This window comes from Actinosynnema sp. NPDC050436, assembly GCF_040655415.1.
Classification (GTDB): Bacteria; Actinomycetota; Actinomycetes; order Mycobacteriales; family Pseudonocardiaceae; genus Actinosynnema.
The window spans coordinates 806,382-862,275 of the sequence record NZ_JBFAJV010000001.1; the positions used below are offsets into that span (position 1 = coordinate 806,382).

At 74.8% G+C, this 55,894-nt stretch carries 54 protein-coding genes (2 of these 54 only partly in view); 31 read left to right on the top strand and 23 right to left on the bottom strand.

Going from position 1 to position 55,894, the window contains the following annotated elements; all coding sequences use genetic code 11:
- Positions 1-776 carry the 5' portion of a metallopeptidase gene (locus AB0I60_RS03395; protein ID WP_360725582.1) on the bottom strand. The gene continues 70 nt to the left of window position 1, outside the view, so only the first 776 of its 846 coding nucleotides appear in the window; its start codon is at positions 774-776; the stop codon falls past the left edge of the window.
- Positions 777-938: 162 nt separating this feature from the next.
- Between AB0I60_RS03395 and AB0I60_RS03400 the strand changes: the two genes are divergently transcribed.
- Positions 939-1,436, top strand: coding sequence for a DUF1269 domain-containing protein (locus tag AB0I60_RS03400; RefSeq protein ID WP_360725583.1), 498 nt, complete (start codon positions 939-941; stop codon positions 1,434-1,436).
- Positions 1,437-1,601: 165 nt separating this feature from the next.
- On the opposite strand, the gene AB0I60_RS03405 is transcribed toward AB0I60_RS03400, so the two are convergent.
- Both AB0I60_RS03405 and AB0I60_RS03410 read right to left on the bottom strand, forming a co-directional pair.
- The gene (locus AB0I60_RS03405; RefSeq protein WP_360725584.1) at positions 1,602-2,678 is read right to left on the bottom strand and encodes a P1 family peptidase; all 1,077 of its coding nucleotides are present in this window, start codon (positions 2,676-2,678) and stop codon (positions 1,602-1,604) included.
- Positions 2,679-3,284, bottom strand: a complete 606-nt coding sequence (locus tag AB0I60_RS03410; RefSeq protein ID WP_360725585.1) for a TetR family transcriptional regulator C-terminal domain-containing protein — start codon at positions 3,282-3,284, stop codon at positions 2,679-2,681. It lies immediately after the preceding gene.
- A gap of 138 nt (positions 3,285-3,422) precedes the next feature.
- On the opposite strand from AB0I60_RS03410, the gene AB0I60_RS03415 reads away from it, so the two are divergent.
- Both AB0I60_RS03415 and AB0I60_RS03420 read left to right on the top strand, forming a co-directional pair.
- Positions 3,423-4,838: an APC family permease gene (locus AB0I60_RS03415; RefSeq protein ID WP_360725586.1), complete on the top strand. Its 1,416-nt coding sequence runs from the start codon at positions 3,423-3,425 to the stop codon at positions 4,836-4,838.
- A gap of 247 nt (positions 4,839-5,085) precedes the next feature.
- Positions 5,086-6,144, top strand: coding sequence for a phenylacetaldoxime dehydratase family protein (locus AB0I60_RS03420; protein WP_360725587.1), 1,059 nt, complete (start codon positions 5,086-5,088; stop codon positions 6,142-6,144).
- A 15-nt stretch (positions 6,145-6,159) separates the two neighbouring features.
- Here the strand turns inward: AB0I60_RS03420 and AB0I60_RS03425 are convergent, their stop codons facing one another.
- Positions 6,160-7,035 (bottom strand): LysR family transcriptional regulator, encoded by an 876-nt coding sequence (locus AB0I60_RS03425; protein ID WP_360725588.1) that lies wholly within the window; start codon positions 7,033-7,035, stop codon positions 6,160-6,162.
- 70 nt (positions 7,036-7,105) lie between these two features.
- On the opposite strand from AB0I60_RS03425, the gene AB0I60_RS03430 reads away from it, so the two are divergent.
- Both AB0I60_RS03430 and AB0I60_RS03435 read left to right on the top strand, forming a co-directional pair.
- Positions 7,106-7,702, top strand: coding sequence for a short chain dehydrogenase (locus AB0I60_RS03430; protein WP_360725589.1), 597 nt, complete (start codon positions 7,106-7,108; stop codon positions 7,700-7,702).
- Between the two features lie 99 nt (positions 7,703-7,801).
- Positions 7,802-8,809: an RNA polymerase subunit sigma-70 gene (locus AB0I60_RS03435; RefSeq protein WP_360725590.1), complete on the top strand. Its 1,008-nt coding sequence runs from the start codon at positions 7,802-7,804 to the stop codon at positions 8,807-8,809.
- On the opposite strand, the gene AB0I60_RS03440 is transcribed toward AB0I60_RS03435, so the two are convergent.
- From AB0I60_RS03440 to AB0I60_RS03460, 5 genes are all read right to left on the bottom strand, one after another.
- The gene (locus tag AB0I60_RS03440) at positions 8,810-9,394 is read right to left on the bottom strand and encodes a dihydrofolate reductase family protein (protein ID WP_360725591.1); all 585 of its coding nucleotides are present in this window, start codon (positions 9,392-9,394) and stop codon (positions 8,810-8,812) included.
- A 94-nt stretch (positions 9,395-9,488) separates the two neighbouring features.
- Entirely contained in the window at positions 9,489-10,634 is a 1,146-nt protein-coding gene (locus AB0I60_RS03445; RefSeq protein WP_360725592.1) for an XRE family transcriptional regulator, read from the bottom strand.
- Positions 10,631-11,422, bottom strand: a complete 792-nt coding sequence (locus AB0I60_RS03450) for a hypothetical protein (protein ID WP_360725593.1) — start codon at positions 11,420-11,422, stop codon at positions 10,631-10,633. The genes AB0I60_RS03445 and AB0I60_RS03450 overlap by 4 nt, the downstream gene beginning before the upstream one ends.
- A 65-nt stretch (positions 11,423-11,487) precedes the next feature.
- Positions 11,488-11,754: a hypothetical protein gene (locus tag AB0I60_RS03455; protein WP_360725594.1), complete on the bottom strand. Its 267-nt coding sequence runs from the start codon at positions 11,752-11,754 to the stop codon at positions 11,488-11,490.
- A gap of 78 nt (positions 11,755-11,832) precedes the next feature.
- Positions 11,833-12,792, bottom strand: coding sequence for a hypothetical protein (locus tag AB0I60_RS03460; RefSeq protein WP_360725595.1), 960 nt, complete (start codon positions 12,790-12,792; stop codon positions 11,833-11,835).
- 70 nt (positions 12,793-12,862) lie between these two features.
- Here AB0I60_RS03460 and AB0I60_RS03465 point away from each other — a divergent pair, with 70 nt between their 5' ends.
- Together AB0I60_RS03465 and AB0I60_RS03470 are read left to right on the top strand one after the other, a co-directional pair.
- A complete protein-coding gene (locus AB0I60_RS03465) occupies positions 12,863-13,429 on the top strand; it encodes a helix-turn-helix transcriptional regulator (protein ID WP_360725596.1) in 567 nt (188 codons plus the stop codon).
- The gene (locus tag AB0I60_RS03470; protein WP_360725597.1) at positions 13,426-14,412 is read left to right on the top strand and encodes a hypothetical protein; all 987 of its coding nucleotides are present in this window, start codon (positions 13,426-13,428) and stop codon (positions 14,410-14,412) included. The genes AB0I60_RS03465 and AB0I60_RS03470 overlap by 4 nt, the downstream gene beginning before the upstream one ends.
- A 91-nt stretch (positions 14,413-14,503) precedes the next feature.
- On the opposite strand, the gene AB0I60_RS03475 is transcribed toward AB0I60_RS03470, so the two are convergent.
- Positions 14,504-15,373, bottom strand: a complete 870-nt coding sequence (locus tag AB0I60_RS03475; RefSeq protein WP_360725598.1) for a DUF4394 domain-containing protein — start codon at positions 15,371-15,373, stop codon at positions 14,504-14,506.
- A 361-nt stretch (positions 15,374-15,734) separates the two neighbouring features.
- Between AB0I60_RS03475 and AB0I60_RS03480 the strand changes: the two genes are divergently transcribed.
- The gene (locus tag AB0I60_RS03480) at positions 15,735-18,410 is read left to right on the top strand and encodes a tetratricopeptide repeat protein (RefSeq protein ID WP_360725599.1); all 2,676 of its coding nucleotides are present in this window, start codon (positions 15,735-15,737) and stop codon (positions 18,408-18,410) included.
- 30 nt (positions 18,411-18,440) lie between these two features.
- On the opposite strand, the gene AB0I60_RS03485 is transcribed toward AB0I60_RS03480, so the two are convergent.
- Positions 18,441-18,797, bottom strand: a complete 357-nt coding sequence (locus AB0I60_RS03485; protein ID WP_360725600.1) for an MmcQ/YjbR family DNA-binding protein — start codon at positions 18,795-18,797, stop codon at positions 18,441-18,443.
- A 79-nt stretch (positions 18,798-18,876) separates the two neighbouring features.
- Between AB0I60_RS03485 and AB0I60_RS03490 the strand changes: the two genes are divergently transcribed.
- From AB0I60_RS03490 to AB0I60_RS03500, 3 genes are all read left to right on the top strand, one after another.
- Positions 18,877-19,875 (top strand): hypothetical protein, encoded by a 999-nt coding sequence (locus tag AB0I60_RS03490; RefSeq protein WP_360725601.1) that lies wholly within the window; start codon positions 18,877-18,879, stop codon positions 19,873-19,875.
- A 157-nt stretch (positions 19,876-20,032) separates the two neighbouring features.
- Positions 20,033-21,475 carry an FAD-dependent oxidoreductase gene (locus AB0I60_RS03495; protein ID WP_360725602.1) on the top strand — a complete coding sequence of 481 codons (1,443 nt, stop codon included), beginning with the start codon at positions 20,033-20,035 and terminating at the stop codon, positions 21,473-21,475.
- 104 nt (positions 21,476-21,579) lie between these two features.
- Positions 21,580-22,065: a TspO/MBR family protein gene (locus AB0I60_RS03500; RefSeq protein ID WP_360725603.1), complete on the top strand. Its 486-nt coding sequence runs from the start codon at positions 21,580-21,582 to the stop codon at positions 22,063-22,065.
- Here the strand turns inward: AB0I60_RS03500 and AB0I60_RS03505 are convergent.
- A complete protein-coding gene (locus tag AB0I60_RS03505) occupies positions 22,040-22,450 on the bottom strand; it encodes an HNH endonuclease (RefSeq protein ID WP_360725604.1) in 411 nt (136 codons plus the stop codon). The genes AB0I60_RS03500 and AB0I60_RS03505 overlap by 26 nt on opposite strands.
- A gap of 106 nt (positions 22,451-22,556) precedes the next feature.
- Here AB0I60_RS03505 and AB0I60_RS03510 point away from each other — a divergent pair, with 106 nt between their 5' ends.
- From AB0I60_RS03510 to AB0I60_RS03525, 4 genes are all read left to right on the top strand, one after another.
- Positions 22,557-22,778: a DUF6343 family protein gene (locus tag AB0I60_RS03510; protein WP_360725605.1), complete on the top strand. Its 222-nt coding sequence runs from the start codon at positions 22,557-22,559 to the stop codon at positions 22,776-22,778.
- Positions 22,779-22,817: 39 nt separating this feature from the next.
- Positions 22,818-23,744, top strand: coding sequence for a PfkB family carbohydrate kinase (locus tag AB0I60_RS03515; RefSeq protein ID WP_360725606.1), 927 nt, complete (start codon positions 22,818-22,820; stop codon positions 23,742-23,744).
- Positions 23,741-24,478: a 5'/3'-nucleotidase SurE gene (locus AB0I60_RS03520; protein WP_360725607.1), complete on the top strand. Its 738-nt coding sequence runs from the start codon at positions 23,741-23,743 to the stop codon at positions 24,476-24,478. The genes AB0I60_RS03515 and AB0I60_RS03520 overlap by 4 nt, the downstream gene beginning before the upstream one ends.
- A 114-nt stretch (positions 24,479-24,592) precedes the next feature.
- Positions 24,593-25,105 carry a DUF6328 family protein gene (locus AB0I60_RS03525; protein ID WP_360725608.1) on the top strand — a complete coding sequence of 171 codons (513 nt, stop codon included), beginning with the start codon at positions 24,593-24,595 and terminating at the stop codon, positions 25,103-25,105.
- A gap of 21 nt (positions 25,106-25,126) precedes the next feature.
- On the opposite strand, the gene AB0I60_RS03530 is transcribed toward AB0I60_RS03525, so the two are convergent.
- From AB0I60_RS03530 to AB0I60_RS03540, 3 genes are all read right to left on the bottom strand, one after another.
- Entirely contained in the window at positions 25,127-26,116 is a 990-nt protein-coding gene (locus AB0I60_RS03530; RefSeq protein WP_360725609.1) for a glycosyltransferase, read from the bottom strand.
- Between the two features lie 23 nt (positions 26,117-26,139).
- Positions 26,140-26,889 (bottom strand): hypothetical protein, encoded by a 750-nt coding sequence (locus AB0I60_RS03535; protein ID WP_360725610.1) that lies wholly within the window; start codon positions 26,887-26,889, stop codon positions 26,140-26,142.
- A 251-nt stretch (positions 26,890-27,140) separates the two neighbouring features.
- Positions 27,141-27,947 carry an SDR family NAD(P)-dependent oxidoreductase gene (locus AB0I60_RS03540; protein ID WP_360725611.1) on the bottom strand — a complete coding sequence of 269 codons (807 nt, stop codon included), beginning with the start codon at positions 27,945-27,947 and terminating at the stop codon, positions 27,141-27,143.
- 147 nt (positions 27,948-28,094) lie between these two features.
- On the opposite strand from AB0I60_RS03540, the gene AB0I60_RS03545 reads away from it, so the two are divergent.
- The 3 genes from AB0I60_RS03545 to AB0I60_RS03555 are packed head-to-tail and all read left to right on the top strand — an operon-like array spanning position 28,095 to position 31,676.
- The gene (locus tag AB0I60_RS03545; protein ID WP_360725612.1) at positions 28,095-29,120 is read left to right on the top strand and encodes an ABC transporter permease; all 1,026 of its coding nucleotides are present in this window, start codon (positions 28,095-28,097) and stop codon (positions 29,118-29,120) included.
- Positions 29,121-29,145: 25 nt separating this feature from the next.
- Positions 29,146-30,192, top strand: coding sequence for a substrate-binding domain-containing protein (locus tag AB0I60_RS03550; protein ID WP_360725613.1), 1,047 nt, complete (start codon positions 29,146-29,148; stop codon positions 30,190-30,192).
- Positions 30,192-31,676 (top strand): sugar ABC transporter ATP-binding protein, encoded by a 1,485-nt coding sequence (locus AB0I60_RS03555; RefSeq protein WP_360725614.1) that lies wholly within the window; start codon positions 30,192-30,194, stop codon positions 31,674-31,676. Before AB0I60_RS03550 ends, AB0I60_RS03555 begins: the two co-directional genes overlap by 1 nt.
- 52 nt (positions 31,677-31,728) lie before the next feature.
- On the opposite strand, the gene AB0I60_RS03560 is transcribed toward AB0I60_RS03555, so the two are convergent.
- A complete protein-coding gene (locus AB0I60_RS03560; protein ID WP_360725615.1) occupies positions 31,729-32,754 on the bottom strand; it encodes a S1 family peptidase in 1,026 nt (341 codons plus the stop codon).
- A 364-nt stretch (positions 32,755-33,118) separates the two neighbouring features.
- Between AB0I60_RS03560 and AB0I60_RS03565 the strand changes: the two genes are divergently transcribed.
- A complete protein-coding gene (locus tag AB0I60_RS03565) occupies positions 33,119-34,600 on the top strand; it encodes a family 2 encapsulin nanocompartment cargo protein terpene cyclase (RefSeq protein ID WP_360725616.1) in 1,482 nt (493 codons plus the stop codon).
- A 70-nt stretch (positions 34,601-34,670) separates the two neighbouring features.
- Here AB0I60_RS03565 and AB0I60_RS03570 read toward each other — a convergent pair whose 3' ends face one another.
- The 3 genes from AB0I60_RS03570 to AB0I60_RS03580 all read right to left on the bottom strand — a co-directional run bounded on the left by AB0I60_RS03570 (position 34,671) and on the right by AB0I60_RS03580 (position 37,578).
- Entirely contained in the window at positions 34,671-34,907 is a 237-nt protein-coding gene (locus tag AB0I60_RS03570; RefSeq protein ID WP_360725617.1) for a hypothetical protein, read from the bottom strand.
- 323 nt (positions 34,908-35,230) lie between these two features.
- Positions 35,231-36,670: a GMC family oxidoreductase N-terminal domain-containing protein gene (locus tag AB0I60_RS03575; protein WP_360725618.1), complete on the bottom strand. Its 1,440-nt coding sequence runs from the start codon at positions 36,668-36,670 to the stop codon at positions 35,231-35,233.
- Positions 36,671-36,906: 236 nt separating this feature from the next.
- Positions 36,907-37,578: an SRPBCC family protein gene (locus tag AB0I60_RS03580; protein WP_360725619.1), complete on the bottom strand. Its 672-nt coding sequence runs from the start codon at positions 37,576-37,578 to the stop codon at positions 36,907-36,909.
- A gap of 204 nt (positions 37,579-37,782) precedes the next feature.
- Here AB0I60_RS03580 and AB0I60_RS03585 point away from each other — a divergent pair, with 204 nt between their 5' ends.
- Together AB0I60_RS03585 and AB0I60_RS03590 are read left to right on the top strand one after the other, a co-directional pair.
- A complete protein-coding gene (locus AB0I60_RS03585) occupies positions 37,783-40,398 on the top strand; it encodes an AAA family ATPase (protein WP_360725620.1) in 2,616 nt (871 codons plus the stop codon).
- Between the two features lie 61 nt (positions 40,399-40,459).
- On the top strand, positions 40,460-41,413 hold the full coding sequence (locus tag AB0I60_RS03590) for a GNAT family N-acetyltransferase (protein WP_360725621.1): 954 nt from the start codon (positions 40,460-40,462) through the stop codon (positions 41,411-41,413).
- A 38-nt stretch (positions 41,414-41,451) separates the two neighbouring features.
- Here the strand turns inward: AB0I60_RS03590 and AB0I60_RS03595 are convergent, their stop codons facing one another.
- The 4 genes from AB0I60_RS03595 to AB0I60_RS03610 form a co-directional block, all read right to left on the bottom strand.
- A complete protein-coding gene (locus tag AB0I60_RS03595) occupies positions 41,452-42,252 on the bottom strand; it encodes a hypothetical protein (RefSeq protein WP_360725622.1) in 801 nt (266 codons plus the stop codon).
- Complete coding sequence (locus AB0I60_RS03600; protein WP_360725623.1) at positions 42,249-42,740, bottom strand: SigE family RNA polymerase sigma factor; 492 nt, start codon at positions 42,738-42,740, stop codon at positions 42,249-42,251. The genes AB0I60_RS03595 and AB0I60_RS03600 overlap by 4 nt, the downstream gene beginning before the upstream one ends.
- Before the next feature lie 381 nt (positions 42,741-43,121).
- Positions 43,122-44,150, bottom strand: a complete 1,029-nt coding sequence (locus AB0I60_RS03605; protein ID WP_360725624.1) for a hemolysin family protein — start codon at positions 44,148-44,150, stop codon at positions 43,122-43,124.
- A complete protein-coding gene (locus AB0I60_RS03610; protein ID WP_360725625.1) occupies positions 44,147-45,445 on the bottom strand; it encodes a hemolysin family protein in 1,299 nt (432 codons plus the stop codon). Before AB0I60_RS03610 ends, AB0I60_RS03605 begins: the two co-directional genes overlap by 4 nt.
- Before the next feature lie 108 nt (positions 45,446-45,553).
- Here AB0I60_RS03610 and AB0I60_RS03615 point away from each other — a divergent pair, with 108 nt between their 5' ends.
- The 10 genes from AB0I60_RS03615 to AB0I60_RS03660 form a co-directional block, all read left to right on the top strand.
- The gene (locus AB0I60_RS03615; RefSeq protein WP_360725626.1) at positions 45,554-45,952 is read left to right on the top strand and encodes a MerR family transcriptional regulator; all 399 of its coding nucleotides are present in this window, start codon (positions 45,554-45,556) and stop codon (positions 45,950-45,952) included.
- Between the two features lie 129 nt (positions 45,953-46,081).
- Positions 46,082-47,152: a DUF4037 domain-containing protein gene (locus AB0I60_RS03620; RefSeq protein WP_360725627.1), complete on the top strand. Its 1,071-nt coding sequence runs from the start codon at positions 46,082-46,084 to the stop codon at positions 47,150-47,152.
- Between the two features lie 82 nt (positions 47,153-47,234).
- Positions 47,235-48,065, top strand: coding sequence for a hypothetical protein (locus AB0I60_RS03625; protein WP_360725628.1), 831 nt, complete (start codon positions 47,235-47,237; stop codon positions 48,063-48,065).
- Positions 48,062-49,006 (top strand): polysaccharide deacetylase family protein, encoded by a 945-nt coding sequence (locus tag AB0I60_RS03630; RefSeq protein ID WP_360725629.1) that lies wholly within the window; start codon positions 48,062-48,064, stop codon positions 49,004-49,006. Before AB0I60_RS03625 ends, AB0I60_RS03630 begins: the two co-directional genes overlap by 4 nt.
- On the top strand, positions 49,003-50,181 hold the full coding sequence (locus AB0I60_RS03635; RefSeq protein WP_360725630.1) for an O-antigen ligase family protein: 1,179 nt from the start codon (positions 49,003-49,005) through the stop codon (positions 50,179-50,181). The genes AB0I60_RS03630 and AB0I60_RS03635 overlap by 4 nt, the downstream gene beginning before the upstream one ends.
- Positions 50,156-51,217 (top strand): glycosyltransferase, encoded by a 1,062-nt coding sequence (locus tag AB0I60_RS03640; RefSeq protein WP_360725631.1) that lies wholly within the window; start codon positions 50,156-50,158, stop codon positions 51,215-51,217. Before AB0I60_RS03635 ends, AB0I60_RS03640 begins: the two co-directional genes overlap by 26 nt.
- Positions 51,214-52,050 (top strand): hypothetical protein, encoded by an 837-nt coding sequence (locus AB0I60_RS03645; RefSeq protein ID WP_360725632.1) that lies wholly within the window; start codon positions 51,214-51,216, stop codon positions 52,048-52,050. The genes AB0I60_RS03640 and AB0I60_RS03645 overlap by 4 nt, the downstream gene beginning before the upstream one ends.
- On the top strand, positions 52,047-53,450 hold the full coding sequence (locus AB0I60_RS03650; RefSeq protein ID WP_360725633.1) for a glycosyltransferase 87 family protein: 1,404 nt from the start codon (positions 52,047-52,049) through the stop codon (positions 53,448-53,450). Before AB0I60_RS03645 ends, AB0I60_RS03650 begins: the two co-directional genes overlap by 4 nt.
- On the top strand, positions 53,447-54,853 hold the full coding sequence (locus AB0I60_RS03655; protein WP_360725634.1) for an oligosaccharide flippase family protein: 1,407 nt from the start codon (positions 53,447-53,449) through the stop codon (positions 54,851-54,853). The genes AB0I60_RS03650 and AB0I60_RS03655 overlap by 4 nt, the downstream gene beginning before the upstream one ends.
- Positions 54,850-55,894, top strand: partial view of a glycosyltransferase gene (locus AB0I60_RS03660; protein ID WP_360725635.1) — the 5' portion only. 44 nt of this gene lie beyond the right edge of the window; 1,045 of the gene's 1,089 nt are visible here — the first part of the coding sequence; its start codon is at positions 54,850-54,852; the stop codon falls past the right edge of the window. The genes AB0I60_RS03655 and AB0I60_RS03660 overlap by 4 nt, the downstream gene beginning before the upstream one ends.

Genomic DNA, 55,894 nt, shown 5'->3' on the forward strand with positions numbered 1-55,894 from the left:
TGGTCGGGGGTGGGCGGGGTGACGACGGTGGTCGCTTCGGTCAGAGCCCGTTGCACCGCGCGGAGTTCGGCCAAGACCCGGTCGCGCTGGGCGTGCAGGGCCGCGACCTGGTCGGCGGCGTTCGCGGCCAACGCCTCGGCGGCCTGTTCGCGTTCTGCCAGTCGCGCCAGGGACTCCGCGCGGCGCATCGACATCGCGGCGGTGAAGTCCGACTGGATCTGCTTGCGCTGGCGGTCGGCGCGCTCGTCGAGTTCACGCCGCCGGTGTTCCGCGGTCGACGTCACCGACACCAGGTGCGCTTCGGTTTTCTCCACGAGCTGCCGGTGCTCGCGTTCCATCGCGCGGCGGCGGGCGTCGAGTTCGCCCAGCAGCCACTGGTGCCGGCGGGCCAGCCGCGCCGCGCTCGCCGCCGCCTCGGCCCAGCCCTGCTCGGTCGCCGCTCGGGCCTGCGCGGTGATCTGGGCGGCTTCCTCGTGCGCCAGCTCCACGACCCGGCGCGCGAGGTCGCCGGCGGCGTCGACGGGCAGCGGGCGGCGGCACATCCGGTCCACGCGGGCGCGCAGGCGGCGGTTCTCGGCGCGGGCCGCCTCCAGGTGGCGGCGCAGCCGGTCGGCGTGCGCCAGGGCGGCGTCGCGGTCGACGGCGACGGTCCGCAGCTCGAACTCGGCGTCGCGCACGTAGTGGCGCACCTGGTCGCGGCGGTAGCCCCACAGGGCGGCGTCGAAGCCGATCGGCAGCGGGACCAGGTCTTCGTGGTGTCCGGTGTGGACGGTCATGGGCGGCCTCCTCGTCTCCGCGCCCCAGCGTCCCCGGCCGCGCGGAGCCCGGTCGTCACCCGCCGCAGGTGATCCGGGTGGGCCGGAACCGCCCGCGCCGGGCGAGGTCCGGATGCCGGGCGCGGGGCCATCGTGGTGGCACGCGACGACGAGGAGGCGTGCATGGCGACGTTGACCGTGTGGAAGTTCGACACTGCGGACGGGGCGCAGAAGGCGTTGTCGGTGCTGGATTCGCTGCGCAAGCGGCAGCTGATCCAGGTCGAGGACGCCGCCCGGGTCTCCTGGGAGGAGGGCGCGAAGCGCCCGAAGACCAAGGAGGTCGGCAAGCTCACCGGGGCGGGCGCGCTGGGCGGTGCGTTCTGGGGGCTGCTGTTCGGGCTGCTGTTCCTGGTGCCGCTGCTCGGTGCGGCGGTGGGCGCGGGGCTCGGCGCGCTCGCCGGGTCGTTGAGCAAGGCGGGCATCGACGACGACTTCATCCGGCAGGTGCGGGAGGTGGTCACGCCGGGCACGTCGGCGCTGTTCGTGCTGTCGCGGGACGCGGTGGTGGAGCGGGTGGCCGAGGAGTTCCGCGCCACCGGGGCGGAGCTGATCACCACCAACCTGTCCGCCGAGCAGGAGGAGCTGTTGCGGGAGGCGTTCGCCGACACGCCGGACCGGTGACCGGCCGGCGGCGCTTCCACCGGCGGTGATCGCGGCCCCACCTCTCACCACGGTCACCGCCCTGGTCCTGCTGCCTGCTCCCGCCGGGACCACCGGCGGGAGCAGGGGTCACCGGCGGGAGCAGGAGTCAGCGGCGGGAGCAGGAGTCAGCGGCGGGAGCAGGGGTCAGCGGCGGACGAGTTCGGCCACCCGGTCCAGCGGCAGGCCGGGTGAGCGGCGGCCGTCGCGGCCGGTCATGTCGCGGCCCGCCACCAGGGCGTTGAGCACCGCCTCCTCCGTCGCGTAGACCACCGCCGCGAAGAAGTCGTCCATCCGGCTCCACGGCACGTTGCGCACCTGGTCGTAGCCCAGCTCCCCCTCCGAGAACGCCGACGGGGTCATCGACCCGCCGTTGCCCGTGGAGAACGCCAGGAAGATGTCGCCGGAGAAGTGCGACCCGGTGGTGCCGGTGCGGGCCAGGCCGAGCGGCACCCGGCGGGCGAGGGCCGCGCACTGGCCCGGCAGCAGGGGCGCGTCCGTGGCGACCACGACGATCACCGACCCCGCGCCGGGCGGGGTCTTCCAGTCGCCGTCCTCGATCGGGTTGTCGTCGGTCAGCGCCTCCCCCACCGGCACGCCGGCCACCGTCAGCTCGCGCCGGCCGCCGAAGTTGGCCTGGAGGAACACGCCCACCGAGTAGGTGTCGCCCTCGTACCGGACCACGCGGGACGACGTGCCGTTGCCGCCCTTGAAGGCGTAGCAGTTCATGCCCGTCCCGCCGCCGAGCGAGCCCTCGGCCACCGGGCCGGGGCGGGCGTCCTCGATCGCGGCCACGGCGTGCTCCGGGCGCACGTGCGGGCCGTTGATGTCGTTGAGGTAGCCGTCCCAGGTCTCCGCGACGACCGGCAGCAACCACTGGGCGGTGACCTCGGGGTGCTCGCGGGCCGCCCAGTCGATCGCGCCCCGGTGGCACGGGCCGACCGCGTGCGTGTTGGTGATCAGCACCGGCATCCGCAGCTGGCCGGCTTCGCTGAGCATGGCGGTGCCGGTCATCTCGCCGTTGCCGTTGAGCGAGTACCAGCCCGCCGTGCACGGCACGTTGACGCCCGACCGGCCGCGCGGCAGGACGGCGGTCACGCCCGTGCGCACCGCGTCACCCTCGATCAGCGTGGTGTAGCCGACCTCCACGCCGGGCACGTCGGTGATCGCGTTGAGCGGCCCGGTGTCGCCGAGCAGCCGGATTCCGAGGTCGCGTGCGCGCATTCACGCCTCCAGTTCGCATCGGGTGGTGTCGGCCGCGTACGCGAGCAGGATCGCCTCGGCCTGGGGGACGGTGAACGTGGGCACGGCCTGCGTGATGTGCAGGCCCAGCCCGTCTTCCAGCGACACCAGGGCGCGGGCGATCGTCGTCGCGTCCCGGGTCAGGTCGAACACCCCGGTGGCCGCGCCGGCCTCCAGGACGGACGTGTAGAGGGCGACCTGCCGCTCGCACAGCCGGATGTGCTGGGCGGCGTAGGCGGGGTCCCGCCGGGCGTGCGCGCCCAGCTCGTAGATCAGCTTGCACAGCTCGTCGTCCTGGCCGGTCGGCAGGCCCGCGCGGATCGTCACGACGAGCCGGCGGCGCGGGTCGGGTTCGCGGCGGGCGGCGTGCTCGCGGTCCACGCAGAACCGCTCGATGGCCTCGCGCTGCACCTCGTAGAGCAGGTCGGCGAGGGTCGGGAAGTAGTAGAGCACCGACCCGGTCGACATGGCGGCCTGGTCGGCGACGTCGCGCAGGCGCAGGTCGAGCAGGCCCCGGTCGAGGAGGGCCTGGCGCGCGGCGGCGACCAGCTCGCCGCGCTTCTCGTGGGCCCGGCTGGGTCTCGGCATGGCGTCGATTCTTCGGGTGATCTTCGAAGAACGCAAGTACGGCTCGCAGAATCTCAACCTTTGTCACACGTGCTATTGACTCCGGCAGGTTCCGGTTCTTTGATGTCCAGTCAAAGAACCGGGACCGAGGAGACCGCCATGCCGGATCCATCGTCGTCACCCGCTCCACTCCCGACCGACCAGCGCTCGACACCGGCCCTGCGCCGGGGGCTGAAGGTGCTCGGGACGCTGCTGATCACCCTGTCCGCCATCTCGCCCGCGTCCTCGGTCTTCATCATCGCGCCGGGCGTGGTGGCGCAGGCCGGCAGCGGCGCGTTCTGGAGCTTCGCGCTCGCCGCCGTGGTGGGCGTGTTCATGGCGTTCGTCTACGCCGAACTCGCTTCCGCCTACCCGCTCAGCGGCGGCGAGTACGCGATCGTCGCCCGCACCCTGGGCAAGTTGCCCGGGTTCGTCACCCTGGGCCTGCTCATGGTCACCCAGCTGCTGATCATCGCGGTCATCGCGCTGGGCGTCGGCACCTACCTGGAGGTGCTGGTCCCCGGCCTGCCCGGTCCGCTCGTGGCCGCCGTGACCACGGCGGGCGCGACCGTGCTGGCCGTCTTCGACGTGAAGCTCAACGCGTGGATCACCGGCGTGTTCCTGGTGATCGAGATGGTGGCGCTGGTCGTGGTGAGCGCGCTGGGCCTGTTCGACCCGGCCCGGCCGCTGGGCGAGCTGCTCGCCAACCCGGTCGCCGCGTCCGACGGCGTGGTCGGGCCCGCCGCCGTCGGGCTGATCGCCGCTGCGGCGGCCGTGGCGATCTTCTCCTACAACGGGTACGGCTCGGCGGTCTACTTCGGCGAGGAGACGGCCAACGCCCACCGGGGCATCGCCCGCGCCATCCTGTGGGCGCTGGCGATCACCGTGGCGTCCGAGCTGATCCCGGTCACGGCCGTGCTGCTGGGCGCACCGTCGCTGGAGGAGCTGTTCGCGGCCGAGAACATGATGAGCTACTTCGTCACCGCGCAGGCCGGGTCCACGGTGAACACCGTCATCAGCCTCGCCGTCGCGCTGGCCATCCTCAACGCGGTGCTGGCGATCATCCTCATCACCTCCCGGATGGTGTTCAGCACCGGCCGCGACGCGGCCTGGCCGGGCAACATCAGCCGCAACCTGGCCGCCATCCACCCGCGCACCGGCACGCCGTGGATCGCCACCCTGGCCACCGGCGCGTTCGCCACGGCGCTGTGCTTCGTGGACAAGGACTTCCTGCTCGTCGTCACGGCCACCTCGATCGTGGCGGTGTACGCGGCGCTGTGCCTGGCGGTCCTCAACGGACGGCGCAACCGCAGCACGGCGCACGCGGCGTACCGGATGCCGCTGTTCCCGGTGGCACCCGTGCTGGCACTGCTGGCCCTGGCCTACGTGGTGTGGCAGAACGCCGCAGACCCGGTGATCGGGCGGCCGAGCCTGCTCATCACGGTGGGCATCGCCGTGGTGTCCGCGCTGTACTACCTGCTGGTGCTGCGCCGGCGCGGCGCGTGGGAGCTGCGAGGCCCCGAAGACGAGGGGTGACCGGGTCGCGGCTCCCCCGGGAGCCGCGAACACGGGAGCCGCGAACACCGAGCAACGCTCGACTTCGGTCCGAAGTGGACACCTGCGTCGGGGTTGGCGGACGAAGATCGGGAAGGTTGCGCAATCCGGTTCCACGCGCGCTTCCGGTCCGCGACACTGTGCTGGCCCGCGATCCGTCCACACCGGTCGCGGGTCACCCGTCGAGCGAGCCGCGTCCGCGCGGCGCAACCCCCCGGAGGCAGCACCAGTGGATCAGGCCGAACCCCGCGTCGTGCCCGGCACCGGACCCGCCAGGCCGGCGCCGCACCGCCCGGACGGGCACGTGCCGCGCGGCGGCCCGGCGCGCGAGGTCCGCTGGCCGGACGGGGTTTCCGACGTCGTCGTGGCGTTCATCGGGGTGCAGGGCGCGGATCGCGGCCAGGTCGCGGAGGCCGCCGCGCTGGTGCGCGCGCGGCTGACCGGCCCGCACGGGCCGACCACCGTCGAACGCAGCCGGACCGCCGCACCCGACGCGCCGGTCGAAGAGGTCGTGGCCTGCTACTGGACCGATCCGGCCGCGCACGCCGCCTGGTGGGCGTCGGTGGCCGACTGGTGGGCCGGGCTGCCGGTGGACGGGCCGGTCGGGCACTGGCACGAGACGGTCACCACCCCGGTCACCCGGATGGAGACGATGTACTCCAGCACCCAGGCGGCCGGGCCGTCCACGCTCGCGCCCGTGGGCGACACCGACCTGCACGACTACCCGCACGCGGCACGGGACCGGATCGAGGACGTCGACCTGGCCGGGGCCACCGCGCCGCTGCGCACCGACCTGCCGGTCGGCGGGTCGCCGCGCGGCCGGCGCGTGCGGCTGGCCGCGCCGTCACCCGCCGGGCTGTGCCTGATCCGCACCGCCCAGGACTGGGCACTGGCGCCGCAGGACCAGCTCACGGCCTACCGGGAGCAGGTCGAGCCGACCTACCGCGCCGCCGTGCGCCACCTGTCCACCGCGCCCGCCGAGGACGGCTGCCTGGCCATCCGGCTCGTCGAGGACTTGGGCGAGGACGGCGGCGAGGCGCCTTCGTCGGCGGTCTGCGCGTGGTGGCGCGGTCTGGCCGACCTGGAGCGGTGGGCGCACCACCACCCGACCCACCACGCCATCCTGGGCGCGTTCTGGACGGCCCTGGTCGAGCCGAACGGCCCGGAACTGCGCCTGCGGCTGTGGCACGAGGTGCGGGTCCTGGACGCCGGTGGGCTGACCGCCGAGTGGGTCAACTGCGCCCCCGGCACCGGCCTGCTGCCCGCCGGGGACGCGCTCGCGGGCTGACGCCCGGCCCCGGCGTCAGCGGGTCGCTCGGTCGGCGGCCGGGGAGGCGAGCAGCGCGGCGGCGTGCTCGCGGAACGCCGACGTGGCCGGGTGGGTCGGCGTGCGCGGCCACACCAGGTGCACGGCGACCGGGCCGGCGTCGGCGAGCGGCAGGTACCGGATGCCGGGGTGCGGGTGGCTGTGGCCGGTCGCCTCGGTGGTCACGCCCACCGCGTCGCCGGTGGCGATCGTGGTGACCCACTCGTCCGCGCCGGGCACCTCGACCGTGTCCGGGCGCAGCCCTTCCGGCCAGAGTTCCGCGCTGGTGGTGGCGGCCGTCGAGCACAGCGCCACCGGGCGGTCCGCGAGGTCCGCGAGGCGCACCTCGCCGCGCAGCGCCAACGGGTCGTGCTCGGGGACGGCGGCGATGCGCGGCTCGCGGTACAGCGTGCGCGCCAGCAGCGCGGGGTGGCTCGGCGCGGCGCGGGTGAACGCCACGTCGACCTCGCCCCGGTGCAGCGCGACCTCCGGGTCGTCGCAGCGGCGGACCCGCACGGCGGTGCCCGGGGCGCGGTCGCGCCAGCCGCGCAGCAGCGGCACGGTGTGCCGGCCCAGCGCCGCCCACCCGAACCCGACGCGCAGCGGGCGCGGGCCGGTGGACGCCTCGCCGAGCGCGTCGTCCACCTGGGTGAGGATGCGGTGGGCGTGCTCCCACAGCCGTTGCCCGGCCTCGGTCAGCGCGAGCCGCCGGGTGGTGCGCTCCACGAGCCGGGTGCCCAGCCGGTGCTCCAACTGCTCCAGGGTGCGCGACAGCGCGGGCTGGCTGATCCGCAGCGCGAGGGCGGCGCCGGTGATGGTGCCCTCGTCGCCGATCGCGGCCAGCGCGCGCAGGTGCCGCAGCTCCACGTTCATAACCGCTGAGCATAAATAGCGCGTGGGAAGCATTTCCCCCGCCCCGGGCACCGCGCTTACCGTCGCCGGTATGAAGATCCTGCTCATCGGGGCGTCGGGCACGCTCGGCACCGCCGTCCACCGGGCGCTCACCGCGCGCGGCCACGACGTCCTCACCGCCGGTCGCAGCTCGGGCGACCTGCGCGTCGACATCACCGACCCGGACGGGATCGCCGCGCTCTACGCGCGGGCCGGCCGGGTCGACGCGGTGGTGAGCGCGGCGGGCCCGGTGCCGTTCAAGCCCCTCGCCGACCTCACCCCCGACGACTTCCGCGCCGGGTTCGAGGGCAAGGTGCTCAGCCAGGTGGAACTGGTCCGCCAGGGCGTGTCGCGGATCGCCGAACGCGGGTCGTTCACGCTGGTCACCGGCGTGCTGGCGCGCGAGCCGATCGTCACCGGCAGCGCGGCGTCGCTGGTCAACGGGGCGCTGGAGTCGTTCGTGCGCGCCGCCGCGATCGAGATCGCGCCGCAGCGGGTCAACGCGGTCAGCCCGACCGTGTTCACCGAGGACCTCGACCGGTACGGCGACTACTTCCCCGGGATGCCGTCGGTCGACCTGGCCGACGTGGCGCTGGCCTACGTGCGGTCCGTCGAGGGCGCGCAGACCGGCCAGGTCTTCATCCCCTAGACCGGCGGCGAGCGGTGCCGGCGGCTGCACCGATCAGGAATCCTCGGCCACGTCGTCAGTTCCGGTAGCCCCTCGCCACCGGTGGAAGGATCGACGACCATGACCGACGCCAGACCGCCGGGCACCGACGGAGCCTCGCTCCTCGCGGTGGTCCGCTCGGGCGATGCGGCGCAGTTCGCGCTCATCACCGAGCGGCACCGGCGTGAGCTTCAGGTGCACTGCTACCGGATGCTCGCCAACTACGAGGACGCCCAGGACCTGACGCAGGAGACCTTCCTGCGGGCGTGGCACAAGCGGGAGTCCTTCAAGGGGTACGCCGCGCTGCGCACCTGGCTGTACCGGATCGCGACGAACACCTGCCTCGACTTCCTGGAGAAGCGCAACCGCCGCACGCCCGTGCCGTCCGAGCTGCCGGACGCCGGCTCCGAACTGCCGCACCTCCAGCCGTACCCCGACCGGGCGCTCCCCGAGGACCCGCAGGAAGCGGTGGTGGCGCGGGAGACGATCGAGTTGGCGTTCGTCGTCGCCGTCCAGCACCTACCGCCGCGACAGCGGGCGGTGTTCATCCTGCGCGACGTCCTCGGCTGGCCGGCGGCGCAGGCCGCCGACACCCTCGGACTGAGCGTCGCCTCGGTGACCAGCGCACTGCAACGGGCGCGCGGGACGGTGCGCGGACGGCTGCCCGACCGCCGCCTGGACTGGCGCAGCCCCGCCACCCACGAGCTGTCGAGCGAGGAGCGCGGCGTGGTGAGGTCCTACATCGACGCCCACGAGCGCAACGACCTCGACGGGCTGACGGCCCTGCTGCGCGACGACCTGCGCTTCGCCATGCTGCCCGGCCAGGGCACCGTGACCACGACGGCCCGGGACGCGGTGGACGGCTGGGTCTCCGGCGGGCTCTTCCAGCCCGGCCACGACGACTGGCGCGGTATCGCCACGACGGCCAACCGGATGCCCGCCGCCGCCCTGTACCTCCGCAGCCCCGACGGCCCGGGGCACCGGCTGTTCGCCGTCGCGGTCCTGCACGTCGCCGACGGGAAGATCGCCGAGCTGACCGGGTTCGGCACCGCCGGCCGGCCGTGGCCGGGCCTGCCCCCGGCGCTGTGATCACCGCCTGGTCCGGTACCGGGTCAGCAGCACGCCGCCGGGGAACGCCCGGGTCTCCACCAGGGCCAGGCTCACCCAGCTGTCGAGCGCCGTGAAGAACGGCGTGCCGCCACCGACCAGGACCGGCACGGTGACCAGCACGTACTCGTCGACCAGCCCGGCACGCACGGCCGCCCCGGCGAGCGTCGCACCGCCGATGTCCATCGGGCCGCCGTCCTCGGCCTTGAGCCGGGCGATCTCGGCGACCGCGTCGCCGGTGACCAGGCGGGTGTTCCCGTCGACCGCGTCGAGCGTGGACGAGAACACCACCTTCGGCATGTCCCGCCAGCGGCGGGCGTACTCGACCACCGCCGGTGCGGCACCGGGCTGCCGGTCGGCGGTCGGCCAGTGGGAGTTCATCGCCTCCCACAGCCCGCGCCCGTACAGCGCCAGGCCCGTCGCCGCCACGCGGTCGGACCACCACTGGAACAGCTCGTCGCTCGGCGACGCGTCCGGTCCCCCGCCGCCGCTCCAGCCGAGGTCGCCGCCGGGCGCGGCGACGTAGCCGTCCAGGGTCACGTTCATGCCGAAGGTCAGTTCCCGCATGGCGTCATGCCTCCCGTGAGTCGGTCTCACCCGGTGCAGACGGGCGCGGCGCGACGATCTCATCGGTGCCCGCTCGCGTGGGGACGACCCGCGACTACCGGACGCCGTCCAGGATGGACACCACCCGGCTCCCGGTGCGGGTGGTGCCCGCCGGGAGCGGGGTGCGGGCGGTCACCGTGCGGAACAGGTCGGGCGGCACCCGGCACTGGTCGGTCAGCGCCTGCTCGCCGATCCCCTCCGACGCCAGCAGCTCCACCGCGCGCGGCAGCAGCGACGGCTGCTCCATCACCGTCACCAGGCCGGGTTCGCTGCGCCGCCAGCCCCGGGCGGAGATGGTCGCCATGGCGTTGCGGTAGGAGACGTCACCCAGCCGGCCGAGCCAGCGCGCCCGGTACAGCAGCGCCTGGATGCTGACGCCCCACTGCTCCTTCAGCCGCGCCAGCGTCGGCCAGACCGCGCCGCCCATCGTCGCGGGCAGCAGGTCGCGCACCTGGTCGGCGGGCATCAGCAGCTCGGCGGCGAACCGGTGCGCCTGGTCCTCCACGCCCCGCCCGCCCGGTTCGGCGTCGGCGTGCATCACCAGGTGGCCCAGCTCGTGCGCCACGTCGAACCGCTGCCGGTAGTAGTCGCGCTTGACCGGGTTGAGCACCACCACGGGCCGCAGCCCGCCGTCGAACGAGTAGGCGTCCACCGACGCCGCGACCGGCGGGCTGAACACGACCAGCACGCCCCGGTTCTCCAGCAGCCGCACCAGGTGCCCGGCCGGCCCCGGTCCGACGCCCCACCGCTCGCGCACCAGCCGCGCGGCCCGCTCGGGGCCGTCGTCCGGGTCGTCCGCCGCGACCGGCAGGCACGGCACGTCCGGCGCGGGGAACTCGACGTGCCGCTCCAGGCCGGCCGCCACGTCCACCGCCACCTGCCCGTAGGCGAACGCCTGGTCGCGGGCGAGCTGGCTGGTCGAGCGCAGCGAGCGGAAGTGCGGGGTGGAGCTGACCGAGGCCACGTCGGCGGCGCGCACCGCGAAGAACCCGGGGTCCACGGCCAGGCTCAGCGCCAGGTGCGCGACGGTGGCGGCGGTGGGCCGCTTCGCGCCCGACTCCCACGCCGCCACCGCCGTGGGGCTCTTGCCCACCCGGCCGGCGAGGTCGCTCTTGCGCAGCCCGGCGAGCTTGCGGGCGAGCGTGAGCCGGGACCCGTCGAACACCGGGGCGACGTCCGCCGCAGGGGTGCGAGCGCTCACCGCTCACCGCTGGCGAGACCGTCCCGGCCGCGCAGGCGCACGGGGGCGTCGGGCGCGCTGCCGGTGCCCGGGTCGGCCGCCGGGCCGGTGGCGGGTGCCGGGGGCGCGGTGGTCCTGCGCGCGGCGGTCGGGCCGTCGAGCACGTCCACCCGCCACGCCCACGCCGGGCCGCCGCCCGCGTTGAGCCGGGCGCGGCCCAGGATCAGCTCCCGGCGGCGGCCGACCGGGTCGAGGCTGTGCGCGACGACGTAGGTGTCGAGGTCGAGGACCTGCGAGGTGAGCGAGAACAGGCCGCCGGCCTGCTCCTCCGCCGACTGCTCGAACAGCGACGGCTGGGCCGGGTGGGACTCCCGTTGCAGCGCGACCCGCTGCTTGGTGCTGCTGCGCCGGGCCCACGCCAGCTCGCCCAGCTTGCCGAACTCGCCCGCCGCGAGCAGGAACCGGCGGTGGCCGACCGCCCAGCCGGGGCTGTTGTTCAGGTTCGACCGGTGCACCACGCCGGGCGCGACCCGGGGCATGGTGTCGATGTCCTTGCCCGACAGGCGGGCGTACAGCTCGTCCAGGCCGGAGTCGGCGTCCGGCGCGGCGTAGCGCTCGCAGTGGAAGACGCGGTCCAGCCGGTTGCGGAACAGGGTGAAGCGGGTGTTGCCCAGCCAGGCCGCGTCGTGGCCGTCGGCCTCGGAGAAGTCCTCCAGCGCGCGCGTGGTCGCCGAGTGGTAGGCCCAGCGCAGGCCGTCCAGCACGCCGGTCGAGCCGAACTCCGCGAGGACTTCCTGCTGTTCCGTCATGCCGCGAACCTACCCCGGGAGCAGCAGATCGCGCGTGAAAATGAACCGGCGTGTCGGCTGACGCCCTATCGGGTGCACTCCCAGGCCACCGTCGCGTCGTAGGTGGTGCCGGTGGCGGAGATCTCGGCGCACTGCGCCTCCGGGTCGGTGAACCCGTCGCCCACCGCCTTGCTGCGGGCGTCGGCCCGCGCGTAGATCCAGGCGAACCCGAAGCTGCTGTCGCCCTCGCCCCGGAACTGCCTCGTGTACGGGGCGGCGACCGCGACAGCGCTGCCCGACACCAGCACCACGACCACCGCCGCCACCGACCACACCCGCGCGCGCAGACCCATGCCCCGACGTTACGAGCACCTGCGCGGCAGCACGACGGCCGACCGCCCACACCCGTTGCTCCGGTCGCCGTGGACGGTTCAGCGCCCGAGGTCGTCGGTCAGGGCGATGAACTCGTCGCCGTCCTGGAGCCACCACGTGCCGCCGTTGCGGTCGAGCAGCACGGCCTTGGCCAGCCCCCTGGGCTTGACCGGCTCGTGCGGCTCGCCCTCGGGCAGGGGCAGCAGGCGCTGGCGGCCCTTCCACTCGCCGGTCCGGAAGACCGGGGTGAGCAGCAGGTGGGTGCCGTCGGCGGTGAACCGGCCGCGCAGCCCGTGCTTGCCGGCCCGGCGCTTCCACCCGGACTGCTCGTGCGGGCGGCGGACGACCCGGCCGCCGTCCAGTTCGGCGCAGGTGAAGAAGTCCGCGCCGTAGCGGTGGGTGGAGCCCAGGTCCGAGCCTTCGGACACCACGTACGTCCGACCGCCCGCTTTCAGCGTCGCGGTCACCGACACGGCGCGGGGTTCGTCGTCTCCGGCCTGGTCGAGGCCGAAGCGGTCGGTCGGGAAGTCCGCCGGGTCCGGAGTCCACACCTCGTGCCACGCCGCCGCGCCGGTGGCCGGGTCGATCGCGAACCGCGCGGTGTGGCGGAGCTCCCGGACCAGCACGCCGTGGGCGAGCACGACGTGCCAGTCCGCCACGTCGCTCACCGCCGACCCGCCGTGCAGGCGCGGGGCGGGTGCCCGCGCCGTCAGCGCCTCGACGCCGGTCACCGGGATCTCGTGCCGCTCGCCGGGGCCCGGGTGCCGGTGGGCCCGCGCCGGTCCGGACAGCACGACGCAGCCGCCGGCGGGGTGCGCGAGCAGGGTCGGGCGGTGGTCGGGCCACCCGTCGTCCGGCACGGGGTCGAGCGGGTCGACGTGCCCGCCGCCGGGGCCGAACCAGGCCAGCGCCACGTCGAACGCGTCGCCGACCTGGCGTTCGCACAGCAGCACGAGGGAACCGTCGGCCAGTGCGGAGCGGTCGAGCACGAACAAGCCTTCGGCGCGGTGGCGTCGCATGGCCCGAGGATAGGGCGGCGGTCCGACGCACCCGGTTGCTTATAGTCGTATACGTCTATATGGTCTCGACGTGCCCTTGGACGCCACCCGCAACAGCCTGGTGCTGCCGCTGCTCGGCCTGCTGGTCGAACAGCCCGCGCACGCCTACGACCTCACGGCCCGCCTGCGCGAGCGCTACCACCACCTCACCGCCACCCGCAGCACCGTCACGACCCTGCTCAAGACGGTGGAGCGCGCCGGACTCGTCACCTCCCGCACCCCCGAGCAGGTCGGCAACCGGCCGCCGCGCACCACCTACGAGCTGACCGGCGCGGGCTTCGCCGACTTCCGCGCCAAAGTCGAGTCCGGGCTGGCCGACTCGCCCGCCGCGTCGGTGGACTTCACGCTGGCCGTCGCCTACGCGGCGATCCTGCCCGCCGACCGCGCCGCGACGATCCTGGAGGACCGCGCGACCCGGCTGGACGGCGAACTCGGTGCGCTGCACCAGGTCGAGGGCGTGCGCGAGGCGCACATGCTCGAAGTCGCCTACTGGCACGCGATCGTCACCACCGAGATCGACTGGACCCGGACCACCGCACGGCGGCTGCGCGCCGGCGGGATCGACTGGCCCCGCAGTCCGGAAAGGACGGACGCGTGAAGTTCGGCATCCACCCCGGTGGACGCGCCGGCACCACCTGCTCCCACCCGGCGGACCCGGCGGCGATCCGCGAGCTGGTCGACCGGCTCGCCGGCGGCCGGCCGTTCGTGGTGCGCGAGTACGTGCACCACTTCGGGCAGCCCCACCGGCCGGACCTCGCCGCGAGCCTGGGCGCGGGCCACGAACTGGACCACCTGACCATGCCCGACGAGTGGTACGCCGAGGCGGGGCGGGAACTCGACCTCGTCGTCAGCTACCTGCCGGCGGCACCCGACCTGGCGGGGTGGCTCGACTACCTCGACGCCGTGGTCGACCGCTACGGGCACCTCGTGAGGTTCCTCCAGGTCACGTTGGAACCCAACTTCCCCATCCCGCTCATCGACGGCAGCTCGCCCGGCGTCCTCGACGCGCTGGTGCACGGCCTCCCGCACGCCGCCCGCGCGGTGCGACGGCGGGGTCTGGACACGGAGGTGGGGTTCTCGGTCGCCGAACCGGCGGAGTGGCTGGGCGGCGACGACGCGTTCTGGGAGCACCTGAACTCGGTGCCCCGCAACGACTTCTCGGCGTACGTCGACTACGTGGGCCTCGGCCTGTACCCGGACGCCTTCTCCCCCGCCGCACCGCGCGGCACGCCGGGCGACGTCGAATCGCTCACCGAGCACGCGTTGCGGCACCTGAGGGAGCGTTCGCTGCCGCGCGCCCACATCACGCCGGACGTCCCGATCCACGTGGCGGAGAGCGGGAGCCCGAGCGGCGCACCACGCGACGAGGAGGCGCAGTGCCGGTCGCTCACCGACATGATCGGCGCGGTGCTGGGGTTGCGCGGGGAGCTGAACATCGCGCAGTACGAGCTGTTCGGCCTCCGCGACGCGGACAGCACCACCTCGGAGCCCGTGGGCTCGCTCGGCCTGGTCACCGACACCTACGAACCGAAACCCGCCTTCGACCTCTACCGCGACCTCGTCCAGGCGGCGGGGTCGTAGGCCGGCGCGCGTGGGCCCCGGCCCGCCGGGAGCAGCGGGCCGGGGCTGAGCCCGACCCGGGTCGGGCGGGGGCGGGCTCGGCTCGCGGCGGTCAGTTGGTGTCGAGGGCCACCGCGATGTCCGTGATCGCCAGGGGGAATTGGCCGAGACCGGCAGCCGCGCCGGTCAGCAGGTTGACGCTGTAGAGCGTCGCCGGCCCGCTGCCGCCGTTCGGCACCAGCGTGGCGAATGCGGACATCGCGACCGTCTTCCCGCCGCTCAGGTCGCTGAAGATGTCCAGGCCCGCGTTGGGCCCCGCATCGACGCCGAGCGCGCCGGTCGGGGCGAGGGTGCCGTTGTTCGCGGGCGACTGGACCACGACCTGGTCCGTGGTGGTGTTGATGTCGAACAGGGTGGTCGCCGTGTCGGCGTTGAGGTCGTTGTTGGTGTAGGCCACCGCGCTCACGCCCGGCGTCGGCGCGGGCGCGGGCGGCGTGCTCAGCGGCTGGTCCACGACCGTGGTGCCCGCCGTCGGGCCGTCGTCGATGTTGTGGCGGAGGTTCTGGCCGGTGTTCGAGACCACCCGCAGGCGGTTCGCGGCCGGGTTGAAGTCGACGCCGAAGAAGCCGCCGTCGAGGGCGACGCCGAGCTGGGAGACCTTCTTCACCACGACGTCCGGGATGGAGATCGTGTAGATGCCGCCGGCGTTGCCGACGCCGTACAGGGTGTTGTTCTGCACCCGGAAGTCCAGGCCGATCAGCGAGACGTCGCCGCTGAGGCCGCTCACCGCCCGCACCCAGTCCAGCTCCTGCGGCTTGTTGGTGCCGAACTGGGCCATCAGCTTGCCGTCCGAGGTGATCCCGAACGCCCGCAGGCCGTAGCTCTTCGCCGCGCTCTCCCCGGCGAGCCCGACCACGAGCGACGCCACGACCCCCGCGATCGCGGACGCCGCGACGATCCCTCTTCGAATTCGCGTGCTCACGTGTCCTCTTCCCCTCTTCGTGCCGCACCGCGCGGAACTGGCGCCGGTGTGGCGGGAGCCCGGTCCCGGCGGACCGGTCGCTGCCGGGGACGACCTTCGCAGCCGACGACCCGGCCGGCGCGGTTTCCCCGGTTGCCCCTCGCCGAGAGGAAACCGGGAAACCACCGCCGACCGGGCCGGGGCCGACGCGGACCGGCGCCCGACGCGGGCGGGCCCGGGCGGCGTTGGGCCGGACGGCCGGGGAACGGCCGCCGTCGGCCGCCTTCTGGTGCACCCGCGCGGGCAGTAGCCTGCGGGCGGGGCAGGACTTCGGGCGCGCGAGGCTTCCCGCCACCGACCCTGGGGAGGGGGACGGCAGGACATGCCGCGCCGAATCGGACCCGTCATCGCGCCACGGGCGGGTGCGCGCCTGCGGGAGCTGCGCCGTGAGCGCGGGATCTCGTTGGCCGCGTTGTCCCGGCTGAGCTTTTACAGCAAGGGCTACCTGAGCAAGGTGGAGAACGGCGAGAAGCCGTGCACCGCCGGGATAGCGCGCTCGTGCGACCGGCTGCTGGACACCGGCGGCGAACTGCAAAGCCTGGTGCAGCACCAGGAACGTGATTCGCTGCCGGAGCGGTCGGCGGTCGAGCCCGCGTCCGGGTTCGTGATACCGGCCGAGCTGCCGCACGACGTCGTCGGGTTCAGCGGCCGGCAGGCCGAGCTGGCGAGCCTGCACGCCCTGCCGCCGCCCGGCGGCGGTGTCGCGGTGTCGGTGGTCGGGGGCGCGGCCGGGATCGGGAAGACCGCGCTCGTCGTGCACTGGGCGCACCAGGTGCGCGGCCGGTTCCCGGACGGTCAGCTCTTCCTCGACCTGCGCGGCTTCGACCCGCACCGGCCGCCGCTCGCGCCCGCCGACGCGCTCGCGCAGCTCCTGCGCAGCCTCGGCCTGGAACCGCAGGACATCCCCACCGACCAGCACGAGCAGGCCCGCAAGTACCGGTCGCTGCTGGCCGACCGGGCGGTGCTGGTGGTGCTGGACGACGCCGCCTCCCCCGAGCAGGTGCGCCCGCTGCTGCCCGGCGGGCGGCGCTGCTTCACCGTCGTCACCAGCCGCAACCGCCTGGTGGGGCTGATCGCGCACGACGGCGCGCACCCGGTCGCGCTGGACGCGCTCACCCCGGACGAGGCGCGCGGTGTGCTGGCCGGGGCGCTGGGCGAGCGGCGGGTCGCCGAGGAGCCGGCGGCGGCCCGGCTGCTGGCCCGGCTGTGCGGCGGGCTGCCGCTCGCGCTGCGGATGGCGGCGGCGCAGCTCGCGCTGGGGCCGCACCGCCGGATCGCCGACCTGGTGGCCGAGCTGTCCGGCGCGGACCGGCTGGCCGCGCTCGCGGGCGGCGAGGAGTCGGCGGGGCCGGGTGCCGCGTTCGCGCTGTCCTACCGGGCGCTGCCGCTCGACACGCGCCGGCTGTTCCGCCTGCTGGGGCTCGCGCCCGGCCCCGACTTCACCGCCGAGGCCGCCGCCGCGCTCGCCGACGTGCCCGGGGCCGACGCGGCGGGCAGCCTCGACGCGCTGGCCGCCGCGCACCTCGTGGAGACCACCGGGCCCGGCCGGTTCCGGTTCCACGACCTGGTCCGCGACTTCGCCCGGGAGCGCTGCGAGCTGGAGGACGACCGCGCGGAGCGGGACGCGGCCGTGCGGCGGCTGCTGGTCCGCTACCTCTACACCGCGCGCGCCGCGTCCGGCCCGCCCTGGTACCTGGAGCTGCCGCACGGCGAGGTGTGCCCGGTCGGCGAACCCGCCGCGTTCCCGGACGACGCGGACGCGCTGGCGTGGCTGGAGCGCGAGCGGGCCAACCTGGCCGCCGCCCAGGACCACGCCGCGCGGCACGGCCCGCGCGAGCTGTCCTGGCACCTGGCCGACGCGCTGGTCCGCTACTCGTGGATGCGGCTGCCGCGCGGGTCGTGGCACTCGTCGGCGCACCTGGTGCTGGACGCGGCGGTGGCCGGGGGCGACCTGCGCGGCCAGGCGCTGGTGCACTGCCGGCTGGGCACCGCGCTGTGGGACGCCGGGCAGGCGGAGCAGGCCGTCGAGCACTACCGCCGGGCGCTGGCGGTGAGCACCCGCATCGGCTGGTCGACGGGGCGGGCGTGGGCGAACGCGGGCCTGGGCGTCGTCGGCTGGGCCTCGGGGCGGCTCGGGTCCGCGCTGGAGCACGACACCGCCGCGCTGGAGCTGTTCCGCGCGACCGGCGACCGGGAGGCGGAGGCGTTCATCCTCGGCATGGTGGGGCGGGTGCACCGCGACCTGGGCCGGCTGCGGGACGCGTCGGACCACCTCGAGCTGTCGCTGCGGCTCAACCCGCGCACGGGGTGGCGGCGGGAGACGCTGAGCCTGCCGCGCCAGGTGCTCGCGCTGGTGCGCTGGGAGCTGGGCCGGCCGGACGCGGGCCTGGCGGTGCTGGAGGACGTGCTCGCCGACCCGTCCGGCCCGCGCGACGGGCAGGCGATCGCGCTGGACGCGGTGGCGCGGATCAAGACCGACCTGGGCCGTCCCGCCGAGGCCCTGGAAGACGGCGAACGCGCCCGCCGGCTGCTGCGCGACACCCGGCGGCACGCCACCCGCGCCGGGATCATGACCACCCTGGCCACCGCGCACCGCGAACTGGGCGACTTCCGCCGGGCCACCGCCGCGCACCGCCGGGCGCTGGGCCTGGCCGACGAGGCGGGGCACCGCCGGGCGCAGGCCGAGGGCCACCTCGGCCTGGCCACGACCCGCCGGCTGACCGGGCGGCCCGAGGACGGCCGGGCGCACGCGCTGCACGCCCTGCGCCTGGCGCGGCTCAGCTCGCTGCGGGTCGTGGAGGGCCAGGCGCTGACCGAACTGGCCCACCTGCACGCGGCGCTGGGCGACCACCCGACCGCGCTGGCCCACGCCCGCACCGCCCTGGCACTGCACCGCACCACCGGCCACCGACCGGGCGAGACCCGCGCCCTGGCCGCGCTCGACGAGAGCCGCCGCGCACTCGGCGACGTCCTCACCCCCGACCCGTCGGGAACGTGATGCCGAAGCCCCGGCCGGGCCGGGGGCGCGTCAGGGGCGTGACGCGGCGGGGTCGGCGGCGGTGGCCACCAGGTCTGCCGGGGCGGACAGGCGCCACGCCTCGAACACCAGCTCGGCCAGCTCGTCGGCGTCCACCCCGGCGAGCTGGACCACGACCCAGCCGAAGCCGCCGGCCGTGAACTGCTCCTCGAACACGTCCGGGCGCTCGGCGACCAGCGCCCGCTGCTCGGACAGCGTCTGCTTGAGCCCCACGGTCGCCGTGCGCGGCCAGTAGTAGCCGAACCTCTTGCCGCGCACGGCGAACGAGCTGTACTGCCCGCCCTCCGCGCGCTCGACCTCGGCGAGCGCGCCGACGAGGTCGAAGAACACTGCACTGCCGACCGCCACTGGAATCCCCCGGAAAGTTCCGCTGCGCAGAGTATATGTACGCATGTGCGGCGGTGGTCCCGTCGCATACGCTGCCGCCATGATCAGGGCGCGCAACTGGCTTCCGCTCGTGGTGGGGCTCGCGGTGGTGTCGAGCGGGTGCAGCGTGCAACTGGTCGGCACGCCCGTCGCGGCCCCGGTGACCGTGACGACGACCAAGGACAAGAAGGCCGAGGCGACGGCGGTCGGGCTGCTCGGCGACCTGCCGACGCTCGACCCGTGCAGCCTGCTCGGGGTCGCCGACCTGAAGAACTTCGGCAAGGTCGAGCCCGGGACGGTCGAGTCGCTGGACTACTGCCTGTACCACGTCACCACCCCGGCCGGGGCGAAGCTGGACGTCATGGTCGGCAGCCTCGACCAGCTCGCCTCCGAGGGCGAGGCGCGCGGCGACGTCCGCAACCACAAGGGCGGCCTGCGGATCGCCTACGAGGACGGCGACGCCACCCAGTGCGGTCGCCGGCTGGTGTTCTCCGACCTGGTCACCCTGAGCATCACCGTCGGCAACTACGGCGAGGCCAAGACCACGACGAGCGAGCTGTGCAACCCGGCCGACGCGGCGGCGACCGCCACCGCCGACCGGGTGCTGGACAAGGACGTCGAGCACCGCACCTTCCGGGCGCGGTCGATCGGCAAGCTCGACCCCTGCACCGTCGTGGGCAAGCAGGTGCTGGCCGGCGTGCCCGGGATCGGCCAGGCGAAGGTGCACCCCTACCCGGCGGGCCACCAGTGCCGGTGGAGCCCGGACGGCACGATCACCGCGCCGAGGGTGCGGGTCGCGTTCAGCATGGGCGTCCCGGCGAAGGCCGACGGCCCGCTCCGGACGTCCGAGGACATCGCCGGCCGGGCCACCACCATCAGCCGGACCAGCGCGACGTCCATCGCGCTCTGCACGGCCGAGACGACCCACATGGCGGTGGACGACGGCCTGAGCGAGCTGGCGTACGTCTCGGTCAGCATGGCGCAGGGCAGCCAGATCGACGCCGCGTGCACCTCGGCAAAGGTGATCGCCAACGAGGTCTGGCGCCAACTGCCCCGGTGATCCTCCGCACGAACCGGAGGTCGGGTGTCCCCCGAAGGGGAACCTCGGTCACGGAGCGAAGTCCCGCGCCGGCATTCGATGCCCGGACCGAGGGATGTGGCGCGCCATTCGGGCAGTCGCCCTTGCCCGGCGGATCGGGACAGCGCAATGGTGGCCCATGGGATTCGCCGCACTGGACATCTTGCGTGAGGGTCTGCCGGACAATTCCGGACCACGGCGGAAGGTCGTCGTGGTCGGGGCCGGAATAGCGGGGTTGACCACCGCCCTGCTGCTCAAGGAAGCCGGTCACGAGGTGACCGTGCTGGAGGGCCAGAACCGGTTGGGCGGGCGCATCCTGACCCACCGGGGTTTCGCCGGCGACATGTACGGCGAGTTCGGCGCGATGCGGTTCCCGGAACAGCACCCGCTGGTCCAGCACCTCATCAAGGACCGGTTCGGCCTGGCCACCCGGCCGTTCCCGATGTACGACGAGGACACCTTCATCTACCTGCAGGGCAAGGGGGTGCGGCGCGCGGACTTCCGAGCCGACTCGTTCTCCTTCGACCTGAGCGCCGAGGAGGCCGCGCGCCCGCCGCACGAACTGCTCCGGCACACCGTGCAGCCCCTGGTGGACATCATGGAGAACGAGGAGCCGGAGAAAGCGTGGCACCGGCTGCTCACCGACTACGACCGGTACACCCTGCTCGGTTACCTGAAGGAACGCGGTCTCGGTGACGGCGCGCTGTCGATGCTCGGCCCGCTGTTCAACCTCGAAGGCCGGTACCACTTCTCGTTGGTCGAGTGGTTCTCGCATTACTACGAGGACGTTTTCGGGCACCTGGTGTACATCGAGCAGGGCGCGGATTCGCTGCCGCGCGCGTTCGAGCCGCACCTGATGGACGACATCCGGCTGGGCGCGCAGGTGCACGCGATCGACCAGGACGACTCGGGCGTCCGGGTGCACTTCCGCGCGGGCCGGCGGTCACAGGTGGTGACGGCGGACGAGTGCGTCGTGACGGTGCCGTTCGCGAGCCTGCGGCACATGGAGATCGGCGGCCTGGACCCGGACAAGTGGTACGCCATCCGCAACACCTACTACGGGCGGGCGCACAAGCTGTTCATGCAGTTCTCCGAGCGCTGGTGGGAGACCGCGTACGGCATCACGCACGGCCTGACGGTCACCGACCTGGCGATCCGCAACATCGTCTACCCGCCCGCCGGGCAGGACACCCGCTACAAGCGGGGCGTGATGATCGCGTCGTACTGCTGGGAGCAGGACTCGATGCCCTACACGCCGCTGGCCGGGGAGGAGAGCGTCGCGCAGGCGCTGGAGGACCTGGTCAAGATCCACCCGGAGGCGCGGGACACGTTCGAGTTCGGCGTCTACAAGGACTGGGCGCTGGACTGGTTCGCGTGCGGCATCGGCCCCCTGTTCCGGGCGTTCGAGATGAGCGAGGGCTTCTACGACGACGTGATCCGGCCGGTCGGCCGGGTGTGGTTCGCCAACGACGCCTGCGACCGCCGGCACCGCCGCTGGGTGGAGGGTGCGCTCAAGGCCGCGATCAAGAACGCCTACGCCATCCACGAGGGCATCCGCGACGAGATGCCGTGGAAGGACTGACCGGCGCGCTGCCGCGGCAGGACCGATCGGGCGGGCGGCCGGGCGCGGCGATCGTTTCGCCGGGGCCCCGGCCGGCTACCCTGCCCGCACGTGGAGGAGGCGGCGTGGTCACTACGGCGGTCAAGCGGCAGGGCAGGCAGTGGTGGGCGCTGGCGGGGTTCGTCGCGGCCGTGGTCGTGGTGGCCCTCGTCGGGTCGCTGGCCGTGACGGGCACGCAGGACCGCTACGGCAGCCTGGTGAAACCGCCGTGGGCCCCGCCCGCCTGGCTGTTCGGTCCGGTGTGGTCGGTGCTGTACCTCATGATCGCGGTCAGCGGGTGGCTGGTGTGGCGGCGCGTCGGCTTCTCCCTGCCGATGTGGGTGTTCGCGGCGCAACTGGTGCTCAACGCGCTGTGGACGCCGCTGTTCTTCGGCATGGGCAGCTTCGAGCTGGCGTGCGCCGACATCGTCGCCCTGCTGGTGCTGATCACGGTGAACATCGGGCTGTTCCGCCGGGTCTCGGGCGCGGCGGCGCTGCTGCTCGTGCCCTACTGGGCGTGGGTCGCCTTCGCCACGGCGCTGACGTTCACGCTGTGGCGGAGCAACCCGTAGCGCCTCGCGCCGGGTCTGCGGCCTCCTCCGGTCCGGCGTCGGCGACCAGTCCGAGGGCGGTCCGGATCTCGACGTGGCGGGTCAGGAAGGCGCGCTCGTCGAGGCGTTTGCGGCGCAGCCAGCCGGTGACCTCGGCGTTGCACTTGCCGGCGTTGCACGAGCCGCAGGCCGGCACGACGTTGTCGGCGGTGTAGCGGCCTCCCCGGGAGATCGCCAGCACGCAGTCCCGCTGCAACGGCCGGTCCGTCGCCCCGCAGTACGCGCACCCGCCCCACGCCCCTCGCAGGGCGGCCCACTGCTCGTCGGTGAGGTCGTGCTCGACACCGTCCATGCGGCGCTTGCGCTTGCGGGCGGCACGGGCCCGTCGACTGCGGTTGACCGCCATCCGCCCAGCGTACGCACCACCCGGTGCGACCGGCGTGCGACGCTCCGACACCATCGCGTGCCCCGCTCCCGGTGTGCGGGCAGGGGGTGCGGGGAATCCCGCCCGCATGGACGAGGACGGACTGCCCCCGCGCGCGCCGCCGCGCAGCGCGTTGACGCTGAGGCTGTGGCTCGCGGGCTTCGGCATCCTGCTCAACGGCGGGGCGGCCGTGCTGCTGGCCCGTGCCGGGTACGCGTTCCTGGCCGTGGTGCTGGCCCTGCTCGCGCTCGGGCTCGTGGTGGACCTGGCCTGGGTCGCCCACCGCAAGCGGCGCGGCGACCTCGGCTGACCGAAGGGTGTGAATCGGGCAAAACGGGTAAAGGAGGCCATGAGCAGAGGTCGAGTGGCGGTGTTCGCGCCGTCTCCCCAGTTGACGGTCACGGTCGAGGCGTTGGACGGCGGACCGGACATCCACGTGCACGCGGGCGGTCAGGGCGTGTGGCAGTCCCGGATGATCGAGTCGCTCGGCGTTGAAGTCGTGCTGTGCGCGGCGCTCGGCGGCGAGACCGGGCACGTGCTGCGCCACCTCATCGGCGTCGACCTCAAGGTCCGCGACGTCGCCGCGCGCAACGGCGCGTACGTGCACGACCGCCGCGACGGCGTGCGCGACCCGCTGGTGGTCATGCCGGCCGACGCGCTGTCCCGGCACGAGCTGGACGACCTGTACGAGATGACGCTGGTCGAGGGGTTGAACGCGGGCGTGGCCGTGCTCAGCGGCCCGGCGGCGGACGACGAGCCGGTGCCGGACTCGGTCTACGAGCGGCTCGCCGCCGACCTCGGCGGCGAGGGCTGCCGGGTCGTGGTGGACCTGTCCGGCGGTCGGCTGGCCGCCGCGCTCAAGGGCGGCCCGCACGTGGTGAAGGTCAGCCACGAGGAGCTGGTCGCCGACGGGCTGGCCGAGTCCGACGCGCTGCCCGACCTGGCGCGCGCGTGCCGGCGGATCGCCGAGTGCGGTGCCAACGCGGTCGTGGTGTCCCGGGCGGCGGAGGACACGCTGGCGATGGTGGGCGACGGGTTCGTGCTCGTCGAATCACCGAAGCTGTCCACCGTGGACACCCGGGGTGGCGGTGACTCGATGACCGCCGGGCTGGCCGCCGGGCTCGCGCAGGGGCTGTCCGTCGAGGACGCGCTCAAGCTCGGCGCGGCGGCGGGCGCGGTGAACGTCACGCGGCACGGGCTCGGGTCCGGCAGCGGGGAGGTGGTGCGCGAGATGGTGCAGCGGGTTCGGCTCAAGCGCTGGGAGGAAGACGAGTGAGGGTGCTCATCACCAACGACGACGGCATCGGGTCGCCGGGGCTGGTCGCGCTGGCCCGAGGCGCGCGCGACCACGGGTGGGCGACCGTGGTCGCCGCGCCCGCGCGGGAGTCCAGCGGCACCGGCGCGGGCCTGACCGCCGCCGAGGACGAGCGGCGGGTGGGCGTGCAGCGGCGCGAGCTGCCCGGCCTGCCCGACGTGCCGGGGTTCGCGGTCGCCGCGCACCCGGCGTTCATCACGCTGGTGGCGGCGCAGGGCGCGTTCGGCGACCCGCCCGACATCGTGCTCTCCGGGGTCAACCGGGGCGCGAACGTCGGGCGCGCGGTGCTGCACTCCGGCACCGTCGGCGCGGCGCTGACCGCGTCCCTCAACGGCGCGCGGTCGATGGCGGTGTCGCTCGACGTCGGCCTGGAGCCGGGCGAGGAGCACTGGGCCACCGCCGTCGCGGTGGCGACCGGCCTGTTCGACCGGCTCGCCGCGCTGCCGGCGGGCGCGACGCTCAACCTCAACGTGCCCAACCGGCTCGACGCCGCCGCGCCGCGCCGGGCGTCGCTGGCCGAGTTCGGCGTGGTCCGCAGCCGGGTCAAGCAGACCGACGACGGCTCGATCACGCTCACGTCGATCGTCGTGGGAGGCGACCTGCCGGCGGGCAGCGACGCGGCGCTGCTGGCCGACGGCCACCCGACCGTGACGCCGTTGCGCGCGGTGACCGAGGACGTCGACCTGGCGCTGTAGCCCGCGCGGCGTCGGGCGCGCGGACGGCTCCGTGCGCCCGACGCGTCGCCGTTCCGTGGCGGGGCGCGCGCGAGTCGCGGTTCACGGGCGGGGTGGTGCGGGTACTTTGGCCAGGTGAGCGAGCCGGAGTCATCCGATCAGCGGCGTTTGGCGCGCAACTTCAACGAGCTGTTGCAGGAACTGCGCGTCGCCCAGGCCGGCGTGCAGATCCTGTTCGGGTTCCTGCTCTCGATCGCGTTCACCGAGGCTTACGACCGCTCCGAGACCTACGTGCGCATCACGCACGTGGTCACCGTGCTCTTCGCGGCCGGCGCGGTGGCGCTGCTGACCGCCCCCGCCGCCTGGCACCGCATCCTGTTCCGGCGCGGGCGGCGGGAAGACCTGATCGAGGTGGCGAACCGGTTCGCGCTCGGCGGGCTGGGCTGCCTGGCCGTGGCGATGACCGGCACCATCCTGCTGCTGGCGGAGGTCGTGGTCGGCGGGTGGGCGATGTGGGTGCTGGGCGGGTTCGCCGCCGTGCTGTTCAGCAGCCTGTGGTTCCTGCTCCCGTGGCGCCAGCGCGACAAGGACTCCATCGTCGCGGACGAGGACGACGAGGACGACGACAACGCCGTCGGCCGGAGCTGACCTGCGCGCCGTGGCCGGACCTCAGGCCGCCCGGGACGACACGAGCAGGTGGAAGACGTTCGCCGTCTCCTCCGCGATCTGCTCGACCGCGTACCGGGCGTGCACCCGCTCGACGGACGCCATGCCGAACGCCTGGCGCAGGCCGTTCGTGGTCAGCACGGTGCGCAGCGCGCGGGCCAGGGCGGCGATGTCGCGCGGTGGCACCAGGCGGCCGGTCACCCCGTCCACGACCGTCTCCGGCAGCACGCCCACGGCGGTCGCCACCACTGGCACCCCGCAGGCCATCGCCTTGAGCGCCGCCGACGGGTCCGCACCGAACCGGGCCGGGCAGACGGCGGCGTCGGCCGACCGCAGCAGGTCGGGCAGCGCGGTGCCACCGTCGAACCGCACGCGGTCGCCGACCCCGCACACGTCCGCGTGCGCCGCCAGCCGCCGCGCGCAAGGCCCGTCCGGGGACGCGGAGAGGACCAGTTCGGTGCCGGGCAGCGAGCGCAGCGAGGTCACCACGTCCTGGAACCCGCGCTCCGGCAGGGGGTCGCCGACCGCGACCAGGCGGGAGCACCCGCTCCGGGGCGCGGCCCGGCCGCCGGGGTGGTAGGCGGACGTGTCCACGGCGGTCGGGACCACCGAGATCTTCGACCGCCGCACGCCCATCCCGAGCAGGGCCGCCCGCTGGTCGTCACCCACCGCGAGCACGTGCGCCGCCGCGCGCCCCAGCAGCCGTTCCACCTTGCTGCGCTCGGCGTCGCCGTCGCGCCTGCCGACCTCGACGCCGCCGAACGACTGGACCAGCGGGACGCCGGACTCGCGCGAGGCGAACAGCGCGACCACCCCGGCCGCCGCGCCCCGGGCGTGCACCAGGTCCGGCGGGTCGGTCCGCCAGCGCAGGACCAGGCCCGCGACGGTCTCCCCCACGTCCGCGCCCACCGGGTCGAAGGCGATGTCGTGGCCCAGGCGGGCGAGCCCGGTCTCGACCGGGTCCCGGACGTCGCCGACGACGGAGATCTTCACGCGTCCTCCCGGTGCGGAGCACATCACGAGTTCCGGCCCGCAGGCGCGGGCCGGCGGAGCGTGGTCCCGGGGAGGCCCCGCGTCCACTGTGGACGGCTGGGGCGGATCGCCCGGCCGGACTCCCCGCGACCCCGACGCCACCGGGAGGTTTGGCCGGCAGCCGGGGGCTCAAACCACCTGACCGGAGGAATTGCCCGCCGATTCGGCGACCGGTGCCGCCGGGCCGTCGACGCCCCTCGACCCGGGCCCGCCGCCGGCCGCGCGCGGCACGGCTGCGCCTGGGTCCGCCGGAGCGCCCGCCGCCGGGCGCGGCGCGGACGTCGAGGAGCGGACCACCACGGGCGCGCCCGTTGCAGGACCTGGTTGGCGACGTCGCCCGGGTGGGCCGGCACCGCCGTGACGCCGGCCGCCGCGAACCCGTCGGGGATGTCGTCCAGCCGCCGGGCGATCCCCTCTTGGGTGCGGTGCTCGTGGCGCGACGCGGTGGTGGACAGGTCCAGCGCCGCCACCGCCGCGTCGTAGCCCCCGGGTGATCCCGCCGCTGGTCGGCGACCGCCCGATGACCAGCGCGGTGTCGCGGTGCCCCAGCCCGGCAAGGTGCCGCACGGCCTGGACCGCGCCGGCGGCTCGCCGGGTGTGGGCAACAGGCCGTCCACCCGCGCTTCGAGCAGCCGCTGCACCCAGGACCGGTCGTCGTCCGGGTGGTGGTCGGACGCCGCGAGCACGAGCTCGACGTCCCGGGTCGAGCCGGGCAGCACCGCGCCGCCGTGCACCGGGCTGACGTCGCCGCGCTCCTCCAGCTCCGTGAGGTCGCGGCGGCTGGTGATCGCTCGTGTCCATCCGCGCCCCCTGGTCGGACGATCACACGATCGCCGGGGCAACGGATCCTGAACCCGGACTCCGCCCGGCCCGTCGCGCGCCGCAGCGGTGCGCACCGCACCACGCTCCCGTCCCGGCGAACCGGCAGGTCGGCGACCGTCCGAAGTGGATCACCCCGCCGCCGTGGCCGGAGAGCGCCCCGGGCTCAGCGGATCACGAAACCGCCGTTGACGCCGATGGTCTGGCCGGTCACGTAGGTGCCGTCCGGCCCGACCAGGAAGGCCACCGCCGAGGAGATCTCGGCGGGCAGCCCGAACCGGCCCAGCGGGGTCTGCCGCTCCAGGTCCTTGCGCACCACGGGGGCCATCACGTCGCCCAGCGGCGTGTCGATGTATCCGGGGGCGATGCAGTTGACCCGGATGCCGCGCGGGGCCACGTCCCGGGCCACCGCCTTGGTCAACCCCTCGATGCCCGCCTTCGCGGCCGAGTAGTGCGGGATGTGCGCGCAGCCCGTCATGCCGCAGATCGAGGACACGTTCACGATCACGCCGCCGTGCTGCATGTGGCGCAGCGCGGCGCGGGTGCCGTAGAACGTGCCGTCCAAGTGGACGCCCAGCATCCGGTGCCACGCCTCGTCGCTGATGTCCACCGTGGCGTCCAGCATCGTCGTCGGCTCGCCGGACTCGGCCTCGGTCAGCCGCGCCGCGAGCCGGCCGAACGCCTCGTCGGCCTCCCGGCCACCCCGGATGCCCGCGTTGTTGACCAGGATGTCCAGCCGCCCGTAGGTCTCCACGACGGTCCGCACCGCCTCGTCGACCTGCGCCGACTCGGCCACGTCGGCCACCACGGCCATGCCCTGCCGCAGCAGGCCGGCGGTCAGCTCCGCACCCGACGAGTCGACGTCGAGCGCGGCCACCCGCGCGCCCTCGGCGTCGAGCCTGCGGGCGATCGCCTCGCCGATCCCCGAACCGGCGCCGGTCACCAGCGCCACCTTGCCCTCGATGCTGCCCATGGCCGCAGACGCTAGTCAGCGCGTGCCGGGTCGCTGTGGCCCCGACCACAGTCGGTGCGCTGGTGGTCAACGGGTGTTCGCCATCGGGCAAGCGTTCGTTTGGCCACCGCCGCACTCTGGGGGCCGTACAGGGCGGACGGAGGCGGCATGACCGAGGTTGACCGACGTGTCACGACAACCCGGGAGGGGAACTCGATCGTCGGGTTCGGCAGGCAGGTGCTGCGGGCGGAGTCCAGCAGCGTGCTGATCGCGACGATCCTGCTGGTGCTGCTGATCGGGGTGCTGCGCCCCAACTTCCTCACCATCGGGCAGTTGCGGGACGTGCTCAACAACTCCGTGTACGTGGCGCTGCTCGCCGCGGGCATGGCGTTCCTGTTGGCGATGCGGGAGATCGACCTGTCCGTGGGTGCGATGTTCGGCCTCTCGCTGATCACCTCGGCGCTGCTGATGAGGGACGGGTTCGACCCCTGGCTCGCGTGCGGGGCGGGCATCGTGCTCGGCGCGGTGCTCGGCCTGGCGAACGCGTTGGTGGTGCAGCACATCGCCATCCCGGCGTTCGTCGCCACGCTGGCGACGATGCAGCTCTACCGGGGGCTCGCGGTCGCGCTCGGCGACGGCCAGCAGGTCACCGGGCTGCCGCTGGAGCACTCGTTCTTCACCGTGCTCGGCGGCGACTGGCTGGGTCTCCCGGTCAGCGTGTGGATCCTGATCGCGGTCACGGCGGGGCTGACCGTGGTGCTGCGGTGGACGCCGTTCGGCTACCGCGTGCGGTCCATCGGGTCCAACCCGGACGCCGCCGCGTTCTCCGGCATCTCCATCCCGCGCACGCGGATGTACGTGCTGGTCCTGGTCGGCGCGATCGGCGGCCTCGCCGGCGTGCTGGGCCTGGCCTTCTTCACGTCCGGTGATCCGAACATCGGCACCGGGTTCGAGCTCCAGGCGATCGCGGCGGCGGTCATCGGCGGCACACCGCTGCGCGGCGGCGTCGCCACCGTGGTGGGCGCGGTGTTCGGCGCGATCCTGCTGGGCGTGGTGTCCAGCGGGCTCGTCTACTTCAGCATCCCCGCGAACTGGAGCTCCTTCGCCACCGGTCTGGTCGTCCTGCTGGCCGTCGGGGTGGACAGCGCGCTGCGCAGCCGACAACGGGCGCGCGAATCAATGCTCGGCCTGTGAAACCCCGCGTAGGAAAGAGGTCCTGATGCGTCCCCATCGGTACGTGGCGGCGTTCGCCGTCGCCGCCCTGCTGGCCGGCTGCGGCTCGGCGGAGCCGGGCACGAACGCGCCGCTCAAGATGGCGTTCGTCTACGCCACGTCGACGCAGAACCCGTTCCAGGAGATGGCGTTCGGCGCGAAGGCCGCTGCGGCCAACGCCGGCAACGTCGACCTGGCGCTGAGCGCACCGTCCCAGGTGGACGGTCCGCAGGAGGTGCAGCTCTTCCAGTCGGCGATCCGCAACTCCAAGGACGGCGTGGCCCTGGAGACGCTGACGCCCGACCTGTTCGTGCGCCCGCTCAACCAGGCCACCGACCTGGGCGTGCCGATCGTCGCGGTGGACACCGCTCCCCCGGCGGGCACCAAGGTCGACCTGTTCATCGGCAACAGCAACACCGAGCTGGGCAAGATGCTCGGCGAGGAGTTCGTCAAGCAGGTGCCCGAGGGCACCACCGGCGAGGTCGTGCTCGGCAACGCCATCCCCGGCCTGACCCTGCTCCAGCAGCGGCTGGACGGCATGAAGTCGGTGATCGAGGCCAAGCGACCCGGCCTGCGGATCAGCGGCCCGTTCGACTCCGGCTCCGAGCCGACGTCGAACTTCAACAAGTGGAACGACATCGTCAAGGCGCACCCGGACGCCATCGGCTACCTCGGCGTCGGCGCGCAGGACGCGGTGTCGCTCGCGCTGATCCAGAAGAACACCGGCCGCAAGTTCCTGGCGGGCTCCTGCGACCCGGACGTCGCCGCGCTCCAGGCGGTCAAGGACGGCTACGTGTTCGCGCTCGCCTCGCCCGAGCACTGGCTGAAGGGCTACGTCGCGCTGAGCCTGCTCATCGAGCACAAGCGCAACGGCAAGGAGCTGCCCAAGGGCTGGTGGAACACCGGCTCGCTGGTGGTCAACGCGGCCAACATCGACCAGATCATGGCCCGGCAGAAGGACGAGGGCACCCGCACGGCGGCGTTCAAGGCGGAGACCGAGAAGCAGCTCGCCGACCCGTCGAAGTACCTCAAGTCCATCGGAGATGCCAACTGATGCACGCCTTCACCGCGCGCGGGATCACCAAGACCTACGGCGGGGTCACCGCGCTGGCCGGAGCGGACCTCACGCTGCGCCCCGGCTCGGTGCACGCGCTGCTGGGCGAGAACGGCGCGGGCAAGTCCACGCTGATCAAGGTGATCACCGGGGCGGTGACGCCGGACGCCGGCGCGCTGCGGCTGGCGGACGCGGAGGTCGCGTTCGCCAGCACGGCGCAGGCGGCGGCCAACGGGGTCGCCGTCGTGTCGCAGGAGCTGAACCTGTTCCCCGACCTCGACGTCCTGGCCAACCTCTACCCGATGCGCGAACCGACCCGGGGACCGCTGCTCGACCGGGCGGCGATGCTGGGCAGGGCGCTGCCGGTGCTCGACCAGCTCGGCCTCGACGTCGACCCGAAGGCGAAGCTCGGCTCCCTGTCGCTGGCGCAGCGGCAGCTCGTGGAGATCGCCAAGGCGCTGATCGTGCAGCCCAAGGTGCTCATCCTGGACGAGCCGACCTCGGCGCTGGACCGCGACAGCTCCTCGCGCCTGCTGGACATCCTGCGGGTGCTGCGGGACCGCGAGGTGGCGGTGGTGTTCGTGTCGCACATCCTCGAAGAGGTGATGAACCTGTGCGACGAGATCACCGTGCTGCGCGAGGGCCGCACGGTGCTCGACGCCCGGCCGCGCGCCGAGCTGGACATCGGCGACATCGTGCACGCCATGCTGGGCAAGGACCTGCCGGTCCCGGTCCGCACGACCGGCACGCCGGGCGCGGCGAAGCTGGAGTTGCGCGGCGTGACCGTGCCCGACCGGCTCACCGACGTCGACCTGTCCTGCTCGGGCGGCGAGGTCGTCGGCCTGGCCGGGCTCGCCGGCTCCGGGCACACCACGGCGCTGGAGGTGGTCGCGGGCATCCGGCGGCCGGTCCGGGGCTCGGTGACGCTGCCCAACGGGCGGACCCCGCGCGACTTCCGGTCGGCCATCGCCGCCGGGGTGGCGCTGGTGTCCGGCGACCGGCGGCGGGTCGGCCTGATGCTGGACAAGCCGGTGTGGGAGAACATCGCGCAGGTCCGGCCGGTGGCGCTGTCGGCCGCCGGCGGGCTGCTGCGGACCGGGGCGCTGCGCGAGTCGGCGCGGGCGCTGGCCGAGCGGGTCCGCGTGCAGCCGCCGAACGTGGACGCCCGCGCCGGGCTGCTCTCCGGCGGCAACCAGCAGAAGGTGGTGCTGGCCAAGTGGCTCGCGGCGGACCCGTCCGTCCTGCTGCTCGACGACCCGACCCGGGGCGTGGACCTGGGCGCGCGTGCCGAGATCCACGCGCTGCTGCGGGCCGTGGCGGACGCGGGCAAGGTGGTGGTGCTGTGCTCCACCGACCTGGACGAGCTGGTCGCGGCGTGCGACCGGGTCGTGGTGTTCCACAAGGGCGCGGTGTGCGCCGAGCTGACCGGCGACCGGATCGACCAGCACAGCATCCTGCGCACCATGAACACCGGCGCGGCCTGACCGGGACGGCCGCGCCGGGGGACCTTCCACCCCCTCGGCGCGGCGGCCCGGGTCAGGGCTGGGTCACCACCGACACGCCCTGGCTGCTCGCTATCAGGCTCCACTTCTCGGCGAAGTACAGGCTCCCGGACCTGCCGACGTGGATGCCGTGCACGACGACCGCGCTCCGGTCGCCGTTGTAGGTGTAGAACGGTGCCCCGGAATCACCTTCCTGTGGTGCCGTGCCTTTGTCGTAAGTGATGAGGTTGCGCGTGCAGCCGGCTCCCGTGCACAACTGCCCGGTGGTGTTCACGACCCGGTGGCCGCATTTCTCGTAGGTGGCGGCACCGCTGCGGCACAGGTCGCCCCGGCCCACCACGGGATCGGCCGCGCCGGCCACCCGGATCGTTTTCCCGGTGGCGTCGCCGACGTAGATCTCCCGCCCGTAGTAACCGGTCTGCACGGTGCCGACGAGCGCGAGGTCGCGGTCCGGGAAGTTCCAGTTGTAGAAGTTGCCCATGAACTGGCCGCTGCCGGTGTTCTGCACCGGCCGGCCGATCGGCACCCCCGGCACGTACCCGCAGTGGCCGGCGGTGAGCAGGTAGCGGTTGCCGTCGGGGTCCGCGACGGTGAACCCGCTGGTGCACTTCCCGGACCCGACGGTGATCGCCGCGCCGCCCCGGAACGGGCGCGGGTCGTTCTGCCGCGAGTCGCGCCCTCCCCCGCCGTAGCGGTGCTCCACGGGGACGGAGAGCCCGGCGGACAGCGGTTCCAGCACGTCCGGCGGCGCGTCCGAGGTCACCACCACCACGTCCCGGGCGAGGTCGAACACCGAGCCGTAGACGTGACCGGCCGGGTCCTGCCGGGCTCGGGCGCGGATGCGGGCGTCGACCGCGTCGACCTCGGCCCGGGTGGTGCGGCTGCGGGTCACGGCGGGCGTGGTGCCGCGCACCGCGAAGTCGGCCGCCGTGCGGGTGCTGCCCGGTCCGGAGGCGGGCAGGACGACGACGAACCCGTTCCGCCGCTCGTCGTGGTAGAAACCGAGTGCGCCTTTCTCGTCGACCACCTCCCGGAGTTCTTCGGAGACCGCGAAGGCCATTTTCGGGGTTTCTCCCGCAGCTTGGGAGGCGATTCCTCCGGGAAGCACCGCGGATAACGTCAACAGGCTCGTCAGCACGGCTGCGCGACGGGTGGACACGTGTTTCCTCCAGGCGGTCGACCTGCGAATTCAACCGGTGTCGGGGGTCGTGTGCGAGGACGTGCGCATTCGGGCGGCGGAATGGGGCCGCCGGCCCGGTGACCGCCATGCTATCGACCGGCGGACCGCGCGGAAGCGGTCGGCCGGAAGTTGCTCCGAACGTCCCGCCCGGTGGGCCGGCCGCCCGGCAACCACTCGTTCGTGCGGAGGGTGTCCCCGGCTGGCGGATGGCCGGCCGGGGCCGGGGCTGCCACTCTCGACCGTTGTGACGGACACCGCCCCCGCCGACCAGGCGACCGCGACCTCCGACTGGACCACGCCGACCGGGTTGGGGACCGCCGCCGCCCGCGTCGCGAGCCAGTTCGCCCGCCTGCTGCCCGAACCGCCCGCCCCGACACCCGCGCCGCCGCCCGTCACGCGGCCACCGGCGGGCACGCCGCACGCCGCACCACCCCTCACCGCACCGCCCACCGGGACCGCGCCGGCCGCGCCACCCGTCAGCCCGCCGTCCACCGGGACGGCACCAGCCGCACCACCCCTCACCGCGCCGCCCACCGGGACGGCACCGGCCGGGTCGCCTGCGGTGCCGCTGATCCCGGGGTCGACCGCGCCGCTCGCACCGCCGTTCCCCGCGCCTGCCCTCCCCGGGCCTGCCCTCCCCGGACTGCACCTCCTCGGGTCGGGTCCGGACGCCGGTGGGGTGCCGGCCGTCGCGGCGGTGGTGGGCGAGGCGGTGCGGGCCGCCCGGACCGCGCCCGGTCCGGGGTACGTCCTGCGCGAATGGGGCGACGGGCGGTACGCGCCGCTCTACGTGCCCCCCGCCGAGCGGGAGAACCAGCCGCTCACCGACCTCGTGGAGGACGGGCTGGAGGCGTGGGCCGCGCAGTGCGGCTTCGTCGGCGAGGAGCTGGGGATGCTGCGCGCCGCCGGGTTCGGGCGGCTGGCCGTGCTGACCCACACCGACTCCGACGACCCCGAGCACCTGCTGATCGCGGCCAAGCTCAACGCCGCCTGGTGGGCCGCCGACGACCTGTACGCCGACAGCAGCGAGATGGGCGCGCAGCCGACCGAGCTGCCGCCCCGCCTGGCGCTGGCGATGGCCGCGATGGACCCGCTCCCGGACGCCGGCCGGTTCACCCCTCCGGTGGAGGAGGCGCTGGCCGCCGAGCCGGTGCTCATCGCGCTGCGCACCGGCATCGAGCACCTGAGCCGGTACGGCTCGGCGGCGCTGGTGCAGCGGGTGAACTACTCGACGTTCGCCATGTTCGTCTCCTGGAACTCCTACGCCGCCTGGCGGTACACCGGCGAGTACCCGCCGGCGTGGAAGTACCTCGCCACCCGGCAGCACGACACCTTCTACACGTCGATGACGGTGATCGACGCGGTCGGCGGCTACGAGGTGCCGGCCGAGCTGTACTACGACCCGAAGGTGCGGCGGGCCGCGTTCCAGGCCGGCACGGCGGCGGTGTTGGTCAACGACCTGATGTCGGTCACCAAGGACGCGGCCGACGAGCACCCGGTGGTCAACATGGTGCTCCAGATCGCGGCGGACCGGCGGTGCCCGATCGCCGAGGCCACCGAGGAGACCGTCGAGCTGCACAACCGGATCGTCCGCGACTTCGAGGCGTCGCACCGGGAGCTGCTGGCGGTCCCGTCGCCCGAGCTCCAGCGGTTCCTGCGCGGGCTGCGGTCCTGGATGGGCGGCGGTTTCGAGTGGCACAACACGAATCCGCGCTACCGGGCGTGACCGGGGGCGGCTGACGGCACCGCGCCGCAGCCGCCCGCCCCGCCGGCGGGCGCTCCGCCCCGGCGTCACCTCACCGGTCGTCCACGGGGTACGGCCGCCCGGCCGCCTTCAGCGCGATGGCCCGCGCGAGCCGGTTCAGGTCGTCGGCCAGTTCGACCTCCACGTCGGCCAGCTCGACGCCGTACCCGGTGCGGCCGGCCGCCGGAGCGGCGTGCGCGCTCTCGTCCATCAGCCGGACGATGTAGCGACCCAACCGGGTGTTGACGCTGGTGAGCCAGGTGTTGAAGAGCAGCTCGTCCTTGGTCACCGCACCACGCACCGTCCCATCCGTTCCACGACCCGAGCGGCCCGGGACCGGGCCGCCAAGGCCAACGTAGGGACGACCGAGCGCCGCCAGTTGCACATATCTTGTAACGATCGGCGAGCTGTACGTCCGAATGGGCCGGTCGCGCGCGGTCACCTCGAATACCCGCGCGAGGACGTCGAAAGCCGCGCGGTGACGTCGAATACGGCACGCGCCGGCGGGCCGTGCGGTCGATCGTGCACCCGTTGCGCGCATCGGCACGCGCACCGGGTGTGACCGCGTCGGGAAGCGACGGTGACGGACGGCGGGGGACGTTGGGCCGTCCGTCACCGCGAGATCAGTTCGGCCGCCTTCTCCGCGATCATCGCGGTCGGCGTGTTGGTGTTGCCGGAGACGATCGACGGCATGACCGACGCGTCGGCCACCCGCAGCCCGTCGATGCCGCGCACCCGGAGCCCGGCGTCCACCACGCTGCCCATCGCGCACGTGCCCGACTGGTGGTGGTAGGTGATCACCGACCGGCGCACGTAGTCGCGCAGCTCCAGCCTGCCCGGGTAGATCTCGTCCGCGCCCCACTCCTTGAGCGCCCGCTCGTGCCCGATCTCCTGGCACAGCAGGACGGCTTCCACGAGGGCGTCCACATCGGACCCGGCGGACAGCACGCGCGGGTCGATGACCGGCGGTCCGTCCGGGGCGGACAGCGTGACCCGACCCGCGCTCTCCGGGCGGATCAGGCCGGCCATCAGCGAGAACCCGTTGTCCGGTCCGGACATCCACTGCTCGTAGAGCGGGGCGCTGAAGTGCAGCGGCTGGAGGTCGGGGCCCGGCAACCCCGGGCGGCTGCGCCAGAACAGGTGCGTCTGCGCGGGCGGGATGCCCGGCGTGTGACCGATCGGCTTGGCGGCGCTGAAGATCGTGGGCACCAGCCAGTGGTCCTGGAAGTTCTCGCCGACGCCGGGCAGGTCGGCGACCACGTCGACGCCCAGCGCCCGCAGGTCGTCGGCGGGCCCGATGCCCGAGCGCAGCAGCACCAGCGGCGAGCCCAGCGCGCCCGCGCTGAGCACCACCTCGCCGGCGTGCGCGCGGCGCACCCGGTCGTACTCCGTCCACTCCACGCCGACGCACCGGTCGCCGGACATCAGCAGCTTGCGCACGTGGGCGTTGGTGACGAGGGTGAACCTCGGGTGGTCGAGCACCGGCCCGAGGTAGGCGCGCGCGGTGGTGTGCCGCTCGCCGGCGGCGATGGTGAACTGCATCCGGCTCACACCGGTCTGGTCGCCGTCGTTGTAGTCGGCGTTGTAGGGCACGCCGGCCTGCTGGGCGGCGGCCAGGATCGAGTCCTGGACCGGGTCGGCGGTGTAGTCGCGCAGGATGCTGAGCGGGCCGTCCTCGATCCGCCGGAACACCGGCTCGACGTCCGCCCACGACCAGCCCTCGTTGCCGCGCGCGGCCCAGTCGTCGTAGTCGGCGGGGTTGCCCCGGACGTGGATCATCGCGTTGAGCGCGTGCGAGCCGCCCAGCACCCGTCCGCGCGGCAGGTGCAGCGCGCGGTCCGCCGCGCCGGGCTGCGGGACCGTGCGCAGGCCCCAGTCCTGGGCGCTGTGCCACAGCTCGTGCATCCGCAGCGGGTCGTGGATGGCGGGGTTGGTGTCCCGGTCGCCGGCCTCCAGGAGCAGCACCGTGCCCTCGGTCAGGTCCAGCAGCCTCCGGGCCAGCACGCAGCCGGCCGTGCCACCACCCACCACCACGAAGTCCGCGTCGACCATTCGCCCAGTCCAGCAAACGCCGCGAGGTTCGGCCTTGAACCGGAGCGCACGGCCGTTGTCCGGGCGCGCATCGGAGCCCTCCCGTCGGGCACCCGCCACCCGGACGGCCCCTTTCGGCGGCCTGCCGTCGCCCGGATGGCGGATCGCGGGACGGCACCACGTCCCGGGGTCACGCGGCTCGGCGCTGGGCGCGGGGGTGGGCGAGCGCGGTGGTCACGGTCCGCTGCCTTTCGCGGTCAGTCGCAGTGGCGGGCTTCGGCGGTGGTCTTGAGGTCGGCGAGCCACGCCTTGAGGCCCTCGCCGAGGAAGTGGACGGAGGTCGGCACGTCGGCCTCCACCTGCGCGCCGGTCCAGGTCTCCTCGGTGCGCACGAGGACGCCGCCGTGGACCCGGGTGAAGGTCCAGACGTGGACGCCTCGGTCGATCGTGAGGCCCTCGCCGATCGCCGGGCCGGTCCAGCGCAGGCATCGTTCGTGCCGGAGCTGCTGGACGGTCGAGGTGATGACCAGCGTCGTGGCGGGCGTGGTGGGGGTGGCCGGCACCGGCGTCGTCCAGCGGAACTGCGAGCGCGGGCGCAGCGGCCCGTGGTCGAGGCGCTCGGCACCGGTCACCGGCGGCTGCCAGGACGGCCAGCGCGCCACGTCGGTCTGGAGCTTCCAGACGGTGCTCATCGGCGCGTCGACGAGCGTCTCGGTCCGGTACCGGATCCTGGCCGCCGGGTCGACGCCCTCGCCCCGGCAGGTCAGCGGAGCGGTGTCGGTCCCGGCCGTCCGGGTGGGTACCGTGGTCCGGTCGGGGGTGTCGGCCGAGGCGGGTGGGGCAGCCGCGCCCAGCAGGCCGGCGGCCAGCGGGAGCGCGAGCAGCGCGGCGCGCGCGCCGGCCAGGCGGCGAGGGGGTCGTGAGGTCATGGTCATCTCCTGGGTTCACCGGACGGCGGACGAGCGCCTGGGTCGACCTTCCCGCGCCGGCGGCGGTGGTCGCGTCGGCGAGAACTACGTAGAACTCCGTAGCCCCTCGAGGCCCGATCACGTAGGACCCGACCGCACCGCGACCGCCCGGGCGACGGTCCCGGACCGGTCGGGGCGCGGCTCGCGCACGCCGGCGGGGTGCCGGTGAGCGGCCTGCTCGGGCGGCGCGAGGAGACCGCACGGTTGCGGGTCCTGCTGCAGGACGCGAGCCGCTCGCAGGGCGGTGCCGTGCTCGTGCGCGGGGAGCCCGGCATCGGCAAGACCGCGCTGCTCGACCACCTGGCGGGCTCTGCGCCCGAGTTCCTGGTCATCACCGCGTCCGGCGCCGAGTTCGAGACCGAGCTGCCGTACTCGGCGCTGCACCAGCTCTGCGTGCCGGTGCTGGGGCACCTCGACGCGCTGCCCGCGCCGCACCGCGCGGCGCTGCGGATCGCGTTCGGCCTGGACACCGGCACGCCCGACCCGTTCCTGGCCGGCGCAGCGGCGCTGGGCCTGCTGCTGGAGCCCGACCGGCCGCTGCTGTGCCTGGTCGACGACGCCCAGTGGCTGGACGACGCCTCGGCCCGCGCGCTGGCGTTCGTGGCCCGCCGGGTCGGCGCCGAACGGGTGGCGATGGTCTTCGCCGCGCGCGAGGGCGCGAGGGCGCTGGACAGCCTGCCCGACCTGGAGGTGCGGCCCCTGGGCGAGCCCGAGGCGCGCGCGCTGCTGGCCGGCGCGATCCGCGCCCCCTTGGACGAGCGGGTCCGCGACCGCGTCCTGGCCGAGGCGCGCGGCAACCCGCTGGCGCTGGTCGAGCTGGCCCGGACCTCCGGTCTGACCGGCCTGGCCGGCGGGTTCGACCTGCCCGCGCCGGTCGCCGTCGAGCGGAGCTTCCGGGCCCGGCTGTCCCGGCTGCCCGACGACGTGCGGCTGCTGCTCACCGTGGCGGCGGCCGAGCCGGTGGGCGATCCCGGCCTGCTGTGGCGAGCGGCGGCGCTGCTGGGCGTCGAGGGGGCCGCCGCGCGGGACGTGCCGCTGGTCGAGTTCGGCACGCGGGTGCGGTTCGTGCACCCGCTGGCCCGTTCCGCCGTCTACCAGGCCGCGACCGACGAGCAGCGGCGGCGCGCGCACGACGCCCTCGCGCGGGTCGGCGACCCGGTGGCCGACCCCGACCGGGTCGCCTGGCACCGCGCGCGGGCCGCCGTCGGCCCCGACGAGGACGTGGCCGCCGCGCTGGTGCGCTCGGCGTCCCGCGCGCAGTCCCGGGGCGGGGTGGCCGCCTCGGCGGCGTTCCTGGAGCGCGCCGCCGCGCTGACGCCCGACCCCGGGCTGCGCGGCGAACGGGTGCTCGCCGCCGTCGGGGCCAAGCTGTCGGCCGGGGACTTCGACGTGGCCACCGAGCTGCTGTCCACCGCGCCGCCCGACGACCCGCGCGCCGACCTGCTGCGCGGCCGGATCTCCTTCGCCCGGTTCCGGGGCGGCGACCTGCCCACCGCCCACCTGCTGCGCGCCGCCGCCGGCCTGGTCGAGGAGGCACCGGCGGACGCGCGGACGACGTACCTGGACGCGGTCGAGGTGGGCGTCCTGACCGGCGGCCTGGCCGAGGTGCTGGCCGCCGCCCGGACCGCGCCGGCCGCCCCCGGCCCCACCCGCGCCGCCGACCTCCTCCTGGACGGCGTGGTCGCCCTGGCCGACCACGGCCACCGGGCGGCGGCCGACCTGCTGCGGGCGGTCGTGGCGGACAGCGGCGACGAGACCTGGACCCGGTGGCCCACCCTCGGGTACCTGCTCGCCCTGGAGTTCTGGGACGCCGAGGCGATGCACGACATCGCCGCGCGCACCGTCGCGGCCGGCCGCGAGTCCGGGTCGTTCCACCGGCTGCCGATCGGGCTGGCCATGCTCGCCACGGTCCGCGCCCACGGCGGCGACCTCGGCGCGGCCAAGGACATGATCTCCGAGGAGGAGGCGATCGCGGAGGCCACGGGAGCCGCGCCGCTGGTCTACCCGCGCCTGCACGTGGCGGCGTTGCAGGGGCGGCGCGTGGAGGCCGAGGAGCTGTTCGCCCGGGTCGGCCCGCACCTGAGCTTGAGCGTGCAGTACGCGCGGGCCGTGCTGAACAACGGCCTGGCCGACTACCCCGCCGCCCTGGAGGCCGCTCGGCGGGCGGTGGCGACCGGCGACCTCGGCCTGGCCGGCCAGGCCCTGCCGGAGCTGGTGGAGGCGGCCGTGCGCTGCGACCGGGCCGACGTGGCGCGCGAGGCGCTGGCGGTGCTGGCCGACCGGGCGGGTGCCGGCGGGCAGCCGTGGGGACGGGGCGTCGAGGTCTGCGCGCGGGCGCTGGTGCACGACGACGAGGACGCCTACCGCCGGGCGGTCGAGCTGCTCGCCGCCGGACCAGGGGTGGTGGCGCGCGGTCGCGCCCACCTGGTCTACGGGGAGTGGCTGCGCCGGCGGGGACGCCGCCGGGACGCCCGGACCGAGCTGCGCGAGGCCCACGAGCTGCTGTCCGGGATCGGCGCGGAGGGGTTCGCCGCCCGCGCGGCGGCCGAGCTGCGGGCCACCGGGGAACGCGCGCGCAGCCGTTCCGCGCCGGCCCCGGCCGCGCTCACCGTGCAGGAGGTGCACATCGCCCGCCAGGTCGCGGAGGGCGCGACGTCCAAGGAGGTGGCCGCCAAGCTGTTCCTCAGCCCGCGCACCGTGGACGCGCACCTGCGCAACGTCTTCCGCAAGCTCGGCATCAGCTCGCGCCGCCAGCTCCGGGACCTGCCCGCCATCCGCTGAACGGCCCCGGTCCGGCAAAACTGCTCGACGGCCCCGCCGGGCGCTGACACAGTGACCCACCATGGCGAACGCCGAGCACGTGACCGCCGAGGACGTCCGGCTCATGCAGGACCTGGCGCAGCGGGTCACCGCCACCCGCCCCGACCTCGTCAACGCCGACGCGTCGCTGGGCGAGCTGGCCTGGACCTGGGGCAAGGGGCACGCCGCCGACGGCGCGAGCTGGCGGCGCCGGCTGTGGTCCGCCGGCGGCGAGTTGGTGGCGTGGGGCTGGGCCACCCTCCCCCGCCGGGTGCGGTTGAGCGACGGCGCGGTGAAGGACGTGGAGGAGGCGTACCTCGCCTACCAGGTCCACCCCGACCACGGCGGCCTGGTGGACGAGGTGATCGACTGGTACGACGCTACGGCGGCCGGCGTGGAGCGCACGGTGCTGCCCAGCGCCGCCGACGAATGCGCGGTGGACCGGTGGGCGGCGCACGGCTACCGGACCGACCCGTCCGCGCTCGGCGACGCCGGGACGTGGACCCAGCTCAACGAGCGGGACCTCACCGACCTGGAGGAACCCGCGCTGCCCGCCGGTTTCCGCTTCCGCGACGCCGACGAGGTCGGCCCGGAGGCGGTCGTGCGGGCGCACGTCGACGCGTGGGTCCGCTCGACGTACACGGTCGAGGCGTACCGGGGCGTCCGGCGGACGCCGCCGTACCGGGGCGACCTGCACGTGCTGGTGGAGGCACCGGACGGGACGATGGCGTCCTCGGCGATCCTGTGGCTGGACGCGGCGAACCGGACCGTCGAGTTCGAGCCGGTGGGCACGCACCCCGCGTACCGGCGCCGGGGGCTGGGCCGGGCGGTGCTGCTGCACGGGATGCACCTGGCACGGGCGGCCGGTGCCACCCACGCGACGGTGGCGTGCCTGGGCGCACCGGCCCACCGCGCGGCTCGCGACCTGTACTACGGCGTCGGCTTCCGGGTGTTCACCCGGGACGCCCCGCTGCTCAAGCCCGCGACCGCGCGCTGACCCGCCGGCCGGCCACCGGGCCGGCCGGCGGCAACCCGTCACCACCACTTGTCGGAGGTGACGACCGCCTTGACCCGGTCGAGGGTCAGCGGCGGCTGCGGCGCGTGGAACGCACCGCCCGGCGAGCCGATCGCGGCGCCCCCGGGATCTTCCTGGTTGCCGACGTACAGCAGGACCGTCGTCCCGTCGGGCCGCTGGAGGCACGCCATGTACGACGTCGCGCCGGGGGCGAACCGCGCGGTCCCCGTCGCCAGCCGGGAGCCGTCGGGCAGCGTGCTGACGGCGCAGTCCGGGCGGAACCGGCCGCACCACTCGCCGGGTTCGGACGTGCTGTGCCGGACCGCCAGGCCGAAGCTGCCGGTGACGCCCGAGGAGGTCAGGGTTCCGCTGATGAGCGGGCTGGTCGGGGCGTCCGGGTCCGGTCCCTGCGGCGTGACGACCGATCCCGTCCCCTGGTGCGGGACGTTGTTCTTCGAGGACGGGGAGGACTCCGGCACCGCGATCTTCTGGGTGGCCTCGAACGTCGCGCTGCCGCCGAGCACCACCGTGAACCGGGCGGCCAGCTCGTCGGGCGAGGCGGGGACCGGGCTGCGGGCCGTGGTCGTGGGCAGTGCGGTCGACGAGCCGGTCGGCGGGCCGGCGGCCTCCGGGCCGGAGCCGCCCGGCACCAGCCACACCGCGCCGGCGACCAGGCCCGCCACCGCGAAGGCGGTGGCCCCGACCGGTACCAGCCGCGCGGTCCGGCGGGGCCGCGCGACCGGGGCCGTGCGGGCGGCCCCGGCGTCGGCACGCCGCTCCAACTCGGCGAAGGCGTCGTGGAGGGTGCGGAGGTCGCTCATGAGGTCTCCTGGAAGTGGGGGACTCCGGTGGTGAGGTCGATGCGGAGGGCGTTGAGCGCCCGGTGGACCTGGCTGCGCACGGTCGTTTCCCGGCATCCGAGCTGGGCGGCGATCTCCCGGTCGGACAGGCCCGCGTAGTAGCGCAGGACCACGGCCGCGCGCTGCTTCCGGGGCAGGCCGGCGAGGCGGCGGATCATCGCGTCCCGCTCGGCCCGCTCGTCCGCGCCGTCGGAGACCACCTCGGGGGCGACCTCGGCGCGCGGCGACGAGCGGGCCAGCCTCCTGCGCCAGGACAGGTACTCGTTGACCACCATCCGCCGCACGTAGGCGTTCGGCTCGCCCATCCCCGAGATCCGTTCCCAGTGCTCGAACGCCCGGCCCAGCACGTCGCTCACCAGGTCCTCGGCCAGCCACGTGCGGCAGGTGAGGACCGTGGCGAACCGCACCAGGGCGGGACGCTGCCTCGCCACGTACTCGGCATACTCCATCGGCCACTCCCGATCGTCTGCTCGACCTCGATTCCGCACCCTCAATGCGGGAGTGACGCGATTCGTTGCATCCGGGCGGCCACCACGTCCGCCGAGCAGAAGAACCCGCCCGCGCTCCGTGCGCACCGGATGGGTGGTGGGCGGCACCGGCTGCGCACCGACGCTGCACGCGGCGGACCGGGCGGCTGCACCGGGAGGTGCTCGACCGGCCCGGTGCCCGGGGCGCGGACCGGTCGGGGGTGGTCCTGGACAGCGCGGCGAGCCGGCGCGGAGAGGCTCCTCTTCGTCGCCGTCCCACCCGATCCGTGGCGTGGCCGGCGGACCCGGGCGACGCCCGCGCCGGTTCGACGCGGACGTCACCACCGTCGTGGCTCCGTGCGGCTAGTCGGTCTCGTCCTCGAACTCGCCGATCAGCTCCTCCAGCAGGTCTTCCAGCGCCGCGATGCCCACGACCGCGTCCCCGTCCGCCACCAGGGCGAGCTGCGACCGGTTGGCGCGCATCTCGCTCACCGCGTCGGGCACCGACAGGGACGACGGCAGGGTGAGCGGTTCGGTCATCAGGTCGCGGGCCGGGCGGGGCTCGCCCACCGCCGTCGCCCGGACCACCTCGCGGATGTGCACCAGGCCGACGAAGCGGCCGTCCCCGGCGCGCACCGGGAAGCGGGAGCGGCCCGTCGCGCGGCTGTGCCGCTCGACCGCGTACGCGTCGGTGTCCTCGCCGATCGCGTCCACCTCGGACACCGGGACCATCACCTGCGCCAGGGACGTCCCGCGCAGCTGGAGCATCCGGGTCAGCAGTCGCTGCTGGCCCTCGGGGATGAGGCCGTGCTCGGCGGACTGCCGCACCAGCATCCGGATGTCGTCCGGCTTGTCCGCGCGGGACAGCTCGTCCTGCGGCTCGACCTTCGCCAGGCGCAGCAGGGCGTTCGTGGTGTGGTTGAGCGAGGTCAGCACCCACCGCACGGCCTTGGCGAACGCCCGGAACGGGATCGCCAGCAGCAGCGCCGAGCGCTCGGGGTGCGCGATGGCCCACGACTTGGGCGCCATCTCGCCGACCACCATGTGCAGGAACACCACCAGCACCAGGCTGATCGTGAACGCGACCGCGTAGGAGAGCTGGGTCGGCAGGCCCAGCGCGAGCAGCAGCGGGTCCAGCAGGTCGGCCACGGCCGGCTTGGCCAGCGCGCCCAGGCCCAGCGTGCACAGCGTGATGCCGAGCTGCGCGCCGGCGAGCATGAGCGACAGCTCGCGGACGCCGGACACGGCCGCGCGGGCGGCCCGGCTGCCGTCCTCGGCGGCCTGTTCCAGGCGGTGCCGCTTGGCGGCGATCAGGGCGAACTCACCGGCCACGAAGAAGGCGTTGGCGACCAGCAGGACCAGTGACGCGACCAGCGCCCACCCGGTGTTCATCGACCGTCCTCCGCGTGCAGCAGGACGGCGCTGGGCACGTGCCGGGACACCTCGGCCACCTTCACCAGCACGCCGTCGAGGGCGAGTTCGTCACCGGTGCGCGCGGTGCGGCCCAACCGGTGCAGCACCAGGCCGGACACCGTGTCGTAGCTGTCGTCGGCCGGCAGCTCGATGCCGGTGGCGTCGGCGATCTCGTCGATGCGCGCCCGGCCGGGCACCGACCACCAGCCGTCCGGCCGGCGGCGCACGCCCTCGGCGACGATGTCGTCCTCGTCGTGGATCTCGCCGACCAGCTCCTCGGCCAGGTCCTCCAGCGAGACCACGCCCGCGAAGCCGCCGAACTCGTCCACCACGCAGGCGAGCTGGCGGCGTTCGGCGCGCAGCCGCTCCAGCACGGCGGGCAGGCCGAGCGACGCGGGCACCACGAGCGCCGGCACGGCGATCGACCGCACGGGGGTGCCGCGCCGGTGCTCCGGCGGCACGGTGAGCACCTCGGCCAGGCCGACCACGCCGACCAGGTCGTCCAGGTCGCGGCCGACGACGGGGAAGCGGGAGTGGCCGGTGTCGAGCAGCTCGACCACGCGGGAGGTCGGCTCGTCCGCGCCGACCGTGCGGACCGCGACGCGCGGCGTCATCGCCTGGTCGGCGGTGAGGCCCCGGAAGTCCAGGCCCCGGTCGAGCAGCCGGGTCAGCTCGGGGTCCAGGTGGCCCTCCGCGCCGGCGGTGCCGATGATCTGCACCAGGTCCTCGGAGGTCGCGCCCTGCGGCAGCTCCTCGACCGGTTCGATGCCGACCGCGCGCAGCAGCCGGTTGGCCGAGGCGTCGAAGAGGCGGATCACCGGGCCGGCCACCTTCAGGTAGACGGCGGTGGAGGGGGCCAGGAACTTCGCCAGCGGCTCGGGCCGGGCGATGGCCAGGTTCTTGGGCAGCAGCTCACCGAGCACCATCTGCACGACGGTGGCGAACACCAGCGCCACGACCAGCGACAGCGACAGCCGCGCCGCCTCGGGCAGGCCGGTGAACCCGAGCAGGTCGGCCAGGCCGGTGCCGAGCAGCGGTTCGGCGATGTAGCCGACCAGCAGCGCGGTGACCGTGATGCCGAACTGGGCGCCGGAGAGCATGAAGGAGAGCTGCTTGGTGACGGCGTAGGCGCGTTCGGCGGCCTTGTCGCCGTTCTCGGCCATGTGCCGGAGGCGCCCCCGGTCGACCGCCATGTAGGCGAACTCCTGCGCCACGAAGTACCCGGTCGCGGCGGTGAGCGCGACGATGGCCAGCAGGCCGCCGATGATCAGCACTGCGCACCGCCGCGAGGTGGCCGGGGCTCGCCCGGCTCGCTACTGCAACCGTCGGAATCCGTCGGATCTGGCATGACATCGACACTAGCACGTGGCACTGTATGGTTTGTGAGCGAGGCCCTGATCAGGATCGGCGAGTTGGCGGCACGAGCCGGCGTCAGCATCCGCACGGTGGACTACTACACCCAGTTGGGCCTCCTCGCGCCCGCCCAGCGCACGGCCGGGAACTACCGCCTGTACCGCATGGTCGACGTCGAGCGCATCCACCTGGTGCAGCGGCTGGAGGTGCACGGCCTGCCGCTGGACGAGATCGCCGCAGCGCTGACCAACGGCCAGACCGACGTGGGGGCCATCCTGTCCCGCATCGACGAGGACCTCCAGGTGCTGCACGCGGCGGCCGAGAGCGCCTCCCCCGAGTTGCAGGGCCTGCTGGGCGCGATCGCCACCCGGGTGCACGCGCTGATCAACGTGGCCCTCCAGATCCCACCGGACCTGCCGCTGCCCTGACCCCCGCCGGGGGGCCACGCCGCTGTTCGGCGGTCTCCGCCGCCCCACCGCACCCCCGCTGAGCAGGCACGGTGGCCGCGATGCGCGATCCCGCTGCGCCGGGGCGGTCGGTACGGGCAGTATCCGGGGGTGTTCACCCCCGGCCTCGACCTGTCCCGGCGCTTCTACACCGAGGTGGTCCGACCGCTGCTGCACGACCGGTTCGGGGACGTGCCGCACGCCGCCGCGCGGATCGGCCCGGGGTCGGAGGTGCTCGGGTTCGACACGCCCCGGTCGGCCGACCACGAGTGGGGCCCGCGCCTGCAACTCTTCCTGGAGCGCGGCGACGACCGGGGCCCGGCGGTCCACGCCGCGCTGGCCGACGACCTGCCCAAGGAGTTCCTGGGCCACCCGACGCACTTCGCCGGCGAGGGCGTCGGCGTCATGGCGCACACCGATGGCCCGGTCGACCACCGGGTGGAGGTGGCGACGGTGGGCGCCTGGTTCACCGCGCACCTGGGCTTCGACCCGCGCGTCGACCTCACCACCGCCGACTGGCTGGCCACGCCGACCCAGAAGCTCGCCGAGGCGACCTGCGGCGAGGTGTTCCACGACGGGTTCGGCGCGCTGACCTCGGCCCGCCGCCGGCTGGCCTGGTACCCCGACGACGTGTGGCGGTACGTGCTGGCCTGCCAGTGGCGGCGGCTGTCGCAGGAGGAGGCGTTCGTCGGCCGGTGCGGCGAGGTCGGCGACGAGCTCGGTTCGGCGGTCGTCGCGGCCCGCCAGGTGCGCGACCTGGTGCGGTTGTGCCTGCTCGCGCACCGCCGTTACCCGCCGTACTCGAAATGGGTGGGCAGCGCATTCCGCACACTACCCGAACGGGTGTCGGCGGAGTTGGCGCCCGTGCTGTCCGCCGTGCTCGCGGCGACCGGGTGGCGTGCGCGCGAGGAACACCTGGCGACCGCCTACACCGCCGTCGCGCGGGAGCACAACCGGCTCGGGCTCACCCCGCCGATCGACCCGTCCACCAGGCCCTACCACAGCCGGCCGTACCGCGTGCTGCACGCCGAGCGGTTCGCCGACGCGCTGGTGGAGGGCATCGCGGACACCGCGCTGCGGGCGCGGCCGTGGACCGGCGCGGTCGACCAGTTCGCGGACAACACCGACCTCCTCAGTGACAGCGCGCTGACCAGAAAAACGGTGTATCACTCTTTCGAGTAATACGAATATCGCCCGTTCGGGAACGGATTGTCGGCGTCGTACGCTGCGGCCCGTCGAATTCCATTCCCACGGGAGTTGTCGCGTGCCCGGATATCTCGCCCTCGCCGCCGCCACGGCGATGTACGCGCTGGGGATCGTCGCGCAGGCCGTCGCCGCCCGCCGCGCCGCGCCGGGGCACGGCTTCGGGCTGCTCGCCCGGCTGGTCGCCGACCGGCTGTACCTGCTCGGGTTCGCCGGCCAGGTCGGCGGGTTCGGGCTGGCGTTCTTCGCGCGCGCCGAGTTGCCGCTCTACCTCGTGCAGGCCGGCTCGTCGTGCGCGGTCGGCGTGGCGACCGCGTTCGGCGTGCTCGTGCTCGGGTGGCGGGTGCGCGCGGTCGAGGTCGCGGTGCTGGTGACCATGGCGGTGGGGCTGCTGCTGCTGGCCGGGGCGTCCGCGCCGTCGGTGGCCGAGGAGATCCCGACCGACGTGGGGCTGCTCGTGCTCGGTTTGCCGCTGGTGGCGGTCTTCCTGGTGGCGCGCAGGGCGTCCGGCGTGGTGCCGGTCGCGGTGGCCGCCGGGCTGGCCTACGCCGTGGTGGCGGTCGCCGGCCGCCCGCTGGCCGACGAACCCCTGGCGGACCTCCCGTTCTTCCCGCTGCTGTGGCTGATGGTGGCGGCGGCGCTGGTCGGCCAGGCGTGCATGGCGGTCGCCCTCCAGCGCGGCGGGGCCACCTCGACGGTGGCCACCATGGACTCGACGACCGTCGTGGTCACCTCGGTGGTCGGCGTGTCGGCGCTGGGCGACCGGATCGAGCCCGGCCGGGAGTGGTGGGTGGTGGCGGGCGTGGCGCTGGTCGTCCTCGGCGTGCTCGCCCTCGGCCGCGCCGCGCGCCCGGTGGCCGCGCCCACCGCCCCCGAGCGGGAGTCGGTGTGACCGTCGCCAGCGTCTCGCTCGACCTGGACAACCTCTGGGCGTACCTGAAGACCCACGGCGACCCGGCGTGGGAGCGCCGGCCGAGCTTCCTGCCGACCGCGACCCCGCGCCTGCTGGAGGTCTTCGCCGAGCACGGCCTGACCACCACCGTGTTCGTGGTCGGCGCGGACGCGGAGCGCGACGACGGGGCCGCCGCCGTGGCCGCGATCACCGCCGCCGGGCACGAGGTGGCCAACCACTCGTTCGGCCACGAGCCGTGGCTGCACCGCTACTCGCGCGCCGAGCTGGAAGCCGAGGTGGTGCGCACGGAGGACGCCCTGGTCGCCGCCGGCGCACCCCGGCCGGTCGGCTTCCGGGGTCCCGGGTACAGCGTGACGCCGGACCTGCTGGACGTGCTCGCCGAGCGCGGCTACCGCTACGACGCGAGCACCCTGCCGACGTGGGTCGGCCCGCTGGCCCGCTTCTACCACAACCGCTCCGCACCCTCCACAGTGGACAGCGCGGAGCTGTTCGGCGGTTTCGGCAAGGTGCTCGCGCCCAACCGCGCCTACCGCTGGGACACCGGCACGGTGGAACTGCCGGTGACCACCATGCCGCTGCTGCGCGTCCCGGTGCACGGGTCGTACCTGCTCCAGCTGCACCAGCTCTCCCCCGCCCTGGCGCGCGGCTACTTCCGCACCGCGCTGCGGCTGTGCCGGCTGCGCGGCGTGTCGCCGTCGCTGCTGCTGCACCCCACGGACGTGCTGGGCGCGGCCGAGGCGCCCGGCATGGAGTTCTTCCCCGGCATGGCGGTGCCCGCCGCGCGCAAGGTCGCCCTGCTGGGCTGGGCGCTGGGCGCGCTGCGGCGGCACTTCGAGGTCGTGGGCACCGGGGAGCACGTGGCCCGGCTGGGCCCGGACCTGCCGGTCCGCGCCGCGAGGCGGCTGGAACGGTCGGGATGACCCGGCTGCTGCGCGTGCTCGCGTGCGCGACCGTGGCGCTGGCCCCGCTGGAGGGCTACCTGCTGGAGCTGGACGACCGGCTGGCGAAGGTCGCGCCCGCCCTGCTCACCGCCGCGTGGCTGGTGCGGCGGGTGCGGCGGCGGGAACTGCCGCAGCCCCACCCGCTGCACGCCGTGCTGGCGCTGTTCGCGGTGGTGCTGCTGGCCTCCACGGCGGTCAACGCGGGCAGCGCGTACGCGGCGGAGTACCTGCTGCGCTGGCTGCCGTTCCTGGTGATCACCGCCGTGCTGGTGGACGTCGCGTCCCGCGAGGTGCCGGTCCGGGCGCTGCTGGCGGCCACGGTCGGCGGCGCGGCGCTGGCCGCCGTGGGCGCGCTGCACAGCCTGGTCGCGGAGGGCCGGACGCGGGCCACCGGGCCGCTGGAGGACCCGAACGACCTGGCGTACTTCCTGGTCGCCGCGCTGCCGCTGCTGGTGGCGCTGCTCGACGGGCGGCGGACGGCGGCGCGCTCCGCCGCACTGGCGGTGACCGCGCTGGTGCTGGTGGCGGGCGCGGCGGCGACGTTCTCGCGCGGCGGCGGGCTCGCGCTGACGGCCGCGCTGGCGTGGCTGGTGGGCCGTCGTGCCCTGCCGGTGCGCGCGGTGCTCGGCGGGGCGGCGGCGTTCGCCGCGCTGGGGCTGGGCGCGCTGCTGCTCGCGGGCCCCACGCTGGACCGGGCGCTGCAGGAGAAGAGCTTCATCGCGGCGACCAACGTGGACACCCGCGAGCTGCGCTGGCAGGCGGCGGCGCGGATGGTCACCGACCACCCCCTGCTCGGGGTCGGGCCGGGCGGGTTCCGGGGCGGGTACGCGGCGGCGTCGCACAACGCCGAGGTGGACGAGCAGACCCCGGTGGCGCACAACATGTACCTGGAGGTCGCCGCCGAGCTGGGGTTACCGGGCTTCGGCCTGTTCGCGGGCCTGCTGGCGGTCGCGGCCGTCTCGTCGGAGCGGGTGCTGCGCGCCGGGCCCCGGCGGCCGATGGCCGCCGCGCAGGCGTCGCTGGTGGCCGTGGTCGTGGCCTCCACCTTCCTGTCCCAGCAGTACTACCTGCCGTTGTGGTCGCTGGTCGCACTCGTCGCCGCGGCCGACCTGCGTCGAAGGGGAACCGATGCGCGTGCTGCACGTGATCAGTGAGATGGGCACCGGCGGGGCGGAGGCCCTGGTCGCCGGGATGGCCCGGACCGGCCGGGAGTTCGGCTGGCAGACCGCCGTGGCCAGCGGTGGCGGGCACCGCGCGGAGGCGCTGCGCGGGCACGGCGTGCCGACCTTCACCGTGCCGGTCGCGCGCCGCCGGGCCGCCGGGGTGCTGCGCGCCACCACCGCTACCAGGGCCGCGATCAAGGACTTCCGGCCGGAGGTCGTGCTGGCGCACAACGTGTCCGCGAGCATGGTGGCGCGCTTGGCGCTGCTGCCGCGCAAGGTGCCGCTGCTGACCGTGTTCCACGGCGTGGCGGACGCCGACTACGGCGGCGCGGCGCGCATCCTGCGCCGGACGTCCGGCGCGGTGGTCACGGTGGCAGAGGCGACCGCGCACCGGCTGCGCGCCGCCGGCCTGCGCCCCGACCCCCTGGTCATCCCGAACGCGGTGTTCCCGCAGGAGCCCCGGGTCGACCGGGCGACCGTGCGGGCGGCGATGGGTGTGGCGCAGGACGTCCCGGTGGCGCTGTGCCTGGCCCGGCTGGAACCGCAGAAGCGGCACGACGTGCTGCTGGCCGCGTGGGCGCGGATCGGCGGCGGCGCGGAGCTGTGGCTGGCCGGCGACGGCTCGCTGCGGCCCGCGCTGGAGCGCACCGCCGCCGGCATCCCGGGCGTGCGGTTCCTGGGCAACCGGCCGGACGTGCCGGACCTGCTGGCCGCCGCCGACGTGACCGTGCTGACCAGCGACTGGGAGGGGATGCCGATCGCCGTCCTGGAGTCGCTGGCGGCCGGGACGCCGGTGGTGGCGACGGACGTGGACGGCGTCGGCCAGGCGCTGGCGGGCGGCGGCGGCGTGGCCGTGCCGCCGCGCGACCCGGCGGCGACCTCGGAGGCGTTGCGCGGCCTGCTGTTCGACGGCGCGCGGCGCGCGGCGGTCGGTGCGGCCGGGCGGGCCGCCGTGACCTCCGCGCACGACCCGCGCGCGCTGATGGAGTCCTACGACGAGCTGTTGCGGAATTGGGGAAGTCGATGACGAAGGCCCGGCTGATCGGTCAAGGCGTCCTGGTGGCGCTCGCGGTGGCCTCGCTGGTGGTGCTCGCCACCCTGTTCGAGGACGACGAGTACCAGGCGCGGGTGGGCTTGTTGGCGGGGCCGGCGAGCGCCAACGCCCCGCAGTACGGCGAGGTTACCGCGTTGGCGCTGCCCGCACTGGTGGAACTCGCGCGCAGCCCCTCCGTGGTCGCCGCCGTGGGCACGGACGTCGAGCGGGTGTCGATGGAGCTGGTCCCGGCCTCGGGGCTGGCGCGGCTGACCGTGCGCGCCTCCTCGTCGTACCAGGCGAAGCTGGAGGCGACCACGCTGGCCAACGTGCTGGTGAAGGCGGACCTGCTGGCACCGGCCGGGAAGCTGCGGCTGCTGGACGACCCCGAGGTGATCAGGGTGTCGCCGGACTGGCCGCTGACGCTCGGGCTGGCGCTCGCGGCCGGCGTGGTCGCGGGGCTCGTCACGGTCGTGGTGCGGCACCTGCGGCGGTCCCGGGTCACCGACGGGGTGCGGGCCGCGCTGGCGTCGGCCGGGGTGGGGCACCCGGTGCCGGTGCTGCCGGACGGGGACCCGGAGCTGCTGGAGAAGCTGACCGCGCTGCTGGTGGCCACCGCCCGGCCGGTGCGGGTGGTGACGACGGCACCGGAACTGGTCGAGCGGTCCGAGGACATCTCCGACGACCTGCCGGACAAGGTCTTCGAGCCCGCCGACGGCACCGCGCTGGTCGTCGTCGTGCCCCGCACCCGGGAGCAGGACGCGCTGGCCGGCGTGGTCGGGGCGCAGCCCGCGAACACGGCGCTGGTCGCGGTGGTGCTGGGGTGACCCGGGCTCTCGGACGGGGTGACGACCCCCGGCAGGACCCCGACCCGGGCGCCGGCGCGGCGGGGCGGGACCGGCGGGTGATCAGGGGTCCGCGCGGGCCACGTCCCGATGCGGTCGCGGCGGGCCCCGGCCCGGGGCGGCGCGCGGTCCCCGGCAGCCGGCGCGCGCTCGGCGTGCTGGTCGCGGTGGTCGGCGCGTTCGGCGTGTGGCGGGCGGTGCGGCCGGCGTGGCAGGTGCCGACGCCGTCCTGGGCCAACCGCCCCGAGGAGCGGATGCAGGACTTCCGGGACGCGCTGTACTTCCCGATCCGCGAGTTCCTGGCGGGCGGCAACCCGTACGACCCGGCGGTGATGTTCGGGCACTGGCCGGTGCGGCAGAACTTCAACCTGTACCAGCCCTACCACCTCGTCCTGCACCTGCCGTTCGCGCTGCCCGGGTACCGGGTGGGCGCGGTGGCGTTCGCGGCGTTCCTGGTGCTGCTGCTGGTGTTCCTCGCGGTGCTGGCGGCCGGGCGCGTGCGCGCGCCGCTGTTCACCGGCACGGCGGTGATCGGCACGCTGCTGGTGTTCAGCCAGGTCGGCAAGGCGCAGCTCTACGTGGGGCAGGTGAACCCGCTGATCGCGGTCGGCGCGGCGGGCGCGCTGCTGGCGCGCGACCGGTACCCCCGGCTCGCGGCGGCGGCGCTGGCGCTGGCGTGGCTCAAGCCCCAGTTCGGGTTGCCGCTCGCGGTGCTGCTGTTCGCGCGCGGGTCGCGGAAGGTCGCGTTGTGCGGCACCGGGCTCGCGGCGCTGTCCAGCCTGGTCGTGGTGGTGCCGCTGGTGGTCGGCGACGGCGGGGTGGGCGCGTTCCTGGACGTGGTCGCGCGCAACCTCAGGCACGCCGGCGCGACCGCGTACGGGGCGGTGGACTCCTTCACCTCGCAGCGGGTCGACGTGGCGGCGGTGTTCTTCCGGGTCACCGGGTGGTTGCCGCCGGGCGCGGAGCTGCTGGCGCTGGTCGGCGTGCTGGTGGTGAGCGTCGTGCTGGTGCGTGGGCTCGACCTGGCCGGTGACGGGACGAGCACGGCGGTGGCGGACCTGCTGACCTGCCTGGCCGTCGTGGTCGCGGTGGTGCACCAGCCCGGTGACGTGCTGATCGCCGTCCCGGCGCTCGCGCTGGTCGCCGTGCGGTGGTGGCGGGACCGGGACCCGCTGCTCGGGGTGGCGGTGGCGGCGCTGCTGGTGCCCTTCGCGCACCTGCACTTCGTGGACGGCGGCGTGCGGTCGCTGCTGGGCGAGCGGGCGGCCGTGACGCTGGACGGGGTCGCGGTCGTCGTCGCCTGGGTGGCGCTGGCCGTCTGCGCGCGGCGGCGGGTCGCCGCCGGACCCGGGCGGTGGCGGGTCCCCGCCGTGCGACCGTGACGGGCGCGGTGCGCGGCTCGCTGTGGCTGTTCCTGGCCAACCTCATCGGCAAGGGCGGCCAGGTGGCCGTCACGCTGGTGCTGGCGGCCTTCCTCACCGAGGAGGGCCTCGGGCTGGTCGCGCTGACCGTGTCGCTGGTGAACATCGGCCAGGTCGTGCAGTCGGTGGGCGTCTACGACGTGATCAGCCGGACCGGCCTGGACCCGCGCCGGATGGCGGGCACGCTGCTCGTGCTGAGCGTCGGCACCGGGGTGGCGCTGGCGCTGCTGCTGGTGTCGGCGGCGGACGGGATCGCCGCCGCGCTGGACGCGCCGCAGGTCGCGCCGCTGGTCCGGCTGGCCGCGCTGAGCCTGCCGTTCACGGCGGCGGCCGGCGTGCAGATGGGGCTGCTGCACCGGGACCTGGACTTCCGCCGCCGGGTGCTGCCCGACGCGGGCGGGGCCGTGCTCGGCGCGCTGACCACGATCGGCCTGGCCGTGCTGGGCCTGGGCCCGTCCGCGCTGGTGCTCGGCCTGCTCTGCACGGCCGTCGCGCAGCCGCTGCTCGGCCTGCTCGCCGGCGTCCGGGTGCGGCCCGCGTGGGACGCGGACGCCGCCGCCGAGGCGCTGCGGTGGATCGCGGTCGTCGGGCCCGGCGCGCTGGTGGCCGTGCTGCTGGTCAACGTCGACTACCTGGCGATCGGGCACGAGCTGGGCACCGGGGAGGTCGGCGTGTACTCGCTGGCCTACCGGATCGCGTGGGTGCCCTACATCGTGGTCGCGGTGGTGCTCGGCGGTGTGGTGTTCCCGTTGTGCGCCAAGCTCGTCCGCACCGGCGAGCGGGACGCGCTGCCGCAGGCGGCCGGCCGGTTCACGCACGCCGTGCTCGTGGTGACCGGCGGCCTCTACGCGGTGGCGGCGGCGCTGGCCGACCGGGTCGTGCTGTTCGGCGACCGCTGGGCACCGGCCGCGCTGCCGCTGGTGCTGCTGTGCGGCTACGGGCTCGGATTCGGCCTGCTGCACCTGTGGTACCAGGTGATCCGCGCCGCCGGCCACGCCCGCCGCTACCTGGCGCTGGAGCTGACCCACCTGGTGGCGCTGGTGGCCGGGCTCGCCCTGACCACCCGGTACGGGGTGGTCGCGGTGGCCGCCACCCAGCTCGTCGTGGTGTGGGCGGTGGTCCCCCTGGCCTGGCTGGTGCTGGCGCGCGACGGGATCGCGCCACCGGGCCTGGCCCGGGTGGCCGCGACCGTCGCGCTCGGCGCGGCGTGCTGTTTGTCCGCCGGGCGGCTGCTCGGCGACCTGTTCGGACCGACGCTGCCGGGCGTGCTCGGCGAAGCGGCGGTGCTCGTGCTCGGCTACGCGGCGGCGGCCCTGCTCGCCGACCGCCGCACGGTCCGCGAACTGCGTGAGGTGCGCCGATGAGGATCGTCCACGTGACCCAACCCGTCGAGGCCGGCGTGGCGGCGGTGGTGCTGGAACTGGCCGTCGCGCAGCGGGAGCTGGGCTGGCGGGTCGACGTCGCCTGCCCGCCCGGGTGGCTGGCGGACCGGCTGCGCGAGCTGCGGGTCGCCGTGCACGACTGGCCCGCGAGCCGCTCCCCCGGCCCCGCCACGGTGGCCGAGACCGCGCGGCTGCGCCGGCTGCTGGCCGCGCTCGACCCGGACGCGGTGCACCTGCACAGCTCCAAGGCCGGGCTCGCCGGGCGGCTCGCGCTGCGCGGCACCCGGCCGACGCTCTTCCAGCCGCACCTGTGGTCGTTCCAGACCGCGCGGGGCGCGCTGCGGCGCGCGTCGGTGGCCTGGGAGCGGTACGCGGCCCGGTGGACCGACCAGCTCGTGTGCGTGAGCGACGACGAGCTGCGCGCCGGGCGCGACCTGGGCATCACGACCCCGGCGGAGGTGGTGTGCAACGGCGTGGACACCAGCGCGCTGCGCCCGCGCAGCCGGGTCGCCGCGCGGGTCCGGCTGGGCCTGCCGGACGCGCCGACCGCCGTGTGCGTCGGCCGGGTCGCGCCGCTCAAGGGCCAGGACCAGCTGCTGGCCGCGTGGCCCTCGGTGCTGGCCCGGGTGCCGGGCGCGCGGCTCGTGCTGGTCGGCGACGGGCCGATGCGGGCGCGGTGGGAGGCGTCGGCCGGCCACCCGTCGGTGCGGTGGTGGGGCCACCACGCGGCGGTGGCCGACTTCTACACCGCCGCCGACGTGGTCGTGCTGCCGTCCCGGGCCGAGGGCATGGCCCTGGTCCCGCTGGAGGCGATGGCCAGCGGGCGGACCGTGGTGGCGTTCGACGTGGGCGGCGTGCGGCAGAGCGTGGGCGACGCGGGCGCGGTGGTGCCGGCCGGTGACGTGCCCGCGCTGGCCGACGCCGTCGCCACGCGCCTGGCGGACCCGCTGCTGGCCGCCGACGAGGGACTGACCGGGCGGCGGCGGGCCGAGGTGCTGTTCGACTCGGTGCGGGTCGGCGACC

Coding starts and splice junctions, on each gene's coding strand:
- AB0I60_RS03400 (WP_360725583.1), top strand. CDS start 939: ATGGCGACGTTGACCGTGTGGAAGTTCGACACTGCGGACGGGGCGCAG.
- AB0I60_RS03405 (WP_360725584.1), bottom strand. CDS start 2,678: ATGCGCGCACGCGACCTCGGAATCCGGCTGCTCGGCGACACCGGGCCG.
- AB0I60_RS03410 (WP_360725585.1), bottom strand. CDS start 3,284: ATGCCGAGACCCAGCCGGGCCCACGAGAAGCGCGGCGAGCTGGTCGCC.
- AB0I60_RS03415 (WP_360725586.1), top strand. CDS start 3,423: ATGCCGGATCCATCGTCGTCACCCGCTCCACTCCCGACCGACCAGCGC.
- AB0I60_RS03425 (WP_360725588.1), bottom strand. CDS start 7,035: ATGAACGTGGAGCTGCGGCACCTGCGCGCGCTGGCCGCGATCGGCGAC.
- AB0I60_RS03430 (WP_360725589.1), top strand. CDS start 7,106: ATGAAGATCCTGCTCATCGGGGCGTCGGGCACGCTCGGCACCGCCGTC.
- AB0I60_RS03435 (WP_360725590.1), top strand. CDS start 7,802: ATGACCGACGCCAGACCGCCGGGCACCGACGGAGCCTCGCTCCTCGCG.
- AB0I60_RS03440 (WP_360725591.1), bottom strand. CDS start 9,394: ATGCGGGAACTGACCTTCGGCATGAACGTGACCCTGGACGGCTACGTC.
- AB0I60_RS03450 (WP_360725593.1), bottom strand. CDS start 11,422: ATGACGGAACAGCAGGAAGTCCTCGCGGAGTTCGGCTCGACCGGCGTG.
- AB0I60_RS03455 (WP_360725594.1), bottom strand. CDS start 11,754: ATGGGTCTGCGCGCGCGGGTGTGGTCGGTGGCGGCGGTGGTCGTGGTG.
- AB0I60_RS03460 (WP_360725595.1), bottom strand. CDS start 12,792: ATGCGACGCCACCGCGCCGAAGGCTTGTTCGTGCTCGACCGCTCCGCA.
- AB0I60_RS03480 (WP_360725599.1), top strand. CDS start 15,735: ATGCCGCGCCGAATCGGACCCGTCATCGCGCCACGGGCGGGTGCGCGC.
- AB0I60_RS03490 (WP_360725601.1), top strand. CDS start 18,877: ATGATCAGGGCGCGCAACTGGCTTCCGCTCGTGGTGGGGCTCGCGGTG.
- AB0I60_RS03495 (WP_360725602.1), top strand. CDS start 20,033: ATGGGATTCGCCGCACTGGACATCTTGCGTGAGGGTCTGCCGGACAAT.
- AB0I60_RS03505 (WP_360725604.1), bottom strand. CDS start 22,450: ATGGCGGTCAACCGCAGTCGACGGGCCCGTGCCGCCCGCAAGCGCAAG.
- AB0I60_RS03510 (WP_360725605.1), top strand. CDS start 22,557: ATGGACGAGGACGGACTGCCCCCGCGCGCGCCGCCGCGCAGCGCGTTG.
- AB0I60_RS03515 (WP_360725606.1), top strand. CDS start 22,818: ATGAGCAGAGGTCGAGTGGCGGTGTTCGCGCCGTCTCCCCAGTTGACG.
- AB0I60_RS03540 (WP_360725611.1), bottom strand. CDS start 27,947: ATGGGCAGCATCGAGGGCAAGGTGGCGCTGGTGACCGGCGCCGGTTCG.
- AB0I60_RS03545 (WP_360725612.1), top strand. CDS start 28,095: ATGACCGAGGTTGACCGACGTGTCACGACAACCCGGGAGGGGAACTCG.
- AB0I60_RS03550 (WP_360725613.1), top strand. CDS start 29,146: ATGCGTCCCCATCGGTACGTGGCGGCGTTCGCCGTCGCCGCCCTGCTG.
- AB0I60_RS03555 (WP_360725614.1), top strand. CDS start 30,192: ATGCACGCCTTCACCGCGCGCGGGATCACCAAGACCTACGGCGGGGTC.
- AB0I60_RS03560 (WP_360725615.1), bottom strand. CDS start 32,754: ATGGCCTTCGCGGTCTCCGAAGAACTCCGGGAGGTGGTCGACGAGAAA.
- AB0I60_RS03575 (WP_360725618.1), bottom strand. CDS start 36,670: ATGGTCGACGCGGACTTCGTGGTGGTGGGTGGTGGCACGGCCGGCTGC.
- AB0I60_RS03580 (WP_360725619.1), bottom strand. CDS start 37,578: ATGACCTCACGACCCCCTCGCCGCCTGGCCGGCGCGCGCGCCGCGCTG.
- AB0I60_RS03590 (WP_360725621.1), top strand. CDS start 40,460: ATGGCGAACGCCGAGCACGTGACCGCCGAGGACGTCCGGCTCATGCAG.
- AB0I60_RS03595 (WP_360725622.1), bottom strand. CDS start 42,252: ATGAGCGACCTCCGCACCCTCCACGACGCCTTCGCCGAGTTGGAGCGG.
- AB0I60_RS03600 (WP_360725623.1), bottom strand. CDS start 42,740: ATGGAGTATGCCGAGTACGTGGCGAGGCAGCGTCCCGCCCTGGTGCGG.
- AB0I60_RS03605 (WP_360725624.1), bottom strand. CDS start 44,150: ATGAACACCGGGTGGGCGCTGGTCGCGTCACTGGTCCTGCTGGTCGCC.
- AB0I60_RS03635 (WP_360725630.1), top strand. CDS start 49,003: ATGACCCGGCTGCTGCGCGTGCTCGCGTGCGCGACCGTGGCGCTGGCC.
- AB0I60_RS03640 (WP_360725631.1), top strand. CDS start 50,156: ATGCGCGTGCTGCACGTGATCAGTGAGATGGGCACCGGCGGGGCGGAG.
- AB0I60_RS03645 (WP_360725632.1), top strand. CDS start 51,214: ATGACGAAGGCCCGGCTGATCGGTCAAGGCGTCCTGGTGGCGCTCGCG.